The organism is Prevotella sp. AM42-24, from assembly GCF_003461825.1.
GTDB classification, from domain to species: domain Bacteria; phylum Bacteroidota; class Bacteroidia; order Bacteroidales; family Bacteroidaceae; genus Prevotella; species Prevotella hominis.
The window spans coordinates 1-57671 of the sequence record NZ_QTXV01000018.1; the positions used below are offsets into that span (position 1 = coordinate 1).

A 57671-nucleotide genomic window follows, 5' to 3' on the forward strand; every position below is an offset into this window, starting at 1 on the left:
GAAGTGGCTGACAGCCGCTGCCTGAGCAAGGAGGAAATGGAAAAATATGAAGAGAGCCAGCGTCAGGTTGATAATTACAACCTGGGGATGTATAGTGCCTGGCTGGAAGGAAATGAGAAGGGGATTAAGCAAGGAATAGAGCAAGGTGAACTTGCTAAAAGTCTTGATGTCGCAAAGAATCTCCTTGCATTAGGTATGCCAGTAAGTCAAATCATGCAAGTTACAGGTTTGAGTAAAGAGCAAATAAGCAGTTTGCAGGCCAAGAAATAATATAAATTCGGATTTAGAATCCTCAAGAAATAAAACGGAGAAAAGTTTTATAAAGTATCTTATAATCAAGGCTTTTGCTCTTTATTGGGCTTTGGAGTGTTTCTGAAAAAAAAGTCACAATACCCGGCAGATGGTGCTGAGTATTGTGACTTTACTTTCTTGTTATACAAATCTTTTCTATTCGATACTTTCTTCTATTGACTTCAATACGTAGTCGAGAATCTCATCGGTGTGGCAGAGGGAGATGAAGTTGCCCTCAAACTGGGATGGACTCACGTAGATGCCTCGGTCCAGCATGTTGCGGAAATAACGTGCGAAACGTTCCTGATCACTCTTCTTGGTATCTTGGAAATTGCGGACAGGCTGGTCGTTGAAGAACATCGTGAACATCGTGCCCACGTGGTTCACCTGGATGCCCTTGCCTTCTACTATCTTCTCAAGATGGGAGAGGAAACGATTGCTGCGTTCTTCTAAGAGTTCATAAACGCCCGGTTCGCCCAACTGCTTCAAAGTTTCATAATCGGCTGCCATCGCCACAGGATTTCCACTCAAAGTACCTGCCTGATAAACTGGACCCTCTGGGGCTAATACGCTCATGATATCCGCTCTACCTCCGAAGGCTGCGGCAGGGATTCCTGTCGGGTGGTTACGTGGAGATGAGAGGTGGATAGCTGATGACTGTGCCAGTTGGCAAGAATCTTAAGTCCCTTGCTTCGTGCATATTTCAATGCGGCAAACTGGTCTTTGGGTGAAAAGGAAAAATGCTCTTCACTGTGGTCAATATTCTCCATCCAATAGCTTTCTGTCACATGATCATCTTTGCCTAAAAGTAATCCGCAACTTTCTATTGGGGCATCCTTCTTCGCCTGCTCTAAAATAACTTTGATTACGTCGTCGATAATTTTCATAAGCAATAGCGAGTCTTTATCTATTTACACTTTACACTAATATATGATTAGTGCTTTTTTAAGTCACAGGCAGCCTGCTCGTAGTCAATGAGGTGGTCGATGGTAGGATGATCACCACAAATTTCACAAGAAGCACGTTTCTTCACATTGATGGTACGGAAGTTCATCGTCTTGGCATCGAATGTGAGCAGTCTGTCTGTCAGGAGATCGCCTACGCCCAGGAAATATTTCAATGCTTCTGCAGCCTGAATGGTTCCTAACATACCGGCAATGGCTCCTAAAACTCCTGCCTGACTACAGGTCGGAACGACACCTGCTGGAGGTGGCTCCTTGAAGAAACAGCGATAACATGCTGTTCCTGGCAGATGTGTAAAGGTCTGACCCTGGAAGCGGAGAATACCGCCATGAGAAAAGGCTTTGCCTAATCGAACACAGGCATCATTGATGAGGAATTTTGCTGGGAAATTGTCAGTTCCATCAATGATGAAATCCCAAGGCTGGATGATTTCCTCTGCATTGTGGGAATCAAGGAAATCATGATAGGTAGTTACCTCTACGTCTGGATTGATGGCAATCATCTTCTCCTTGGCACTTTCCACCTTAGGTCTTCCCAAATCTTTGGTCTGATGAATGACCTGTCGTTGCAGGTTGCTCAGATCAACAACGTCTGCATCTACGATACCGATATGTCCCACTCCGGCTGCTGCCAGATAAAGAGATACTGGTGAGCCTAAACCTCCTGCACCGATAATTAGGACTTTGGCATTGAGGAGCTTTTCCTGTCCTTCAAGGCCTACATCCTGAAGCAGGATATGTCGGCTATATCTCTCAATTTGTTCTTCACTTAATTCTATCATCTTACACTGTTTTTCTTTTACGGATGAATACTATCACTTATTAAATACGTTAACGATACAGAATACGTACATTAACGACAACGTAATCTAATATATTAAACTATTTAATAAGCATTTTATTGTACAGAATTTCAGTCTTGCTTCTTAAAAAATGCTACTTTTAATAGTTTTTTCTCTTTAAGAATTTTTTTCTTGCTATTTTGCATACAGTTGATTCCTGCTTGACGACAGAGATTCTATTGAATTTAGCAAGTGCCTCCTCCCATGAAATATAGGAAATCTACACGGTCACCTTCTTTTAGTTGTATTTTCTCGTAGTCTTCTCTTTCTACGAAATCTTCGTTTACCTGAATGGTTACCATTTCTGGCTGGAACACTTTATTGATTTTTATCAGTTCTGCCAATGTGAGAGGAAGTGTTACTTCCTGCTTTTCGTCGTTTACAATAATCTGTGCCATAATCTTATTTTTTATTTGTTATTTTCTGGGTGCAAAGGTACTGCGATTTTGCGACCTATACCATACCACCCCGGGGGTATTTTGGGTCACATTATGATAGTATGGTATATACCACAAATGGGGTAGAAGGATACTATATAAGTATAAATAAGACTACAAAGCTGCAGATATGCGCTTAAAGTAAACCAAAAATAGGTATAAGTAATAGTTAAAAAAAAAGTGGTACACCCTCTTTGGGATGTACCACTTTATATAGATATTTACTGAAAATCAGATTAGATCTGCTCGCTCCAGTCCTCCTGGCTCTTACGAACGTAAGTCTGGTAACGGAGCTTAGCCATCTTCTCTGCCTGAGAGAAGAGCTCATCAGCCTCCTTAGGGAATGCCTTCTGTACAGAGAGGTAACGAACCTCACCGAGCAAGAAGTCGCGGAAGTTCTCCCAGTTTGGAGCCTTAGAGTCGAGTGTGAATGGGTTCTTACCCTCATCAGCCAACAGTGGGTTGTAACGCCACAAGTGCCAGTAACCGCACTCAACGGCCAACTCTTCCTCGTGCTGTGAACGACCCATACCGCCCTTACGCTTCAAACCGTGGTTGATACATGGTGCGTAAGCGATGATGAGTGATGGACCTGGATAAGCCTCAGCCTCGCGGATAGCCTTCAATGTCTGAGCATTGTCAGCACCCATAGCTACCTGAGCTACATAGATGTAACCGTATGTAGTCTGCATCAAACCGAGATCCTTCTTACGGATACGCTTACCCTGAGCAGCGAACTGTGCGATAGCACCAAGAGGTGTTGACTTAGAAGACTGACCACCAGTGTTAGAGTAAACCTCAGTATCGAGTACCAGGATGTTAACATCCTCACCAGAAGCCAATACGTGGTCGAGACCACCGTAACCGATATCATAAGAAGCACCATCACCACCGATGATCCACTGTGAACGCTTAACGAGGTAGTGATCCAAAGTCTTGAGCTCCTTGCAGATAGGGCAACCCTTCTCAGCGCAGGCAGCGATGAGAGGCTTCAACTCTGCAGCAGCCTCCTTAGAACCCTCAGAATCGTTCATGTTAGCCATCCACTTGTCAGCAGCAGCTACGAACTCAGCAGAAACCTTCTCGCTAGCCTTAGCCTCCTCGAGCAAGTGAGCGATGCGCTCCTTCATCTTCTTGTTACCCATTACCATACCGAGACCGAACTCGCAGAAGTCCTCGAACAATGAGTTGTCGAATGCAGGACCCTGACCCTTAGCGTTCTTTGTATATGGAGTAGATGGGATAGAAGCTGAGTAGATAGAAGAACAACCAGTAGCGTTAGCAATCATCTGACGATCACCGAAGAGCTGAGAAATCAACTTAACGTATGGAGTCTCACCACAACCAGAGCAAGCACCAGAGAACTCGAACAATGGCTGAGCGAACTGAGAGTTCTTAGGGCTCTGCTTGATATCTACGAGATCCTGCTTAGAAGCAACGTTGTGTACGAGGTACTCCCAGTTAGCTGCTTCCTTGACCATATCCTCTGCATCAACGTTGAATGGAACCATTGTCAACGCCTTCTCACCCTTCTTACCTGGGCAGACGTCAGCACAGTTACCACAACCCAGACAGTCGAGTACTGAAGTCTCGATGCGGAAGTGCATGCCAGCCAAAGCCTTAGGTGCCTTAACATCCTGAGTCTCGAGACCCTCGATGCCTGCGAGCTCCTCATCGGTCAATACGAATGGACGGATAGCTGCGTGAGGACAAACGAATGAACACTTGTTACACTGGATACAGTTCTCAACGTTCCATACTGGTACGAATGCCTCAACACCACGCTTCTCGAATGCTGCAGTACCGTTCTGCCATGTACCGTCAACTGTGTTGTGCTTAACAAAGTCAGAAACCTTCAAGAGGTCACCTGCCTGACCGTTGATAGGACGAACGAGCTCCTTAACGAATGCTGGAGCGTTATCCTCCTTAGCCTCATCGTCTGCGAGGTTAGCCCAAGCTGGATCTACTGTCAACTGCTTGTACTCACCACCGCGGTCAACAGCGCTGAAGTTCTTGTCAACAACGTCCTGACCCTTCTTAGAGTAAGACTTAACGATGAATGCCTTCATCTGCTCTACAGCGAGATCCAAAGGAATAACCTTTGTGATACGGAAGAATGCAGACTGGAGGATGGTGTTGGTACGGTTGCCGAGACCAATCTCCTGAGCAATCTTAGTTGCGTTGATATAGTAAACAGTGATGTTGTTCTGAGCGAAGTAACGCTTTACCTTGTTAGGGATGAAGTTAACCAACTCCTCACCATCGAAGATAGTGTTCAACAGGAAGAAACCGTTCTTACGCAAACCACGTGTTACATCGTACATATGGAGGTAAGCCTGTACGTGGCAAGCTACGAAGTTAGGAGTATTTACCTGGTATGCACTGTGGATAGGGCTGTCGCCGAAACGCAAGTGAGAGCAGGTGAAACCACCAGACTTCTTAGAGTCGTAAGAGAAGTATGCCTGGCAATACTTGTTAGTATTGTTACCGATGATCTGAACTGAGTTCTTGTTAGCACCAACAGTACCATCAGCACCCAAACCGTAGAACTTAGCCTCGAACAAGTCGTCGCCACCCATTGGGATTTCCTCCTCTTCTGGGAGAGAAGTGAATGTAACGTCATCAACGATACCTACAGTGAAGTGGTTCTTTGGCTGTGGCAACTCGAGGTTCTTGAATACAGCAACGATCTTAGCTGGAGTTGTATCAGAAGAACCGAGACCGTAGCGACCGCCAACGATCAATGGCTTGCGCTCGTCATCGTAGAGAGCTGACTTCACGTCGAGGTACAATGGCTCACCCTCTGCACCTGGCTCCTTAGTACGGTCGAGAACAGCGATACGCTTAACAGTAGCTGGGATAGTCTTCTTCAAGAAGTCAACAGAGAATGGACGGAAGAGGTGAACTGCAACCATACCAACCTTCTTGCCCTGCTTGTTCAAGTAGTCGATAGCCTCACGAGCTGGCTCTGTAGCAGAACCCATCAGGATGATGATGTTCTCAGCATCCTCAGCACCATAGTAGTTGAAGAGGTGGTACTCACGACCAGTGATCTTAGTCATCTCCTGGCAGTACTTCTCTACTACCTCAGGAATTGCATCGTAGTAAGGGTTGCAAGCCTCACGGTGTGTGAAGAATGTTTCTGGGTTCTCAGCGGTACCGCGAGTAACAGGACGCTCAGGAGTCAAAGCACGGTTACGGAAGTCCTCGATGAACTCTTCCTTAACCAATGGACGGATGTCTTCCATATCCATCTCCTCGATCTTGTGGTACTCATGAGAAGTACGGAAACCATCGAAGAAGTTAATGAAAGGAACCTTTGTCTCCAATGTAGCCAAGTGAGGAACTGCAGAGAGGTCCATCACCTCCTGAACAGAACCAGAGCAGAACATAGCGAAGCCTGTCTGACGGCAAGCCATTACGTCCTGGTGGTCACCGAAGATACAAAGTGAGTGAGAAGCCAATGTACGAGCTGATACGTTGAACACGCAAGGGAGCAACTCACCAGCAATCTTGTACATGTTAGGAATCATCAACAACAAACCCTGAGAAGCAGTGTAAGTTGAAGTCAAGGCACCAGCCTGGAGAGAACCGTGAACTGCACCAGCAGCACCAGCCTCAGACTCCATTTCCTGGATAGAAACTCGCTGACCGAAAAGGTTCTTACGACCTTTGGCAGCCCATTCATCTACATGCTCCGCCATTGGTGATGATGGAGTAATAGGGTAGATTGCAGCAACCTCTGTAAACATATAGCTTACATGAGCGGCAGCTGTGTTACCATCACAAGTGATAAATTTTTTCTCTTTAGCCATTTTACTTTTAGATAAAATATTAAAAATGTTTTGTATTTAATTCGTTTTTTATCGAATGACTTTTGCAAGCCAACCGATGCGTTTTATAGTCTTTGTTGTATTTACCTTAGTACAGGAATCCCAATAACCACAGTGGAATCTTATTGTCCTTACCAACTTCCGTATTATAGCGGGCATAGATGGTGTCTGGATTAAATCTCACTTTGTTGGTGGCATGAGCATCACAGATACGGAACTTGGTCGTTCCATCTACCATATAGAAATGGTCTTTTCCGCCTTGGTGTACTTTGTGATCTTTCCACAAGGAATTGACGAAGAATGTCTCCATGATTTCCTGCTCGTCTATTTGCAGCGGGAAGATGGCATACATCAGGTTGGTATTGTGAAGCATGACCTTGGATGGTTTCTTTGGGAAGAATTGACCATCAGGATAAATCATGTTGATGAGTCTTGCATCTGCCAGATACTTGATATAGTTCATCACCGTAGCTCGACTTGTCTCAATGCTTTCTGCCAGTTGACTGACGTTTGGAGCTTTTGCACCTTCTACTGCCAGTTGATAGAACAATCTTTTGATTTTGTTTAGATATTTAAGTTCTATTTGTTTGATGAGCAATATGTCAACCTCCGTCATCATATTCATAGTCTTGAGCAAGTTCTCCGTGAAGTTGCGTTGCTCCAAGAAGAATGGATAGAATCCATGATGCAAGTAGTCCTTGAAATATTTCATCGGACTAACTTTCGGTAAGATTTGTTTTACTATGTGCTCGTGATTACGTAATATTTCATCAAGAGAAAATGCAGGAAAGTTATTGCCTGTCTGCAGATTGAGAAACTCTCTGAATGAGAAACCTCTGAGATTGTAGCTTTTAACAATTCCGTTGAGCTCAGGATTCTCCTCCTTGAGTCGCATCACGCTTGAACCGGTAAATATGATTCTCAGCTCTGGATACAAGTCGTAGCATTTTCTCAACTCCTTGCTCCAGTTGGGCTGTTTAAATACCTGGTCAATAAGTAAAGTTCTTCCACCTTGGCGAACAAAGTCTCCAGCAAAATCAGCTATACCTCTTCCCTGGAAATAGAAGTTGTTCATATTCACAAAGAGACACTTGCGGTCAGTCGCTCCAAAATGTTCTTTTGCATATTGAAGGAGAAATGTTGTCTTACCAACGCCTCTTGTGCCCTTGATACCTATCATGCGGTCATTCCAGTCAATCTCGTCCATGAGAGATCGACGTACTGGCGCATTGATATGCTCTACCAGGTATGTATGTGTTCTGAAGAATGCTTCTTCCATGCGATTCTATTTGTTCGTTTTGTTTTATGATGCAAAGGTAATCAATATTTTCTAATTTGCAAACTCAAGATAGCAAAAACTAACTTTTTTTTCATTATTTAGCACTATTCTAAGTTAAAAACCCATTTTTGGGGCTTTTTTTTCTCAATTTAGAGTGCTTTTTATTAACTTTGCAGTATGAAACTACATATATTTAATCCAGAACATGATTTGGCGCTTGCTGTCAATCAACCGAATTATACGGCTCCTCATGCTGGGAGACAACTTCGTAATGATTTAGCTTTCATTCCTGCTCTTTGGGCGGATGAAGGAGATTTCGTTATGGTGGATTCCATTGATGATGCTTATGATAAGGTAAGGCATCTTGGCTATATATATAATAAGGTGGAATTTATCACGCCAAGACAGTTGGAAGGTGTCTTCAGGGATACGATGGAGATAGATAGTATTCATCCTTGGGGATGGGATAAGGCTATCGTTTCTCAATTGAGACATTTGGGGTGCCCGGATATCATGTTGCCTACTTCTGAAAATCTGGATAAAATCAGATGCGTAAGTAGTAGAGAATGGGCTGCTCGTCATCTCCAGGATCATGTGGATTTTGTTGCTGATGTGACAAAACTGAAAGATGTGGTTTCAAGTAAAGGACAAGCAATTATTAAATCTCCTTGGAGTTCCAGTGGACGTGGTCTCAGATATGTGAACAGTTCTTTCTCTGGTGTAGCACAAAATTCCGGTATTACCAGACTCGACAATCTGGATGATATGGAGAAATGGGCTGCTAACGTGATTCGCCATCAAGGGGGTGTTACTGTGGAGCCTTATTATAATAAGGTGAAAGATTTTGGTATGGAATTTGAAATGGTTGATGGCGTGGTGAAATACTGTGGATTATCTCTGTTTCAGACCATCAAGGGGGCTTATGCGGGTAATATCCTTGCTTCAGAAGAAGAGAAAGAGGAAATTCTTGCTTCTTATGTTTCCTTAGATGAATTGGCTCAAATACGTCAGCATATCATAGAAACCCTTCAACCGGTTCTGAAATCTATCTATAGCGGACCTTTTGGTGTGGATATGATGATTTATGCGGATGATGAACGAAGATTGCAGATTAATCCTTGTGTGGAATTGAATCTTCGTCGTACGATGGGACATGTTGCTTTGTCATTAGGAGTGTCCGAAAAAACGGCCGGACATATTATGCACGTTGGTTTTGATGGTAACAAACATCGCTTGCGAGTTTTACCTGGATTGCCTTCTGAATCAGCTCCTTATCATTAAAAGTACTATTATTTATATACAAACAACTTAAGACATGAAAACAAAATTAATCTATCTGCTGATAGCTTCAGCTTTGGTAGGTGGTAGTTCGACAGTTTTTGCTCAAAAGGCTCAATCGGCTTCCCCTTATGTTTCTCAGGTCTGGAATCCAGACTTAGGTAATGGCATGTATAAAAATCCTGTCATCAATGCGGATTATTCTGATCCGGATGTGGTTTGCGTTGGTGATGATTATTATATGACAGCCAGCAGTTTCAACTGTATCCCAGGCTTACCAATCTTGCATAGTAAAGACTTGGTGAATTGGGAAATCATCGGTCATGCTGTTACGAAACTTCAACCAGAGAGTGAGTTTGATCAGCCTTCTCATGGTAACGGGGTATGGGCTCCATGTATCAGTTATCATAATGGTGAGTTCTATATTTATTGGGGCGATCCTGACTATGGCGTGTTTATGGTCAAGACGAAGAATCCTGCCGGAAAATGGGACGATCCTGTATGCGTGATTCCTGGTAAGGGAATGATTGATACGTCTCCTCTTTGGGACGAAGATGGTAGAGTTTATCTCGTTAATGGTTGGGCTAATTCCCGCAATCGTTTTGCCTCTGTTATTACTGTTAGAGAATTGAATGCTGATGGTACCAAGGCTATCAGTGATCCTGTCATCGTTTTTGATGGAAATGGAACGGAGAACCGTACTTGCGAGGGACCTAAATTCTATAAGAGAAACGGCTGGTATTGGGTTATGTTCCCTGCTGGTGGCGTACCTACAGGTTTCCAGGTGGCTATGCGCTCTAAATCACCTTTCGGTCCTTATGAATCTAAGAAGGTTCTGGCACAGGGAAAGAGTCAGATTAACGGCCCTCATCAGGGTGCATGGATTCATACCAAATATGGAGAGGATTGGTTTATTCATTTCCAGGATAAGGAAGCTTATGGACGTGTCGTCCATCTCCAACCTGTTACCTGGAAGGATAATTGGCCAGTGATTGGCAAGGTTCCGGCAAAAGGTTATTGTGGTGAACCTTATGAGACTTATAAGATGCCTAAAGCAAGTACTCATGTGAATGTGAATCCTGTTGAGAGTGATGAGTTTAATACTCCAAAACTTGGTTTGCAATGGCAGTGGCACGCTAATTACCAACAGCAGTTTGGTATGCCTACTACCTGGGGAGTGTATCGTATTTATACCCATAAGAGTGATGAAACCATTTGGCATACTCCCAACCTCTTGCTCCAAAAAACTCCTGCTGATAATTTTACGGCCACTGCAAAATTACAACTGACAGCTAAAGATCAGAATCAGATGGGTGGTATCATCATGATGGGATTGGACTATTCTGCTTTGGTTGTAAAAAGAGTAGGGGATGAATTCCAGTTGCAGCAGATTACCTGTCATAAGGCGGACAAGAAGGGAACTGAAGATGTGAAGGTGCTTGCCACTTTTGCACCGACTTCCGCTGATAAAATTGATTATCAGCCTGCCTTGCATCATTCTTCTTATCTCCGAATGGTTGTTAAGCAAGGAAAGGTTAATTTCTACTTTAGCAAAGACGGAAAGTCCTTTAAGAAGGTAGGTGAAGAATTTACAATGCGTGAAGGTAAATGGATTGGAGCTAAAGTCGGAATGGTTGCTCAAGAACCGGCTGGTAAGACCAATCGTGGTTGGATAGATGTAGATTGGTTTAGAATTACCAAATAATCTACTTATAACTGCAGAGCATTTTGAAATCTATATAAGAATATAGAATCTTTAGAAAAAGATAAAGGATGAGTGACTTCACAGTTACTCATCCTTTTTTTGATTTCGCTAAATCAATTTTAGTTCTTATAAGTATGTACTTATTTAATTTATAAAAAATTTATCTACTTTTTTACTAACCCCTGATTATACTTCTTTGAGTAGGTCATCGAGGAAGGTATCTAAGTCATGATCTAAATCTTCCATCAGATCACCACCCACAATAATTGTATCATCATCTGCCAGATAGAGTTCTCCAAGATGCTCTTTGTCATCATCTTCGAGGACAAAACTGTATGGCTTGAGAATTCCCAAGTTATCAACGATAGCTGTGTTCTTTCTCAAGATGTTTCTCAAACACTTGGCAACTTCCTCATAGAAATTTTCGTCTTTGTTGTCTATCCATTGTTCAACAACGCAGCGAGTAATCTCCTGTTCGTCGTCATTGAATGCCAACAATTCTCCACTATCCTGAGAACATCTTACATGAATATCTGTAAGAACAGAAGTTTCATTGAGTTCTTGAGGTGGAAACTTTTGAGCTATCTTCTTGATGAATCGCTCAACTTGCTGAAGTGTTTGTTCTGTTAATTCCATGTCGTTTCTGTTAGCGTTATTGCCTGGCATGATATTGATGTTTGTACTTTTATGTACTTATAAAAAGAGAGGGGTCGCTCGATGATGTGATGAAACTCTGAACTTTCACAAGTTTGAGAGCTCTCCGTCTTTGTAATCCACTGGCTTTACAGCTTAGTCGCAAATGCGATTTATATGGCCCGCCATCAACAAGAGAAGTCTTCTCGGTTTCACGATTTAATATGAAGAGTAACCCGATCGAACCGATACGACCCCAAATATTTTTATTCATTTGTCATGTCTTACATTTGCAAAGGTAATGCTTTCTTATGAAATAACCAAATATTTTCTCATTTTTTTATTTGCATTCTTCAATTTCTTTCCAGATGCTTTCAAATGTTCTTCTTAATTCTTCTTTGTTTTCTATAATACCCCTCAGTTCCTTTAATGCTTTTTCATTGGGTGAGTTGGGTATCCAGAGTTTGATATACCCATTGTTGGAGTATTTTTCTTCCATGTGCTGAGAGAATCTGAGCCATTGTTCTTCTTTATCTTTCTCTGCGTAATTTTCTCTTCCATATTGAATAGCTCGCAGGAAAATTTCATGAGCTTCGATATCTCTGTCAGCCTCTGCTACGATTTTCCCATAAATACTTCGGGGTTGTCTGCTGGAAGATGCTCGATGATCTTCTACAGCTTCTTTCATGATTTTGATTTGCTCTGGCTTGAACCAACGCTTCAATCTTTGATCACTCTGGAGTATCTTACCACTTGTTATATGGTGTATGGCTCTTGGTCCTTCCATTCCTAAATCATGATATGCTGCTATCACATATACCATGTTTATGTCTGCACCTGTCACTTCTGCCAACTTGATGGAGTTTTTGATCACTCTATTCACGTGGCGTAAGCCATGACTCGTTCCGAAAGCATTGTAACGTGGAAGAATCTGTAGCTCGATGAATTCCATTATTTCAAGATTTACCTGTTGTTTCATAAGCTTTGTTATATAAATATTACAGAAAGTATGGCTGCAACTGATAGAATGCCAAAAACTAAAATGTTACGGGCTGTCAAGCCGAGTACCTGATTTAATTTTGCTCCCTTGTTGATTCTTTTCATCTCTTGATAGGATTGCCGGTGTAATATGATATATATAAGGTATATAGCATACGTCGGAATTAACTTGTCGGTTTGATATAAATCGAAGAATACGAGGATGATCATGATACCTGCAGCGATGTATCCTATTGATTCGTATAGCCTTCTTGTCTTGCTTTCTCCCAAACGTACTGCAAGGGTTATCTTGCCGTTGCTCCTGTCATTGTCAATATCTCTGTAATTGTTGACTATCAATAGTGCGTCTATTGCTAAGCCGCAGGCTATGGATGATGCGATCACTTCACCTGTTGGAATTTGTTGGTGGAGAGGCATGCAGACGTAGTACGTACAGCATACAGGAATGATACCGAAAAACAGAAGTACTAAAATATCACCCAATCCGTGGTAGCTGAATAATGTTGTGTAGAGAAAACAAAATACGACACATGCTATTCCCACCATCACCATTTCCAGTCCTCCGTATAATATAAGCGGTATTCCTGTCATACATCCCAAAAGGGTTGTAATGAGGATTCCCCACACCATAGCGTCGGATGTTATCCATCCTTCCGAACATGCTCTTTTAGGACCTAATCTCGTCTCGTCATCATTACCTTTTTTAAAATCAAAATAGTCGTTGACAAGGTTTGAATCAATCTGCATAATCCATGCAAATAGCAAACATAAGATTGCAGGAATCCAATTGAATTGTTCGCTTGTATTTCGCCAGGCGAATGCAGTTCCTATCATGACAGGAACTGCAGCCGCTGAAAGCGTCTTGGGGCGTGTTGCTAAAAGCCACGCTTTTACAGAATTCGTTTTTACCATTTTATTAGTTAAAGAAATTCCAACTTACTCCAAATCTGAATACCCTTCCATTGATAGGGTAGTGAGGTGTCAAGAAATAATTTCTGTCTCCCTGTCCGGCATTGATGTGACTCATCATGACAAAGAAACGGGTATGCTTGATGAATGCATTGGCATAGACATTGACTATCGGATAATTGCCTACCTTTACGTTCTTGTCACCATTTCCCTGGACAACATATTGTCCCATATATGGAGAATAGTCGGGTGCTGTGTAGCTCGTGAAATATCGGGCATCTGCACCTAAGTCTATATGCAAAACTTTTGCGATAGAGAATTTGATATATAAATTGGTGTAGATATCCAAATCTGGTACCGGTACAACTTCTTCCTTGCTTGAATGCTGGTATGTGACTACATTTTCCCAATTCAGTATGCCCAACTTAAAGTCCTGTTTTAATTGTGCAGTAAGCAAATTGATAGGACTTGAACTCTGCATAGGCGTTACTGTAACGCCAGTTCTCAAACCTTCATCGGTAATGGTGTAACTCTGACTCAAATATGTATAATTCTTGATTTCGTCAACGGCAACACGTAACGAAGTGCGAGTCTTGTTGAATCTTAATGTTCCCATGATGCGGGTATGAATGATCTTGTCGAGATCGTTTTCCCACCAGAGGTGTCGAGAATGATACTTTCTATAGTAAAAAGATGGATTCTCGCGATGGAAGAAAGCATCTCCAATAATCGAAAGTGTATCTCCAAGGAAAGGGATATTTACATCCAGATTTCCATCTACTGCCAAAGTACCCGCATCTTCGCCTGCGATACCGATTTCCGCAATGGCATTATAATGTAATAGCTTTCCTTGTTTTTTACTGAGTTGACCACCAACACTGAAGGTGTGCTCATTATATTTCTCTATACCGCCATCCATTGTAGGCAAGTCGAAGTGGCGCATGTCGTAACTTGCAAAAGCTTTGATACCTGCTTTGGCCCATTTGCTGAAGCCCTCTAAAGTAGCTAATGCAAAGGTATTCTTCATTTCCCAATGGCGGGTCTTGTCGTATATAGAGTCTCCTGTCAACTTACCCACGTTGTAGTATTCGTTTAAGTAAAAGTTCGCAGGGGTCTGATAAGCAGTGTATATACGCTTGTAATTGTCAAACTTGAGCGTATGGATAAAACTTGTGACTGGTACGTACTCAGTTTTATAGAACAATGAGTCTTCCTTGGCCTTCTTTTGGATGGCCAATAAGCTATCAGCTGCAGCTTTACCGTTGACTGCTATTCTGGTTGTATCTGTTTTCAAAGTGCCAGTATTAGCTTCCACTGCAGGTTCGTTGCCTGCAATTTTAGCACCTTCTGGTCTTCCGGTATATTTAGTTTGTTGTGCTTTATCAAATTCCTTTTCGTCAAATTTCTTTCCGGCTTCTTTCGCCTTTTTTCTTGCCTCTTCTTTTGCGTCGCTTTCTGCATTATCTTTTGCAGATTCCATAGCGAATTTTTTAGCCTTGATTTCCTCTTCTGTCATTTTTACTTTGCGTTTGAAACCTAAGCTATAGCGATGAGATAAGAAGATATGCTGATTATCGTTTCTGTTCCAGTTCTTCTCTAAAACCGTTGGAATTTCGTTTTCAGAAAATGTTTCTTCGAAAATTTCCGGGTGCTTGATATAGTCATCGTCTGTAATACCTCCATTCTCTGTCACCTTCTGGTGGAGGGTACTGAGAAGCAAATGTGCCTGATATTGGTCACCAATGTAGGAAGCCCACATGGTATATTTGAAGTGACTGGTACTTTGTGCGTTATAGTAACCACGTCCGTATTTGTAGTCGAATTTGAATCCTGCTCCCAATCGCTTATTGGCATTGATTGCAAAGATGGCATGGAAATCGTCCTCACCATTGGTGCGATTACCACATGAGTTGAGTGTGATGTTGGTGATTGGTGAGTATGTGTTGGTGAAATGAAAATCGCTGACAGGCGTATTGAAATATGAATAAGGTTCTGTGAAAAGGAACTGTCCCTGAGTGTTTCTGCGATCAATAAAAATACGTCCTATTCTCGGAGAACCCATGTTTCCTAAGGTGTTGTATTCTCCGCGAAGTCCTTCTGTGAAAGTGGTATTCATATACATATGCTGAAGTGTATCTACTACAGCGTCTTGCTGGTCGCCGAATCTTTCATCTACCGTCCAAACTTTAATTCCTTTTGGAATTTCCTGGTTGGAGCCGAGTGAATCTGTACTTATTCTTCTTTCGGAAGCTGGGCGGAAATCTCCATCTTCGTTGATTGAGTTAAAATCAGTTTGTGCTGCAACTGAGGTAGTTGCAGCACAAAATATCATTGTAGTGAATATTTTATTCATTATGTAGGTATTCATTTACTACTTTCTTATTCCTAATATATGGTTTTCTCCTGATTCTTGAACAGAAAAACCTAATATCATTTCTTAAAACCTTATGTTATTTCTTAAATAGTCTGAGACAGACTTCAATAATTTTAAGAACAACTCCTACAATCAGTACAATGGTACTTGCAGTTTGATATTCTGTTTGAGTCCAAAGAATGAGTCCGATGACAGCCAAAAGCATGAATGCAATGTTGAGCTTGTTTCGAACTTTCAGCATCTTATCTCTTCCATCATAGTCTATGAGGCGTCGCTGACGATGTTGGGGTCTGACGGCATAAGATGTCTTTGTTTCGTTATTCTCGTTGGATTCAGTATTTACTGTATCCTGTATCTTGTTATCTTCTTGCATTTTGAAAGAATTGTTTTAAACAACTTGAAAGTTAATTTTTAACTAATGCTTTTATGTCGCTGAATATCTGATCCTTACGGTCAATAGTTCTCTTGCGGAATTTGCCAAAGATGCGTGCTAAGCCATTCTTTTTCTTATTGAGTGCATAGCGATCAGAAATTACTTTTTCTGCTGGCTCCTTAAAACCAGTAGAGCGTCCTTCTTCATAATTATAGATGATTTTAGACAATCTAACGGTCAAAGAGTTATCTGCAATTTGTGCAACCAACTGATATCTGAATTCAGTTCGGTCGAGGGAAAGGAATGACTGACTGAAAACAAGCCATTCATCCATGGTATTTGCTATGATGTTCTCTTTTGGATTGACAAGTGCAACTCTGCTTGCTATATTATTCTTGTCTTGTGTCAAATTGCTGAAGTAATTGTACACAAGATCATAAATCTGTTTTGCAGATTTCCCGTTAGCATCTGTTTGCATGGTAAATTCGATTTTACCATTTTCATCAGTTGGTATTGCACCCTCCAAATACTTTGGGTCGTCTTTCAGTGTAACACCATTTTTAGTAACCGTTTTCTTGGCAACTTCGGTTTGCTTTTCTACTTTAGGGACAATCCAACCTTGTTTTGTCTCTGCAGGTGTGGTGTTGCTTTCGGCATTCTTTTGCTGATTTTTGACTACGATTGTTTTACCATTAATTGTAGTAGATGCTGGCTCATTTGCAATGGATGGTTCCAGTTCTTTATCTGTACCTTTCGCTTTTTCAGCGGCAGCCTTTGCTTCTTCAACTGCTTTCTTGGCTTCTTCCAATTGTTTTTGAGCTTGTTCCAACTTTTGTTCTGGTGTCAAAACAGTCTGTGCTGACATCATCAAAGGGAGAAACATGAATATGGTGAGAAATACTTTCTTCATGATTATTTTGCTTTTAGAATCTTTTTCCGCTCAATTAATGGCGAAAACAGAATGGTTATAAATGATATGTGCGGAAGATGAGGGATTCAAACCCCCGATACCCCGTAAGGGGTATACCGGATTTCGAGTCCAGCGCATTCGGTCACTCTGCCAATCTTCCATTCTCTGGTAATTTAGCATGATATATATTCATACTAACCTTAAAACATTGCAAAGATAGTGTTTTTTGATGTTATAGCAAAATTTATGACGTATTTTTTAACAATATTAACCTCAGTTTCTTTGTTGTTCATTCAATGGACAAGTTCAATTGGTGTTTTGGATCATATGGTAAAAGATGAAGGGGTGGTATTTTTCGGAGATACTGTTGTTATTTGACTTGTTTACTGTTGCTATTTGACTTGTTTCCTGATGCTAAGTGACTTGTTTCCTGGTGCTAAGTGACTTGTTTCCTGGTGCTAAGTGACTTGTTTCCTGGTGCTAAAAGACTTGTTTCCTGATGCTAAGTGACTTGTTTACAGGTGCTAACTGACTTGTTTACTGGTTCTATCTGACTTATTTCTTTTTGCTGTTTCCCTTTATTACTTGAATTTGTAATCTATGATTCTGATCTGTAAACATAAAAATCCCCCTCCTGGAAAGCATTTGATTGTCTTTCCGGGAGGGGAATTATTATATTCGGTAGAATAAATCAATTATTTGATCATATCAACGCTGCGCTTCAAGAATGCTTCGAGACCTGCGCCCTTTAGCATACCGTTTTGCAGCAAAGCAAGGTCAATCAGTTGGTGAACGATATTGTTGTCCTTGGCGTAATTGCCTATGATTTCATCGCGCTTACCTTTTTCATCGCTGATAGTCTTTTCGGTTTGATGAACATCATCCTTTTCCTGCTGGGTAATCTCCTCTGGCTTCTTCTTGGTCTGTTCCTGATGAAGAACTGCCAATCGAGCCTCCTGACCCTTGATCTCTGCCAAAATAGGCTTGAGTGCTTCTGCAGTATTGCTTTCATAATCTGCCAAAACATTCTTTATCAGAGTATGGTCTGAGTTCAAGATGATGGTGTAGCTGTCAGGCATCTGACCATAGAAGTTCATACCTTGCTGGAACTGACTCATGGTCTTCATTCTTCGCATCCACTCGTTTTGTGTGATGACTACCGGTTTGCTGTTCTCACCCAAAGCTTGCACTTCAACGGTGAATTCCGTTTTTTCTATCTTAGGAAGTTGTGAACGGAATACTTGTGTCAGATTGTCGGTCTGCTCATGATTGAGGTCTGTCTTTTTGGCATCTTCTTTCACGATAAGGCGCTCAATTGTATCAGAATCAACGCGAACAAAACGAGATTTCTCAAACTTTTGTTCAAGCATGTTCACCATTGGAGTATCCAGCTGACCATTCATCAAGAGCACAGAATATCCCTTGTCCTTTGCAGCCTCGATATATGAGTACTGCTCCTCTTTGTTGTTGGCATAGAGATAAATCAGGTTGCCTTCCTTGTCAGTCTGATTGTCCTTGATAACGGTCTTATATTCGTCAAATGTAAAGTACTTGCCATCTACGTCCTTAAACAAGGCGAAGTCTTTAGCTCTATCATAGAAATCTTCCTTAGACAACATACCATAGTTGATGAATATCTTGAGGTCATCCCATTTCTCTTCGTATTCCTTGCGGTTTTCCTTGAATATAGAATTCAGACGATCTGCTACTTTCTTTGTAATGTAGGTAGAAATCTTCTTGACGTTGCTGTCGCTCTGTAAGTAACTGCGGCTTACGTTCAATGGAATATCCGGTGAATCGATGACACCATGAAGCAAGGTAAGGAACTCTGGTACGATACCATCGACTTGGTCTGTCACAAATACCTGGTTGCAATACAACTGTATCTTATTGCGTTGCATGTCGATACTGTTCTTGATACGTGGGAAGTAGAGAATACCAGTCAGGTTGAATGGGAAATCTACATTCAGGTGAATCCAGAACAGAGGCTCGTCAGACATAGGGTAGAGGGTACGATAGAAATTCTTGTAGTCCTCGTCTTTCAATGTACTTGGAGTCTTAGTCCATAAAGGTTCTACATTATTAATAATGTTATCTTCCTCTGTTTCGACATTTTTCCCATCCTTCCATTCAGTTTTCTTTCCGAATGCCACAGGTACGGCCATGAACTTGCAGTACTTGTTCAGCAATTCCTGAATTTTGTTTTTCTGAAGGAATTCCTTGCAGTCATCTGCTATGTGGAGGATAATATCCGTACCTCTCTCGCTCTTTTCTGCATCTTCAATTTCGAATGCAGGAGAACCATCGCAGCTCCATTTTACGGCTTTAGAGCCTTCTTTGTAGCTCTTGGTAATGATTTCCACCTTGTTGGAAACCATGAAAGAAGAATAGAAACCGAGTCCGAAGTGACCAATGATAGCATTGGCATTCTCCTTATATTTATCAAGGAAATCAGTAACACCTGAAAAAGCTATTTGATTGATGTATTTATCTATTTCCTCTTCAGTCATTCCGATACCATGATCGCTGAAGGTCAATGTACCGGCATTCTCGTCAAGAGAAACTCTTACTGTAGTGTCTCCAATTTCTCCCTTGAAATCACCTTGAGCAGCAAGTGTTTTCAACTTTTGTGTGGCATCTACTGCATTTGACACCATCTCACGGAGAAAGATGTCATGGTCTGAATAAAGAAACTTCTTGATGACAGGAAAAATATTTTCTGTCGTTACTCCAATATTACCTTTTTGTGCCATAATTATATGTTTTAATTTTAAATTTACTATTCTTATCTTATGTTTTTGTGTTTGCCACTTACAAAAGGCGTGCCAAAGAGTGATTAAATGTTTCTTAATGTATCTGAAATGTTTCATTTATGACTTTTTGGCTCAAATTATTTCTTATAAAATTTGGTTGCTTTGTTTTTTTTATTACCTTTGCAATCAATTTAATGATAAACTTTTGAAACAACACAATCATGATGCAACAATTTCAATCTAAATCCGATTTGATCGCTGACTATTATTCTCAGCACTACGAAGAAGTGAAAGCTTTCGTTTCTTCCCGATTACAATATGCAGATGATTCTGAAGATGTCGTTCAGAATATCTTTCTGCGCCTCTTGCAAATGGACAAAATGATATCTTCTGTCACTTTGCCTTGTTTGGTATATACGGTTGCCAGAAATTTGATTTGTGATTATTGGCGCCATCGTCAATGTGTATATGATTATGAACATTTTTTCGTGAACTCTCATGCTTCTCGAATTTGCACTAATATGGGTGAATCAATCTATTCGGTCCAGCAAATTAACGAATTCCTTGAACGTGGGATTGCTCGCCTGAGTGAAAATCAACGTAAGATTTACAGAATGAATGTATGCGATGGAATGCAGATTAGTGAGATAGCAATCAAGTTGGATGTTAAATATAAGAATGTAGAAAATCGTCTTTGTGCTGCTCGTAAAGAGGTTAGGAAATATATGAAGTGTATGTTGGCTTAATTGGTGATTTAAATGAAAGATGTTGTATTCATATAAAAATAGGAGAAATTATCATCTTATAAGTGATAATTTCTCCTATCTTTTTGTAGCTGTTGCCACAAAAGCATTGAGACAACGTAAATTTCTTTGTTTAGCTAATCATAAGTTAGTTATACCAAATTTCTCCGCCCATTACGTTTTGGGTCATTAACACAGTTTCTTGAATAGGTGATGCGATTTCTACATACTCACCATAGATCTTAGCATTTTCTGTTTTCATTTTCTTTAGGTTTGTGATTTAATAAATGTTTATCTTTGTACTTATATTTTGTCTTAAGAAAACAAACATGTTGTCTTTAAGACATTGCAAAGTTAATCATTATTTTTCAGATTATCAAGTATTTACCGCATTTTTTTTACGTTTTTAACAGTATTATTTTTCTTTTGGCATATTTATGCGTCTTTTTTCTATTTTTGCTGAATTTAGTATATTTTATGATTCTGGATAAAAGAAAAGTAGGTGCGTCATAAGCCGCATCATGTAAACTAAAAAAGTCCCACAGACTTTAAATATTTACATAGATTTTTATGGCGGAAAGCCCAAATCTGTGTATATCTGGAATCTGTGGGACTATGTGCTATTAGGCTATCAGCCCGTACTAATCTTGCCTGTTACTTAACTTTTATCCTTTGCGTGGTGCATTGTGGAGTATTTCCAGAAGATGATCCCATACCATCTGCACAGTTGGGATATAGAGTGCTTCCTGTGGAGTGTGTACTTCTCGGAGAGTAGGACCAAAGCTAACCATGTCCAAATCAGGATATTTTTCTGAGAAGAGGCCGCATTCCAGACCTGCATGAATACCCTTGACTAATGGTTTCTTTCCGAAAAGTTTTTCGTAACTCTTGACGGTGATTTCCGTTAGTTTGCTATCTGTACGCATTTTCCATGCTGGATATTTGTCGCCTACAGTAATTTTAGCTCCAGCCAGCTGGAAGGCAGCTTTCACAGTATTGGTCATGTTTTCAAGATTGCTCATCACATTACTGCGTTGTGAAGCTACGATGTCAATAGAGCTGTCTGTAGTTATCACACTGGCTACATTGCTGGAAGTTTCTACCATCCATGCAATAGCTTCATCCTGGCAGGTTGTCAGCGGACCGTTATCTACTGCTTGTAAAGCCATGATGAACTTTTCTGCTGTTGCTTTTTCGATGACAGGAGATGATTCTGCAGATTCCATATTGAAGACCATATCCTTTTCTGTAACATGGAATTCTTCTTCAGCTTCTGAGGCAAAGATGTTCCAGTCTATACGAACCTGTTCTTTTACCTCATTCTTGATAGCTAATACTACCTGACCATCACGAGGGATGGCATTGTGCATCTTACCACTATTGAAGTTGACTAATCTGATGTCGCCGTTAAACTTTTCCATCTCCAAATACAGGAAGCGGGCGAGAAGTTTGATGGCATTGGCGCGCTTCTTGTTGATGTCATCACCAGAGTGACCGCCATTTAAGCCTTTCAGATTCAATTTGATGAAGAAGTAACCAGCAGGAGCTTGTTCGCGTTCAAATTCAAACGTAGCGTGAATGGTTTGTCCACCAGCGCAGGAAACGAAAATCTGTCCTTCATCCTCAGAATCCAGGTTGATGAGCATTTTGCCAGTCATAAAACCTGCCTCCATGCCATGAGCACCTGTTAAGCCAGTTTCTTCATCGCGTGTAAAGACACATTCAATAGGACCGTGTTCGATCTCATTGCTGTCAAGGATAGCCAGTTCAATCGCGCATCCAATTCCGTCGTCAGCACCCAGAGTAGTTCCCTTAGCTCTTAACCATTCGCCATCTATATAAGTCTGGATAGCATCCTTGGTAAAGTCGATATCTACATCTACCAACTTGTCGCAAACCATATCCATGTGACTCTGGAGTATGATGGTTTCTCTGTCTTCGTATCCAGGTGTAGCAGGCTTTCTGATGATCACATTGCCCGTTTTGTCAACGTTGGTTTCAAGATTTCTGCTTTCGCCAAAATCTTTGAGGAACTCAATCATCTTTTCCTCGTGCTTAGAAGGACGAGGTATTTGATTGATTTTTGCGAATTGCTCGAAAACGCATGATGGTTTTAACTCATTTTTTTCCATATCAATATGTTTTTATATTATTGTTGTACTATTAATAACTTACTTTTTTTAGAAAAGAATGTTATTTTATTTATAATTACTTACTATTTCTGGCTTTTTATTTGGGATATTCCCCAAAAAATATTACCTTTGCAACCAAATGTGCTAATTAAAGCACTGCAAAATTAATAAAAATGGTAAAGATATTCCTATTTAGTGTGTTAATAATTGCTATTTGTATAGCATTGTTATCAGTTAAGTTGATTTTTAGGAAGAACGGAAAGTTCTCTTCCCAGCATGTGCATGATAATCCAGGCTTGCGCAAGCAGGGCATTCATTGTGTCATGGATCAGGACAGAGAGGCTCGTCAGGCAGGAAAAGCATATTAAGTAATAATAAAATTATAGAAGAAATGAAAAAGAACATTTTGGGGTCAGTGGCATTTGCTGCTATGGTCGCTTTGTCACTAACATCTTGCAACAAGTCACAGCCACAGGTTGAAGCTAAATCTGAAAGTAAGGCTCCGGCTGAGTTAAAGATTGCTTATGTTGAGGTGGATTCTATCATGACTCAATATAAATTCGCAAAGGAGTATGCTGCAATTCTTGAAAAGAAGGGTCAGAACATTCAGGCTACTCTTGCACAGAAGCAGCAGAACTTGCAGGCTGCCGCTGCTAATTTCCAGCAGCAGATTCAGCAGAATGCTTTAAGTCGTGAGGCTGCTGAGCAAAGACAGGCTGCTATACAGAAGCAGAATAATGATTTGCAGGGATTGCAGCAGCGTTTGAGCAACGAGTTTGCTTCAGAACAGGAGAAGTACAATAAGGCTCTTCATGATAGCATCGCTAATTATCTGGCAAGATATAATAAGGATAAGAAATATAGCATCATCTTCTCTAAGAGTGGCGACAACTTGCTGTACGCAGACAAGGCTTATGATATTACCAATGAAGTAATCTCTGGTCTTAACAAGGCTTACAAGAGCACACTCCCTGCTGCAAAGAAGTAATATTATTATGTTAAGAGACGAGCGGTATCAATTTGTGTTGGATTACTTTCGGCAATCCATGCCACATGTAACCACGGAGTTGCAGTTTGGTAGTGCATTTCAGCTTTTGGTGGCAACCTTGCTTTCGGCTCAATGTACAGACAAGCGTATCAATATGGTTACACCTGCTCTTTTTGCCCATTATCCTGATGCAAACAGAATGGCTCAGGCTGAGGAGGATGATATCTACGATCTGATTAAATCTGTCAGTTATCCTAATGCCAAGGCTAAGCATTTGGTGGAAATGTCGCGTAAACTGGTATGTGATTTTAATGGAGAGGTTCCTTCCGAAATGGCTCAGTTGGTTACACTTCCTGGCGTAGGGCGAAAGACTGCAAATGTGATACGGGCAGTTTGGTTTGGTAAGGCTACGATGGCTGTTGATACACACGTTTATCGCGTAAGTCACCGTTTGGGCTTAGTTCCTAAAACCGCTGATACTCCTCGTAAAGTAGAAGATTACCTGATGAAGCATATTCCAAAGGAAGATATTCCTAATGCTCATCACTGGTTACTCCTGCATGGTAGGTATGTTTGTAAAAGTGCTAACCCAGATTGTGGTAAGTGTCAGTTTACAGATATCTGTCCTAAATTGCTGAAAAACAGTAAATTATAAATATGGATACAAAAAATCCCAAACAGTTGGTTGATATTCAATCTCTGTTTGGGATTTTTTGATGTTTTTATCTTTTTATATTAATTCCAGAATCTTATCGATAATCTTATCTATTGTAGTAGAATCAGTAGCTTGATCTATTTTCTGATTTATCTTTTCCTCGATTTTCTTGCTCACCTTGTCTGCAGCCTTATCCATAGCTTGATTGGCTCTGTCTTCCAACTTCTTCTGGATATTTCCGCCCAAATCTCTTTCATCAGTTGTGCTTTCGCCCAATTTTTTTTCATCAGTAGTGTTTTCACTTGAATCGTACTCGTCAGAACTGGTATTTTCTGGGTTGTTTCCTTCCAATGCTTTTACCATGTCGTCAGAATTCATAGTAATGACTTTTCCGAAAATTCCATAACTTACTGTATGTTCTTTGTCTTGAATAGTCACAGTACCTTTCGAGAAAATCAGATAGTTATGATATTCGAAGAGATTGTCAAGTGCCGAGTCAATAAAATTACCTGCAAGCATTCTCGCCATCATTCCAAAACCTTGTGAGAAGATATCATTGCCATTAGATGTTGTTGCTTTTTCCACGGCTTTACTTACTTCTGTGCGAATGGCATTTTCATGTGATTCTTTATTCGGATTTGTCAGAGCCATGATAATGAGGAGAAGCAAGACAAGTCCACCGAAAATTTTAAGCAAATAATGATTTTGTGGTTTCTTTTCCTCTTTATAGGGAGCCGAAGGGGGTGTTGGCGGAATTGCAGTTTCTTGTTGCATGCCTGTGGAAGAAGCATTCCTATATTCATTTGTCTTTTCATTCAAAATGTAACGGAGTTCAGAAATAGTCCAGGCTGGTTGCCAGTCTTTCATACCTTCTTTCCATACTAAGGTTTCTGATGAAATACCCATTTCTGCAAGTTGGGCTATCGTATATGGTCCTTCTTGCTGATTATTTAATATAACGAAGAATTTCATTTGCTTATGATATTATATATAATGTATGGTCTTCTTTTATTCATGTGTAGCTTTCCACCAGCCAGTTTTCTCTTTACCTCTGATGGCAACAGGATGCTGGCTTGGGTCAGAAATTGAAAGACCGCAATAATTCTTGATCTTAATTGTTACTTCTGGATACTGTCTTAAAGCTGTATATGCGCAATCAGTATGTGCTGCAGCTTTGACTGTTTTCTTCAGTTGGTTGCTGAATTGTTCTTTCAGATAACCATTTGGTCTCAAACTGTCAACATATACAGCCATGTCATAGGTCAGATGTGGCAAGAAACCATCGAGTGGCTGGATGGAGTCGAGAGGAATCGTGGTATCTAATGTATATTTTTGATTGATTTCTTTCATTACATTTGCCAGCTCATCTAATTGTCTGCAATCGATGGCAGCCATATTGCAATATGGAAAATTGCTATTCTTGTAGAAGTTTACGATGCCATTTACAAGACTGCTATAGTTTGGTGTCGTTCCATTAAGATAGCTCCACATTGAGCGGTAAGGAATTCCTTTTGCCATGATTTCACTACTGGTAGCGACGAGATAGTTGGTAACATCTTTCAACTCGTAGGCGGTTTCTATATTGCTCATGTAGCAGACGTCGAAGAGGATGTATTGCATCTTCAATCCGCTCTCTCTGATGCCTTCGGCAAGGGTGCTGATATCCATGGCGTTTTCTGCCAGGCTCACACTGCCGAAGAAGCGGGTGAGGGGGGCGTTGGGATCAGGACCAAACTGAATGCCGCTGAAAGAGGAGATACCGGTAGCAGAATAGCCGGTAGCTGAATTGTCGGCTGCGGAATAGCCGCTCAAGGCGCTATCGCTTGGTCGTGTTACGCTTGGACGTGCATAGTAAGGGTATTTGTTCCAGTCGCTGGCATAAGTCCATCCACAACCATGTGCTCCCACGATGAGGGCATAGTTCAGTGCACTGGCTTGCGTTTTCACCTCGTTCAGAATATCTGCGATGCCCTCGGCTGAGGCATACGAAGCACCCTCGTATTCCTTCAGGGGAACACGGTCCACGCTTTTGGTAGTAGCATTATATTGCAAGTCATAGAGCGTGCTGTGGTTATATTTATCGCTTAGGAACACCAGAACGCGGGAATTGTTGAGTCCCTTTCTGTCGATGATGCCATCGCAGATGCTGTCGATGTTGTTCTGCAAATAGCCCAATAATTCCGTGCTGCTTTTGCCTCCCGTCCATGGATAGAACGCCAGGATAGTCTGCTTGTTGACGCTATCCGTATCAAAAGCCTCTTCGCTGCAACCCGTAAAAGTCATCGCGAGCGAAATCATGCATATAAATAAGGTGAAAAGCTTCTTGATCATGTTTATATCTAAAAAGGTTAAATGTTTAGTGCTTAGCGTATGACACACTAAACACTAAACATTATTTATAATTATTTTCCGTAATTATGTCTCTAATTATATCTATAATTATTTCTAACTATGTCTATAATTACTTCTAATTATGTTTCTAATTACTTCTTCTTGAGCTCCTCGATGGTTGCCTTGAGGGCAGCAATCTTCTCTACTGAGTCGCTCTCCTTCTTGCGCTCCAGAGCTACAACCTTCTCTGGAGCGTGAGCCACGAAGTTCTCATTGCTGAGTTTCTTGCGTACACCCATCAGGAAGCCTTCTAAGTGCTTGAGCTGAGCTTCTGCCTTCTCAATCTCGGCAGCTACGTCGATAAGGTCGCCCAAAGGAACGGCAAACTCGTCAGTACCTACCATGAAGCTGGATGCATCAGCGCTCTTTTCTGCAATGACCTCAATCTTGTCGAGGTTAGCCATCTTGAGAGTTACCTCATTGAAAGCTTCGAAATCGTTCTTGCCAACTACCTGGAGAGACAACTGCTCCTTCTGTGCAATGTTCTTCTGGTTGCGGACAGTACGAACACCGGCGATAATCTGCTTCACTGCGTCGATGTCTGCTGTCAACTTCTGCTCCTCGGCTGTAGGTGCAGGCATCTCCAGCTTCTCGCGCATGATGCTCTCGCCATCCTTGCGGTCGTAGATGTGCTGCCACAACTCCTCGGTGATGAATGGCATGAATGGATGCAACATCTTCAGGAGGGCATCGAAGAAACGGAGGGTAGCGTCGTAGCTCTTCTGGTCGATTGGCTGACCATAAGCTGGCTTTACCATCTCCAGGTACCAAGATGAGAACTCATCCCAGAACAACTTATATACAGTCATCAGAGCCTCAGAGATACGATATTCCTTAAACTGCTTCTGCATCTCTTCGTTTACCTCCTTGAGTTTAGCGTCAAACCACTTCACTGCGATTTCTGCGCTCTTAGGCTGCTCGATGTCGGCTGTTTCCCAACCCTTAACAAGACGGAAAGCATTCCAAATCTTATTGTTGAAGTTACGTCCCTGCTCGCAGAGGCTCTCGTCGAAGAGGATATCGTTGCCCGCTGGAGCGCTGAGCATCATGCCCATACGAACACCATCGGCACCAAACTTGTCAATCAGATCGAGTGGGTCAGGTGAGTTACCGAGACTCTTACTCATCTTACGGCCGAGCTTATCGCGAACGATACCTGTGAAATATACGTGCTTGAATGGCATCTTGCCACGATACTCGTAGCCTGCCATAATCATACGTGCTACCCAGAAGAAAATGATATCCGGACCTGTTACGAGGTCGGAAGTAGGGTAGTAGTAGTTGATCTCCTCGTTGTCAGGATTTTCAATACCATCGAACAATGAGATAGGCCACAACCATGAAGAGAACCAAGTATCGAGGCAGTCGCTTTCCTGCTCAAGATCCTCAGCCTTGATGTTGGCGTTCTTTTCCTGAGCGAGCTTCAATGCTTCCTCTGCAGTTTCTGCTACTACGAAATCCTTTTTGCCGGCATTGTCGAAGTAGTAAGCTGGGATGCGGTGACCCCACCAGAGCTGACGGCTGATACACCAGTCCTTGATGTTCTCCAACCAGTGGCGATAGGTGTTCTTATACTTCTTAGGATAGAACTCGATGTCATCGTCCATTACTGGAGGGAGGGCGATGTCGGCAAAGTGCTGCATCTTGAGGAACCATTGTGTAGAGAGCTTTGGCTCAATAGGCACATTGGTACGCTCAGAGAAACCCACCTTATTATTATAGTCCTCAATCTTCTCCATCAAACCAGCATTCTGAAGATCGATAGAAATCTGCTTGCGCACGTCCATGCGGTCCATACCTACATAGAGACCAGCAGCTTCGCTGATGGTACCGTTGTCGTTGAAGATGTCGATGGTTTCCAAACCATGCTTCAAACCGAGAGCGTGGTCGTTGATATCGTGAGCTGGAGTTACCTTCAAGCAACCTGTACCGAACTCGATATCTACGTATGTATCTTCGATGACTGGAATCTCACGGTTGACGAGAGGTACGATGACGTGCTTACCCTTCAACCATGTATTCTTCTTGTCCTCTGGGTTGATACACATGGCTGAGTCGCCCATGATAGTCTCAGGACGTGTAGTAGCTACTACAGCATAGTAACCCTTCTCATCCTTGTGAATGACGTTCTCTTCATCTACCTGCTGGCAGTCTTTCTCTACTACGTAGTACTTCAAGTGATAGAGCTTAGAGTGCTCGTCCTTATAGATTACCTCCTCGTCAGAGAGTGCAGTCTGAGCCTTAGGATCCCAGTTGACCATGCGCACACCACGATAGATGAGACCTTTCTTGTAAAGATCGCAGAATACGTGGATGACGGCGCGAGAACGGGTCTCGTCCATAGTGAATGCTGTGCGATCCCAATCGCAGCTGGCACCGAGTTTGCGGAGCTGTTTCAGGATAATGCCACCATGCTCGTGAGTCCAGTCCCAAGCGTGCTTGAGGAACTCCTCGCGAGTAAGGTCAGTCTTCTTGATGCCCTGCTGAGCGAGGCGGTTGACTACCTTAGCCTCGGTAGCGATACTGGCATGGTCTGTACCTGGTACCCAACAAGCGTTCTTACCTTCCATGCGTGCACGGCGAACGAGAATATCCTGGATAGTATTGTTGAGCATGTGTCCCATGTGAAGCACACCAGTAACGTTTGGTGGAGGGATAACCACTGTATAAGGTTCACGACCATCTGGCTTAGAGCTGAAAAGCTTGTTGTCGAGCCAGTACTGATACCATTTACTTTCCACTGCTTGTGGATCGTATTTACTTGCTAATTCCATTGCTTATATCTAATTTTTATTCTTTTTCTTTCTTTTTCCTTAAAAAACGGTGCAAAGATACTACTTTTTGGGCGAAAAACACTATCTTTGCATCAAAATTATTAATTTTTGCACAAAACGATGGTTAGTAATGCAGTAAAAGAAGTTTCAGAGCAAGATAGAAGAAAACAGTTAGCCGGTTTTCTCTATGATATGGCGAAGCTGATGTTCAGTGGCGTCGCTGTTGGTGGTTTGTCGCCCCTGTTCACAGGTAAGGACTTGGGTGACATCAATATTGCGTGTGTAATAGTTGGCTTTATTTGTGGGTGTACGCTTGCTTATATTGCCAATGAATTGTTAAAAATTAAAGAGTAAGAATATGAATTGGGATATTATGGGAGCTTGGTTTCTCTTCAATGTAATGATGTGTGTGGCTGCTGTTTCTTTCGCCATTTTCCTTAATACGAAAGCGGGAAAGAAGTGGAAGAAGAATCTTTAAGAAATGGAAGCATATTTGTTTTTTAATGTAATGATGTTTGTGTTTGCATTGTCTTTTGCCATTTTCCTCAACACGAAGGCAGGCAAGAAATGGAAAGATAATCTTTAATGAGAGGTTACAATCATGCATACGAAAGAAGAAAAGTTAGCGGCGTTCAGTCGCTTGTTGGATGTGCAGGACCGTCTGCGTCTGCAATGTCCTTGGGATAGAAAACAGACATTCGAGAGTCTTCGTCCAAATACGGTTGAGGAGACTTTCGAACTCTGTGATGCACTGATGAAACGCGATTATAAAGATATCAAGAAAGAGTTGGGTGATGTTTTGGAGCATGTGATGTTCTACAGTATCATCGGACGAGAAGATGGTGAGTTTGATATCTGCGATGTTTGCAATCAGGAAGCTGATAAACTGATGTTCCGACATCCATTTATCAATTGGAACGAGGAAGGAGAATGGAGCGTATCCAATCCTGATATGTATATCAACGAAAATGGACAGGTGGTTTATAAAGAAGAAAAATGTGAGTCTGAGGATTCAGCTTCTGATGATGACCAGAACTCTTTGGTAAAGGCGGGTTCAGTCAAACCTAAAACATCAACTGCTGTTGAGAAAACCTGGGAACAGATTAAGCAGCAGGAGAAGGATGGAAATGAAAGAGTGCTTAGCGGTGTTCCTAATGCCTTGCCTTCTCTTATTAAAGCTTATCGCATACAGGACAAGGCAAGAAATGTAGGTTTTGATTGGAAAAACAAAGAGGATGTTTGGGATAAGGTTCAGGAGGAACTTGATGAATTGAAAATAGAATTGGCAAAGGAAGATAAGGAAAATTCTACAAAGGAATTAGGTGATTTCCTTTTTTCTGTTATCAATGCAGCCCGTCTCTATAAACTGAATCCCGATAATGCACTTGAACATACCAATCAGAAATTCATTCGTCGCTTTAATTATGTGGAAGATCATACCTTAAAGAAAGGAAAAAATCTGAAGGATATTTCATTGGAAGAAATGGATCAACTTTGGAATGAAGCTAAATCTTTAGAGAAAAATGAAGCCCAATCTAAAGAGGAGAATAAAGACTGATCTTTTCTATTAAGATAAGAGTGATATGAATCTATAGATAGATATAAATAAGAGTAATGGTAAATCTATAGAAACGAATGGTTTTGATTTTTGATAACATTCGGAATATAGATAATCCTGCGATTATTGGTTATTCTGCGATTATAGACAATATCGCGAATATTGATAAAAATAAATAATAAGGAGATTTAAATATGAAGAAATTATTTTTTATGACAATAGCTGTGGTAAGCCTGTTTATTGTTAACAGTTGTAAGGAACGTAAAACGTCCAATGTCATTTCTGTTGTTGATTCAGCAGATGTTGATGTTCCGGACTCGACAATATATGGTATTTGCGGTGATGGCACCACAATGCATAATCTTCAATTGATAACAGATGCTGGAGATACCATGAACGTCTTTATCGATGATGAAGAACCTAACATCGTGAAAGGTGGCTTGTTGGCAGGTGACAGAATCGCTTTGATATTGAATGGTCAAAAAAATGAAGAACTGGGCGATGTGGATGCTCAGCAGGTGATTAATCTGACTTCACTTCTCGGAAAGTGGACGAGTCTGGATAAGAATTTTGAGATTATTGAAGGCGGTGAGGTCAAGAATCATGTGAAGGCAGAACAGAATCCTTGGACATCCTGGAAGATTCTCAATGGTAAGTTGTTGCTCAACAAGGATACTTTCATGATTGATGAATTAGGCCCTGACAGTATGTATTTGGAAAATAATGCTGGAATCTTTACTTTCAAGCGTCAAGTATAATATATTTCCATGCGTTGGATATAAGTTTCTTGCAAGAGGAAAATAATTAACGTTATAGATAACTTTTAATGGAACCTTTTAGAATTCATATATTAGGGTGTGGCAGTGCATTGCCCACCCTTAAACATTATCCTACTTCGCAAATTATTGAATTGCGAGGAAAGGCTTTTATGATAGATTGTGGTGAGGGCGCACAGATACAATTCAGGCGCTCCCGCATTCATTTTGGGAAGATTAATGCCATCTTCATTTCTCATCTCCATGGTGACCATTGCTTTGGCTTGCTCGGATTACTTTCTACCTTTGGAATGTTAGGTCGAACCTCTTCTTTAAAAGTCTATGCGCCAAAAGAATATGAGAGTTTGTTTAAACAACAGTTAGATTTCTTTATGACGGGTATGGAATATAAAATCGAGTTTGTTCCCGTTGATACCAAGGTGTCTGAAATTATCTATGAAGACAAGTCTCTTACGGTAGAAACAATTCCACTTCAGCATCGCGTTCCTTGCTGTGGATTTCTGTTCCGCGAGAAGGCTACATTGCCCCATATCCGACGTGACATGATTGACTATTATGAGATACCGGTTAGTCAGATTAATAATATCAAGTTAGGAAAAGATTGGATTACATCGGATGGAAAGGTTATTGACAATAGCCAATTGGTTACTCCAGCAGAAACGCCAAGAAGTTATGCCTATTGTAGCGATACAAAGTATATGCCTGAGCTTTATAAAAAAATACAGGATGTAACGGTACTTTATCATGAGAGTACTTATGCTTCGGAGAATGAGGATAGAGCCAAACTTTATTATCATTCCACAGCGAAGCAGGCTGCTCTTGTAGCTAAAGCAGCCAATGTTGGTAAACTTCTTTTAGGCCATTATAGTGCAAGATATAATTGTGAAGCCGTTTTGCTCAATGAGGCAAAAGCCGTTTTCCCTCATAGTTTTTTAACTCAGGAGGGGGATGTTGTAGAAATTTAAATGGCCTACAAAAAAGAAATTTGCAAAAAAAATATAAATCTGATGCAAGATTTTCATATTTTTCAGTTTTTAGATAAAAGGCTATGAGTTTAAGACCACCCGGTTGTGGTAACTTGTTGTTAAAGAATGAAATCAGAAAAGGAATTATTGGATGACATCAAAAAAGGCGACAGGAGTGCGTTGCATCAACTGTATAGCCGATATGTGGGATATGCCATGGCTGTAGGGCTGAGGTATGTCCCTGATCGTGATGATCTCAATGATGTCATTCAGGATAGTTTCGTGAAGATTCTTTCTTCTGTCAACAGGTTTGAATACAGGGGTGAGGGATCGTTGAAGGGATGGATTCTTAGGATTGTTTCTAACGAGGCAATCAATTTCATCAAACAGAAAACGAAATTTTCTTTTGTTGATGAGTTCCCAGATGAGATAGAAGAACAAGATCCAGACGTCGATAAAGTGCCACCGCAAGTTCTGAATCAGATGATCAGTGAGTTGCCTGATGGTTATAGAATGGTTTTGAATCTCTATGTCTTTGAACAAAAGAGTCACAAGGAGATTGCAGAGATGCTTGATATCAAGGAATCTACTTCAGCTTCTCAGTATTTGAGAGCCAAGAAACTTTTAGCGAGCAAAATTAATAATTATCTAAAGAATAAGGAATATGAATAACGATTGGACAGATAGACTACGCGACCGGATGGCAGACTATGAAATGCCAGTCGGAGATGAGTTGTGGGCTAACATAGAACAATCGTTAGCTCAAGATGAGGTATTTGCGAATAAAAACGACCATAGCAATCATGGTGTCGCTCGCTCTGTTGTGATGCGTCGTTTCTCTATAGCCGCATCAATAGCTGCCCTTCTTGCTGGTGGTGCCTATGTGTATTTCCATCCGTGGAATGAAGTTGCAGAAAATGAAGTTGCAGCTATATTTGACAAAGGTCCCAAAACTTTCATTGATAAAAGGAAGACAGCAGTCTCTAAAGATAGTCAGGCAGCAATCTCTGATAATAGTCAGAAATCAATCTCTGATAATGGTCAAAATGCAATTTATGATGATGGTCAGACTGCTGTATCTGCTAATGCTCAAAATGCGATGTCTAAAGATGGACTGCAAACTTTGTCTGGAGGCGGACAGACAAGGAACAACATTCTTGCTCAATCTAATTCTGTAGAATTAGTAAGTTCTGAATCTGCTTTGTCTTTAGATTTAGATACTCAGAGTTCTGCCCGTTCTGTAAATGAGAAATCAGAAACGGTTCCTTCATCCCGTTCTTCTCGGAAAGTAAACTCTCTAATAACTTCAGAAGGAGATGTAATGTCTTCTGCTCAGAACGGAAGAAGGACTGTTTGGGCACAAAGCAGCATGGATGAAGAACTGGGACGTAAAGATAAACATCATCGTGGTGGCTTGAAACTCCAGTTGTACGGCGAAAATGGATTTATAGGAAAGACATCGGGAGGCAATAGTCCTGTATTGATGAGCTCTATGCCTTCTTCTGATCCTGTTTATTATGATAAAAATATCAAGATTGCCAGTTTCTTTGATGAAAGATATATGGCTATGATTCCAACTTCGGATCTCTACGAAGAGACCAAGCATCATCAACCGATATCTGTAGGTATGCAGGTGGGCTTTCATCTTCTTCCCAAGTTGAAACTCTCTACGGGTCTGGTTTATACCAAAGTCAGTTCGGATTTCATCAGTGGAGTTTCTGATACCCGTACAGTATCTACCCAAGATCTTCATTATATTGGAATACCGCTCAATTTGAGTTATTCTGTATGGGAATATAAAGGCTTGCATACTTACGTGACAGCAGGTGGCGAAGGAGCTGTAAATATTAAGAATCATACCGAAACGGATGGAGAAGTAAAAGAAAGCAAACGTGATAAGATGCAATGGTCAACAAATGCATCTGTTGGTATCCAGTATGATTTTATTCCTCAATTGGGAGTTTATGTGGAGCCTGGAATGAAATATTACTTTGATAATGGAAGTCAGATTGAAAATATCTTCAAAGATAAAAAGTTGAATTTCAATATCCAGTTCGGTCTCCGATTCAATGTTGGAAAATAATAAAGTTAATTATAAAAAAAAGGAGGGTGTGTCATAAGTCTGTGACGCACCCTTTTTCTATCTGTATTTTCCTACAATAAATGTTAAAACATGCCCTTCTCGATGACACTCCCGTTTTCTACAAATACTCTTATAATTTCCCTTCTCTGCCTGGGTATATTTTTCTCCCTGCCCACGCAAGAATTTTTCCGTGGGCAGGGAAAAATAAAAGTGGGTACAGGGACGGAAATTATGAAACCTGAATCCTCGAAAATTATAGACGGATGAAGAAGCGCTTTTTTAGTCACTTAACGAAGCGCTTTATTAGCACTTAACGATGCGCTTCATTAGACCTTAACAAAGCGCTTCGTTAGAGGTTATAAATGCGTTTCTTTTGAGGAAATGCTTTATAAAAAAGGGTGCGTCACAGACTTATGACACACCCTCTCTTTTTTATATGATTTTTCTGATTTAGTTCTTGAAACTGTGGATAGGAGCAGGGATGCGTCCTACACGGTTGACAAATGCTTCACAACTGAAAGAGTTGACAGGCATGATAGGTGCATGACCCAGCAAACCGCCAAAGTCAACATTGTCGCCAACCTTCATTCCTACAACAGGAATAACGCGGACTGCAGTTGTCTTCTGATTGATCATACCGATAGCTGCCTCGTCAGCAATCACACCAGAAATGGTTGTTGCAGGAGTATCGCCAGGAATTGCAATCATATCAAGACCTACAGAGCAAACACAGGTCATAGCTTCCAATTTCTCGATAGTCAGAGCACCTGCCTCTACAGCATCAATCATACCCTGGTCTTCACTTACAGGAATGAAAGCACCACTCAGACCACCTACGTATGATGAAGCCATGATGCCACCCTTCTTTACCTGGTCATTCAACAAAGCCAAAGCTGCAGTTGTACCAGGAGCTCCAGGATGCTCCAAACCGATTTCCTTGAGAATATCAGCCACACTGTCGCCGATAGCAGGAGTAGGAGCCAGAGACAAGTCGATGATGCCGAATGGGATATTCAGACGAGCAGAAGCCTCTTTAGCCACCAACTGACCCACACGTGTAATCTTGAAAGCTGTACGTTTGATGGTCTCGCACAAAACCTCGAAACTCTCACCTCGAACACTTTCCAGTGCATATTTTACAACACCAGGACCGCTGACACCCACGCTGATGACAGCATCAGCTTCGCTAACACCATGGAAAGCACCAGCCATAAACGGATTATCGTCAGGTGCATTGCATAAAACAACCAATTTAGCACAACCTAATGAACCCTTGTCCTTGGTTGCTTCAGCAGTATCCTTGATGATTTGTCCCATCAGGCGGACAGCATCCATGTTGATACCTGTTTTTGTAGAACCTACATTGATAGAACTGCAGATAAAATCAGTCTGCGCCAGAGCCTGTGGAATAGAACGAATCAGAAGTTCATCGCTCTTGCTCATACCCTTGCTTACGATGGCAGAGTAACCACCCAGGAAGTTTACACCGAGTTCCTTGGCACATTTGTCAAGCGTCTTGGCTATCTTCACATAGTCGTCTGTAGTCTTGCATGCAGAACCGCCTACGAGTGAAATAGGAGTAATGGAGATTCTCTTGTTGACGATAGGAATACCAAATTCCTTAGAGATATCTTCGCCTGTTTTTACCAGATTTTTGGCCAGGCGAGTTATTTTATTGTATATGTTCTGACAGAGCACATCTACATCTGTTGCAGCACAATCCAACAGGTTGATACCCATTGTGATAGTACGAACGTCGAGATTTTCCTGCTCAATCATCTTGTTGGTTTCGATAACCTCAGATATGTTGATCATAATTGTATTTTTATCTATATATATAATTAATGTGTCAAACTGATACCCTGAATGAATATCAGGATTGATTAGATACGGTGCATCATATCAAAAATTTCCTCACGCTGGGTTTTGATCTGTACACCCATGCCTTTACCAATCTCAGCAAGTTCATCAGCCACATTCTCAAAAGACTTCTTCATCTTACCCATGTCAACAATCATCATCATGTTGAAATACTCCTGAACGATGGTCTGTGAGATATCAAGAATGTTGATGTCATTCTCTGCCAAATAGGTACAAACCTTTGCAATGATACCCACAGTATCTTTGCCCACTACTGTAATAATTGTTCTGTTCATGATCAAATCTATTTGTTTTTGGTAATTATTTTGTCTGCAAAATTAACACTTTATTATCGAACTGCCAAATAAATATTCAAAAAGTTATTGTTTTTAATGGAAAGAATATTCTTTTTGCAGTAATTTCCCTGTTTCTTATTTAGTTCCGAAATAAAGGAAGAGCATACCTAAGAGCACCAGAAGCAGGTCGACAAACTTTGCTTTGAGGTTCTTTTCGTGGAAAATGGCGGCTCCAAAGAGGAAGCTGACGATGACACTTCCGCGTCTCACCATACTCACGATACTGATCATGGCTCCTGGCAAACTCAATGCATAGAAATAGACGAAGTCTGCTGCGCTCAAGAAGATACTGATGAATACGATAGACCAGTGCCAGTGGAATGGGGTGGTACTGTTTTTCTTAGGCCACCAGATCATGAGCATCATCGCTCCCATGAGGAAGAATTGATAGATATTGTACCAGCTCTGTACAATCATTCTGTCCAGTCCTACGCCACCATTCTCTGGAGGAGCCATGAGATATTTGTCATAAAGACCGCTGATAGCTCCCAATATGGCAGCCAAGACGATGAAGTAGATCCACTTGTCATGCTTGAAGTCGATTCCTTCTTTCTTTCCGCTTTTGCTGAGCATGGCGAAAGAGACGATGGCCAAGATCACACCGATCCACTGATATAGGTTCAATACCTCCCCATATACAATCAGTGCACCTACAAGTGTCATCACCGGTCTTGTAGCGTTGATAGGTCCTACAATGGTAAGAGGCAGATGCTTCATACCGAAATAGCCGAATGTCCAACTGCTCAGTACAATCATACTCTTCAGTACGATATATTTATGAACCTCCCATCCACCTTCGGCTACATGAAAAATCGTTCCGTCCAGCTGAGTTCCTGTATAGCTCATTATGATGAACGGAATGAAAATGAGCGATGAAAATAGGGTGTTCAGAAAGAGCACCGGAATCACCGCGTTACCAGAAAGAGCCTTTTTCTTGAAGGCATCATAGAATCCCAGCAGTGTGGCTGAGAGAAATGCTAATACTAACCACATAAATTTTAATCTTATTACCTTTTATTTACCTATTGTTTTTTCTAATATTTTAATTTACTTTTTCTGAAGTCCAGAATTTCTATAGTCCTGGATTTCTGAAGTACTTGGTTTCCCTGTTCCAGATTCCTCCACTTCTTGATTTCTCCAGTCCTTGAATCCTCCAGTCCTTTGATCTCTCCAGTCCTTGAATCCTCCAGTTCTGATATTCTCCAAGTGTTTATTTCTCCTCCAGTTCCTTCTGAAGTCTCAGTATCTCATCTCTGTATTGTGCAGCTTGCAAGAAGTCGAGTTCCTTGGCAGCCTGTTTCATCAGGGCAGTCGTGTTTTCAATACTCTTGACGAGTTCCTCCTTACTCATACTGCGTACGATAGGATCGGCAGCAAAAGCGCCTCCTTCCGGTTCGACATATACCCGTCTGTTTTCCTTCTTGCCGTCACCGATGCGATAGTTAGCTTCCTTGTCGGCAGATGTTGGGAGTGCAGAGGTAATTGCCTTCTCTATCTGTTTAGGTGTGATACCATGATCGGCATTGTACTGCAACTGGATACTTCTTCTGCGGGCTGTTTCATCGATGGTACGCTGCATGCTCTCTGTGATGTTGTCTGCATACATGATTACCTTTCCATTGACGTTTCTTGCCGCTCTACCGGCAGTCTGTGTGAGTGAACGGTGACTTCTCAGGAAACCTTCCTTGTCGGCATCGAGAATAGCTACCAATGAAACCTCAGGCAGGTCAAGTCCCTCACGTAAGAGATTGACGCCCACCAGTACGTCGTAAACACCAGCTCGCAGGTCGTTCATGATTTTCACACGGTCAAGCGTAGCCACATCACTGTGGATATAGGCAGCTTTCACATTATGATTCAGCAAGAACTCAGTCAATTCCTCAGCCATTCTCTTGGTCAGGGTCGTGATCAGTACTCGCTCGTTTCTTTGTGTCCTGGTCAATATCTCATCCAGCAGGTCGTCTATCTGATTTTCACTTGGTCTTACTTCTATTTCAGGATCCAACAGTCCCGTCGGTCTAATCAACTGTTCTACCACAATACCCTCAGCCTCTCTGAGTTCATAGTCGGCAGGTGTGGCACTTACGTAGATAGCCTGATGGATCATACTGTGGAATTCTTCAAAGGTCAGCGGTCTGTTGTCAAAAGCAGCAGGAAGTCTGAAACCGTATTCCACGAGATTCTTCTTTCTGGCTCTATCACCTCCGTACATCGCACCTATCTGTGGGATGCTGACATGACTCTCATCTACCACTAACAGGAAATCTTTCGGGAAGAAGTCCAGCAGACAGTATGGTCGTTCTCCAGCCTGTCGTCCGTCGAAATATCTGGAGTAGTTTTCGATACCCGAACAGTGGCCTAATTCCTTGATCATTTCCATATCGTATTCCACTCTTTCCTTGATTCGCTGTGCCTTGATTCCATCGCCGATACTCTTGAAGAACTCTTCCTGCTTCACCAGGTCGTCCTGTATCATGCGGATAGCCTGTTCTGTCTGTTCCTTGGTAGTCACAAACAGATTGGCAGGATAAATCTCATATAGGTCGAATGATTCTATGCGATGATAGGTGAGAGAATCGACTTCCTCGATACTGTCGATTTCGTCATCCCACCAGGTAACTCTCAGCACATGGTCACTATAGGCCATGAAGATATCCACCGTTTCACCCTTCACCCTGAAGTTGCCTCGCTGCAGTTCAATGTCGTTTCTTACATACAGCGCATCAACCAGTTGGCGCAGGAATACATTGCGGTCCAGTATCTGTCCTTTCTTTATCTTGATGATATTTTCCTGCATGGCAGTAGGTCCACCCATACCATAGATACAGGAAACAGAGGAAACCACGATGACATCCTTTCTACCTGATAATAGAGCAGAAACGGCTCCGAGTCGCAACTTGTCTATTTCTTCGTTGATGGCAAGGTCCTTCTCTATGTAGGTGTCCGTAGTAGGAAGATAAGCTTCTGGCTGATAATAGTCGTAGTAGGAGACATAGTATTCCACTGCGTTTTCAGGGAAGAAGCCCTTCATTTCCTGATACAACTGTGCAGCCAGAGTCTTGTTGTGACTCAGGATGAGGGTCGGCTTTCCCACGTTGGCAATGACATTGGCCACGGTGAAGGTTTTTCCCGAACCGGTGACGCCTAAGAGAACCTGTGCAGGATCTCCTTGCTCCACACCCTGAGTGAGTTGCCTGATCGCCTGTGGCTGATCGCCGGTAGGCTGGTATTTGGAAGTTATCTTGAATTCCATATCTGTTGATTTCAAAAATCAGTTTGTTGACAAGTATTGAGACACGAAGTCTTAATAAAATTAAATTATCGGTTGCAAAATTACAAAAAAAATCGCATAATTAGTTATAAAGAATGATAAAATGCGAAAAAGTGTATTTTTTTCTTTGTAGATAGCTATTTTATAGTTAACTTTGCATCACAAAACGTGATTATAATGAAAAAAACAATTCTTATATCAGCTTGTTTTGCGCTTCTGATGTCAAGTTGTGCAAATCAGTTTAACCAGGTTTATAAGTCTCAGGATTATAACTTGAAATATGAGTATGCCAAGCAGTATTTTGCTTCTGGCAAGTATTCTCGTGCAGCTACTCTTCTGAATGACTTGATTACTATCAAGAAGGGATCTACAGAGGCAGAGGAGAGTCTGTATATGCTCGCCATGTGTGAGTTTGAGATGAAAGACTATGAGACAGCAGCAGAGTATTTCCGCAAATATGTTTCCAGTTATCCTAAGGGTATCTATGCAGAGCAAGCTAAGTTCTTTGTAGGCGAAAGTCTGTATATGAATGCTCCAGAACCACGTCTTGACCAGAGTACTACGATTACAGCAATCAGTGCATTTCAGGAGTATCTTGACGTATATCCTGATGCCCGTCTGAAGAATTTGGCTACCAGTCGTCTTTTCGCTTTGCAGGATCTTCTGGTGGAGAAGGAATATAAGAATGCGAAACTTTATTATGATTTGGGCAGCTATTTTGGCAACTGTCTGGGCGAGGGTAACAACTATCAGGCATGTATCGTAACAGCTCAGAATGCGTTGAAGGATTATCCTTATAGCAATAAGCGTGAAGCATTTGCCACACTGATTATGAAAGGCAAGTATGAACTGGCCAAGATGAGTGTGGAGGAGAAGCAGCTGGAGCGTTATCAGGATGCTGAGGATGAGTGCTACGGCTTCATCAATGAGTATCCAGATTCAAAGGAACGTGCCAATGCTGAAAAGATGATTGCGAAATGCAAGGAATTCGAAAAAGAACATCCAGAGGATGCACTGGAAAAATTGAGTTCCGGTAATTCTAATCAGTAAAGTTTCTTTTGGGATTTAGCTGTTGCAAGAATCTATCTGAAGAGAATTGAATATTCTTTCTGAAGGGATTTGAATAATCTTTCTGAATGGATTTAGAGAACATTATAAAAATAGTTTGAAGAATCTGCAGATTTATAGAATCTTCCAGAATAAGAATAATTTATAGAATTTCTCAAAAATAAGAATAATAAGAATCAATCAAAATAGATATTAAATAAAGGTATTATTATGGATTACAAAAAAACAAAAGCTCCAACAAACACCGTGACTCGTAATATCATGGATCTCTGTGATGACACAAACAATATCTACGAGAGTGTAGCAATCATCGCTAAGCGTGCGAATCAGATTTCTCTTGATATTAAGCAGGAATTGAACAAGAAGCTCCAGGAGTTTGCTTCTTATAACGACTCTTTGGAAGAGGTATTCGAGAACCGTGAGCAGATTGAAATCTCTCGCTATTATGAGAAGCTCCCTAAGCCATCTCTCTTGGCAACTCAGGAGTTTGTAGATAAGAATATCTACTGGCGTGACCCAACAAGAGAGCACGCTCCTGTTGACAGATATTAATCTGATTACTGACTCTATATCATATATAATGCAGACCCTGCAAATATATAATTCAATGTTATATTGTAAGGTATTCTGCTTCTTTATGTGGTGTTTCTCCTTTTAATGAGGCGCTTCCCTTTTTATTGAGGAGTTCTGCCTTTTAATGTGGAGTTCCGTCTCTATTATGTAATTTTAGGAAAATAATTATAATTTAGGGATCTCAATTATATAGAAATGTAGGGTAGTGATTATATAATCATGTAGGAATATAACAAGATTATGATACAGCGTAAACAAACATTGTTTCTTCTGGTCGCAGTCATTGCCTGTGTGATCTGCCTGTTTGTACCTGTGGCTTCAGTGATGCCACAAGGTATGGGCAATCCAATGTCAGTACACTGTCTGGGCATTAGCGGCGAAGAGGGAATCCGTTTTGATGCAAGCTGTTTGCCACTGTTTCTTCTTTGCTCCGTTTCAGCATTGATGTCTCTGGCAACAGTATTCCTGTTCAAGAACCGTAAGTTGCAGATCAATCTCTGTTCTATCAATCTGCTTTTCAATGTACTCTGGTACGTAGATTATGCAGTGATCTTCTTCGGACTTGTAGGATTAGAAAAAGTATCCGGCAATTTGACATTCCATTGGGGTGCAGTAATGCCTCTTATATCACTTGTCTTTGTGCTTTTAGCACGCAAGGGAGTCAGTGATGATGAGAAATTGGTGCGTGCAGCCGATAGAATTCGTTAATGCAACCCGTAGAATACGTTAAAAATAATTATAAAATCAACTTTAAATTTGTGAGAATCAAATAAAAGTTGTAATTTTGCACCCGCTGTCACGAGATGGCAGCATAAAATTCAAACCTCAAATTAAAAAATTAGATTAAAAAATGGCAACAAAAATCAGATTGCAGCGCGGCGGTCGTAAGAGCTATGCTTTCTACAGCATCGTAATCGCTGACGTTAGAGCACCACGTGATGGTAAATTTACTGAGAAGATTGGTACTTACAACCCTAACACCAATCCTGCTACTGTAGATTTGAATTTCGATCGTGCCCTCTACTGGGTAGAGACAGGTGCACAGCCAACAGACACAGTACGTAACATCCTCAAGGGCGAGGGCGTTTACTTGATGAAGCACCTCCGTGGTGGCGTTAAGAAGGGCGCATTCGACGAGGCTGAGGCTCAGAAGCGTTTCGACGCTTGGAAGAACGGCGCAGACCAGAAGGTTTCTGCAGTTCGTGACGCTGAGGCAAAGGCTAAGAAGGAAGCTGCTGCTAAGGAGCTCGAGGCTGAGAAGAAGATGAATGAAGCAATCGCAAAGAAGGTAGCTGACAAGAAGGCTGCTCAGGCTGCTGCTCAGGCAGAGGCTGAGGCTGCTGCAACTGCTGAGGAAACTCCAGCAGAGGACGCTCCTGCAGAGGCTTAATCTTCTTGAAGATTTAAAGTATAAAGGTCGGTTTCTCTTTTTGAGGTCCGACCTTTTTTATTAAACTTACCCCATTGGGGATTTTTTGGAAATAATAGATTCTTGATGATAGATTCTCAAAAAGAATAATAAATTCTTCATAATAAGGATATTTATATTCTCATAATAAGGATATTTACATTTTTAAAAGAATGAATTCTTTAAAAGTAGATTCTGTAATCAAGATTCTGTAATATATAGATTCTGTAATGATATCGGTTGAAAATCTTAAAGTTGAATTTGGCGTTAAACCTCTTTTTCATGATGTCAGTTTTGTCATCAATGATAGAGATCGCATAGCGCTTGTCGGCAAAAACGGTGCTGGAAAATCTACCATGCTTAAAATCCTGTGTGGTTTGCAGAAACCTACTGACGGTGTTGTGGCGATTCCAAACGATACCACTATCGGATATCTGCCTCAGGTCATGAAACTTCAGGACGATACGACGGTCAAGGAAGAAACCCGCAAGGCCTTTGCTCATAATACGGAGATGAAGGCGCGTCTTGATAAGATGCAGCAGGAAATGGCTGACCGTACCGACTACGAGAGTGATGAATATGCGCAACTCGTGGAGAAGTTCTCTCAGGAACATGAACGCTACATGATGATGGGAGGTGAAAACTATGAGGCTGAAATCGAGCGTACCTTGACAGGTCTCGGATTTGTGCGAGAGGATTTTGAACGTCCTACCAGAGAGTTTTCCGGTGGATGGCGTATGCGTATTGAATTGGCGAAAATCCTGTTGCAGAAACCTGATGTCCTCTTGCTCGATGAGCCTACCAACCATCTTGATATCGAAAGTATCCAGTGGCTGGAACAGTTTCTTGCTCAAAGTGCCAAGGCGGTAGTACTCGTGAGCCACGACCGTGCGTTTATCAATAATGTTACCAATCGTACGTTGGAGATTACCTGCGGAAGGGTAGAGGACTACAAAGTAAAATACGATGAGTATATCGTACTTCGCCAGGAACGTCGTGAACAGCAGTTGAGGGCTTACGAGAACCAACAGAAGGAAATCGCTGATATTAAGGACTTTATAGAGCGATTCCGATATAAACCTACCAAGGCTGTACAGGTGCAGAGTCGGATCAAGCAGTTGGAGAAAATTGTGCCGATCGAGGTGGATGAGGTGGATAACAAACAGATGCATCTCAAGTTCCCTCCTTGTCTGCGAAGCGGTGATTATCCGGTTATCTGCGATGAGGTACGCAAGGATTATGGAGAGCATACGGTTTTTGATCACGTCACCCTTACTATTAAAAGAGGTGAGAAGGTTGCGTTCGTAGGAAAGAACGGTGAAGGTAAATCAACGCTTGTCAAATGTATCATGGGCGAGATTCCTTTTACGGGCAACCTCAAGATTGGACACAATGTACAGATAGGATATTTCGCACAGAACCAGGCGCAGCTCCTTGATGAGAACCTCACGATATTCGATACCATCGATCGTGTTGCTACGGGTGAGATGCGATTGAAAATCAACGATCTCCTTGGTTCATTCATGTTCGGTGGTGAGACTTCTGAAAAGTATGTGAAGGTACTCAGTGGAGGTGAAAGAAGTAGATTGGCCATGATCAAACTGCTGCTTGAACCAGTCAACCTGCTGATACTCGATGAGCCTACCAACCATCTTGATATGCAGTCAAAGGATGTGCTCAAGGAAGCTATCAAGGCTTTTGATGGTACAGCTATCATCGTGAGCCACGACCGTGAATTCCTTGATGGACTGGTAGATAAAGTCTATGAGTTCGGTGGCGGTAAGGTACGTGAGCATTTAGGTGGTATCTATGACTATCTCCGGGCGCACAATGCAGATTCCATCAATGCCGCATTGACAAGTGCTCAGTCTGCTCCTGTAGCAGCAACAGTAGAGTCAACTCCTTCTGCCGGTAAACAGAATTATGCAGAGCATAAGGAACAGCAGAAGAAAATCCGCAAGGCAGAGAAGGCTGTCAAGGAGTGTGAAGATCGCATTGCCAGACTGGAAAAGCGCAAGAAGGAAATCGATGACCTCCTGATGAAGCCGGAGAATGCGACCAACATGGAGCTTGTCACAGAATATACTTCGCTGATGCAGAAACTTGATGAGGAAAATGATAACTGGCTGCTTCTTTCTGAAAAGCTCGAAGAAGTCAGCAATTCATAAACCTTCTGCATGAGATTTCTTCCAGCAGATGCTTATCTTTCTGAGATTTAATAATAAAAAATATAACTAACATGAACATTAAAATGATTCTTCCGATGATGATGCTGGCAGCTATGCCTCTCGGCGCAGATGCACAGAACAAGTCGGGTCTTGTCATGGAAAACATTGATAAGACAGTCAGTCCTGCTAATGATTTCTACAAGTTTGCTACAGGTGGATGGCAGAAGAACCACCCACTCCCAGCAGCTTACAGCTGCTACGGCAGCTTCAATCTGTTGGCAGATGACAACAACAAGCGTATCAATACCATTCTTTCTGAACTTCAGAAGAAGACTTATAAGAAGGGTACTATCGAGCAGAAATTGTCTGACTTCTATAAGTTGGCTCTTAATGTAGATGCACGCAACAAGGCTGGTATCTCACCAGTTAAGCCACTTCTCGATGAGATGGAAGCAGCCAAGACAAAGGCTGACTTGCAGAAGATCCAGTTGAAGTATGCAGCACAAGGTTATGGTGTGAGCTTCGGTGGCGGCTTCGGTGCTGACGAGAAGAATGTCAAGATGAATATCTTCAATCTCGGTCAGGGCGGTCTTACCCTCGGTCAGAAAGACTATTATGTAAATAATGACACAGCTACAGTAGCTATCCGTGAGGCATTCAAGAAGTATGTTCAGAAGATGTTCCAGCTCTACGGTTTCTCAGCAGAGGAAGCAGCTCAGAAGGAGCAGGCTATCTTCCAGCACGAAACCATGTTGGCGCTCATCTCAAAGAGCATGACAGAACTTCGCGATCCTCAGGCTAACTATAATAAGATGACTCTCAAGGAGTTCCAGGAGAAATATCCTAACCTCAACTTCGAGGCTATGTGTAATGCAGAGGGTATCAAGAGCGAGTACATTCAGGAGATGATCGTAGGTCAGCCTGACTTTCTCGCTGGTCTCGACAAGATTACTGCAGCCGAGAATGACAATACGCTCAGAGCCTTGATGGAGTGGGACGTTATCCAGAGTTCATCTTCTTATCTTACAGATGAGATCCGTGAGGCTAACTTTGATTTCTTTGGTAAGACAATGAGTGGCCGTAAGGAGGATTATCCTCTCTGGAAACGTGCTACCAATCAGGTAGAAGCTCAGTTGGGCGAACCTCTCGGTCGTATGTACTGCAAGCGCTACTTCCCAGAGTCTTCCAAGAAGATCATGTTGGAATTGGTAAAAAATCTTCAGGTAAGTCTCGGTCAGCGTATCGATGCACAGACCTGGATGAGCGATACTACCAAGGCAGCAGCTCACGAAAAGCTCAACAAGTTCTATGTGAAGATCGGTTACCCTAACAAGTGGACAGACTATAGCAGTCTTCAAATCGATCCATCTAAGAGTTTCTATGAGAACGTGATGGCATGCCGCAAGTTTGCTCACGACAAGCATATCAATGACAAGGCAGGAAAGCCAGTGGATCGTGACGAGTGGTACATGACTCCACAGACAGTCAATGCTTATTATAACCCAACAACCAATGAGATTACCTTCCCAGCTGGTATCCTCCAGTATCCATTCTTCGATCCGAAGGCTGATGCTGCATTCAACTATGGTGCTATCGGTGTAGTGATCGGACATGAGATGACTCACGGATTTGACGACCAGGGAAGACAGTATGATTCAGATGGTAATATGCATGACTGGTGGACAGCTAATGATGCAGAGGGCTTCAACAAGCGTGCTGATCAGTATGCTGCATTCTTCAGCAATATCAAGGTATTGCCTGATTTGAATGCCAATGGTCGATTCACTTTGGGTGAGAACTTGGCAGACCACGGAGGTCTGATGGTTTCTTTCAATGCATTTAAGAATGCAACTGCAAAGAAAAAGCTCAAGGAGAAGGATGGTTTCACACCAGAACAGCGTTTCTTCCTTGCTTATGCTGGCGTATGGGGTCAGAACATCACAGAACTGGAAATCCGTAACCGCGTAAAGAGCGACCCACATTCATTGGGTGAATGGCGAGTAAATGGCGCTCTTCCTCACATCAATGCCTGGTATGAGGCATTTGGTGTCAAGAAGGGAGACAAAATGTATATCCCAGAGTCTGAGAGATTGGATCTTTGGTAAAAGAAATGCTGACGTCAAAGCATCTACTTCTGGATCAAGTCTTTTTAGGGTTTTGGCATAATCTTATTTAGATACTGTTCCAGGGGGGGGGAAGGTGTTGAACTTCGGTTCAACACCTTTTTTGCGTTTTATATAAAAAAATCCTCTTTTTTTTCGCTAAGTCAGATTTTTACAGTAACTTTGCAGAAAAATACAAAGAAAGGATAAAAAATGCCATTAAGATTACCAGATAAATTGCCAGCCATCGAGTTGCTGAAGCATGAGAATATCTTTGTGATGGACGAGAGCCGGGCTCATAGCCAGGAAATCCGTCCACTTAAAATCGTGGTTCTCAACCTGATGCCGCTGAAGATAACTACAGAGACCGACCTCGTGCGCCTGTTGTCCAATACGCCTTTGCAGCTTGAGGTCTATTTCATGAAACTCAAGAGTCATACCCCTAAGAATACTCCTATCGAGCACATGATGATGTTCTATAAGGATTTTTCCGAACTCTCCAAGCAGAAGTTTGATGGTATGATTGTTACGGGTGCTCCGATCGAGACGATGGCATACGAGGATGTTGAGTATTGGCCGGAAATCATGCAGATTTTCGATTGGGCACGTACTCATGTCACTTCTACGCTCTATATCTGCTGGGGCGCACAGGCAGGACTTTATCATTTCTATGGCGTGCCGAAATATCCGTTGGAGAAGAAGATGTTCGGTATCTTCCAGCAGAAACCGCTGGATATGTCACAGCCTATCTTCAGAGGCTTTGATGATGTCTTTGCCATGCCTCACAGCCGTCATACAGAAGTGAGACGAGAGGATATTGAGAAGGTACCAGGACTTGACATTATTGCAGAATCTCCTGAAAGCGGTGTGAGCATCGTGATGGCAAGAGGGGGCCGTGAGTTCTTTGTAACCGGTCATCTTGAATATGCGCCAAATACACTCGATAAAGAGTATAAGCGCGATATGGGCAAGCGCGATGATGTGGAATTGCCGAAGAATTATTATTATCACGACGATCCTAACGAGGCACCATTGGTTACATGGCGTGCACATGCCAATCTCTTCTATAGCAACTGGATCAACTATTATGTTTACCAGGAGACTCCTTATAATATTGACGATATTCAGTAAGATATGAGAACATTGGAATTATTGGCTCCTGCCAAAAATTTAGAATGCGGTATAGCTGCCATCGATCATGGAGCAGACGCCGTCTATATCGGTGCTCCACGCTTCGGTGCACGAGCTGCTGCCGGCAACTCTATCGAGGATATCAAGCAACTCTGTGATTACGCCCATCAGTTTGGTGCCAAGGTTCACGTTACCGTCAATACCATCATCTATGATTCAGAATTGGAAGATACGCTTAAGATGATTTCCCAGTTGGATGAGATTGGTGTTGATGCACTCTTGCTGCAGGATATGGGACTCCTCTGGGAGGTAAGAGCTAAAGGTTTGTGGAAGAGGGAGTTACATAGCAGTACCCAATGCGATACTCGAACTCCTGAGAAAGCTTTGTGGTTGACTCAGATCGGTTTCAAGCGAGTGGTTCTTGCACGTGAACTGTCACTGGATGAAATCAAAGCCATCCACAATGCTATTCCAGACAGAGAGATTGAAGTCTTCGTGCATGGTGCTCTCTGCGTCAGTTATTCCGGAGTCTGCTATGCATCCGAAAAATGCTTCTCCCGTTCTGCCAACCGTGGTGAATGTGCCCAGTTCTGCCGTATGAAGTTTGACCTGGTTGATGCCGACTATCAGATGATAGAGCACCAGCGCTATCTCCTGTCGCTCAAGGATCTCTGCCAGTTAGATTATCTGAAGGACCTGGCTGATGCCGGAGCTTCTTCTTTCAAGATAGAGGGCAGACTCAAGGATATCACTTATGTGAAAAACGTGGTGGCTGCTTATAACAAGAAATTGGATGAAATCGTAGCCCAATATCCACGCGAATACCGACGTGCTTCGCGAGGACATGTGGAATATAATTTCGTTCCGAATCTGATGAAAACCTTCAACCGCGGTTTTACCAACTATTTCCTGCATGGCAGACAACCCGATATTTCCTCCTTCGACACACCGAAGGCTATCGGTGAATACGTAGGTAAGGTGAAGGAAATACGTGGGAATGTATCATTCAATGTGGCTACTGTTGCAAGTTTTGCCAATGGCGACGGACTCTGTTTCATCAATGATGAGCGAGAGTTGGAGGGCTTCCGTGTCAACAAGGTAGAGGGCAACCGCCTTTTCCCTTTCCGCATGCCGGAAAACCTTAGACCGGGTATGGCTTTGTATCGCAACAACGACCAGGCTTTCGAACAGATTCTTGCTCGCAAGACAGCCGAACGCCGTATTCCGCTCTTTATCGAACTCCAGCCTGTGTTGGAAAAGGACGAGGATAATGATGAAGTAGTAGATGGATTCCTTGCCACTGCCAATATCTTCAAGAGTGTAGAACAGGGCTTGTACTACAAGGCTGCAGAGGTCTTCACACCTATGCAACTGCAGTGCGCCAAACGCTCTCAGCATGATAATATGATTGCGCAGATGAGCAAGTTCGGTGAATCTAAATATGAATGTAAGCATGTGGTACTCAAGAATGATATTGATGCTGCGTTCATCCCTAACAGTGTGCTTTCAAATGTCCGTAGGGAATTGATTCAAAAACTTGATCAGAGAATAACAGATGAACTCAACCGTTCGCTGATTTCTGGTATGGACAGAAATTTCTTTGCCAGTCCTTACAGATTGGATCAGCCGGGAGAACGTGTAGCTAAGAGTCAGAAGGAATTAACCTGGCAATCGGAATATGGAAAATGGAGATATACCTATAATATAGCCAATGATGCTGCGGTTGATTTCTACAAGATGCATGGACTTGAGAATATCCAGCCTGCATTCGAACTGGGTGCTAACAAACGCAAGGATGAATCGCTCATCATGCAGTGCCGCCATTGCATCCGCTATTCCTTAGGATATTGCGTGAAGCGTGGGGGAAAGAAACCAACATGGAAAGAACCGCTTTCGCTGGTATTAGGCGATGGCAGAAGATTCCGGCTGGAGTTTGTCTGCAAGGAATGTCAGATGAATGTCTATGCTGAGTCAAACTGATTATCGTGAGCAGGTTCTATTCAGAAGAATCATATAATAAAATACAGATGAAGTTAAAGTTATCCGATATGAGAAAAGGCTGTCAGTATGTCCTTACGGGCATGCTGATGGTCTTTGTGCTTTTCTTTGTAACCAGTTGTTATCACCGTCACATTACGAAGGGACAGCATGCAGCACTGGTGGAATACAGTGATCGCCAGCGCGATTCGATTTCTTTTTCTTCTACGCATCATTATACCTATCGCTACAATTTCGTGGTGGCAGCAGATTCTCTGATGCTTATCAAGCAGCAGCCGGAGGAATACGTCAACCATCTTTCCATCGATTCTTTCGCAGTCATGAAGCACTGTCTTCTGGTTGTTTCTGATATCAGGATAATTCCGCAGGATCGTGTGGATTCAGTTTGGATCCAGTTGGCAACAGAGGATAATGTATTCGGTTGGATACATGAGTCTAATATGCTTTCTAAGGTAGTGCCTGATGATCCTATCTCTCAGTTTATCATGGTGTTCAGCAATACCCACCTGCTCATCTTCCTGATAGTCTTTGTGCTGATAGGAGTGAGTTATCTGGTGAAGAAGATCTTTACGCGAAATGCGCCTATCGTGCATTTCAATGATATCGACTCACCTTATCCAACAGCCCTTGTGCTGATGGTATCGCTGTCTGCAGCTTTCTATGCCACGATTCAGACCTACATGCCTGAGGTATGGCGTCATTTCTATTTCCACCCTACGCTCAATCCTTTTGCAGTGCCTAAGGTGTTGGGTTTCTTCTTAGCATCCGTATGGGCGATTCTCATACTTGCCATTGCCTGTGTGGATGAAGTAAAAAACCGTCTTACTTTGGGTGAAGGAATACTTTATTTGGGTGGTCTGATGGGTATGTGCGCCTTAGATTATATCATATTCAGTATCAGTACGTTATACACTGTCGGTTACATTATTTTAGTAGCGTATATCTGGTATGCCATCCGGGCTTATCTCAAGCGAAATTCCTGATATGTTCTCGTTTCCTGATTTTTCAGGTTCAGTCTGATTTCCTAATTTATAAGGATAATCCTTTCGGGATAATCTTTGTACCTTTGCAGCCGAAAAAAAATCAGTTGAATTATGTATTTTAAAATTTTGGTAGCCGCATCTTTAGCTGCAAATTTTCTGCCAGTAAATGCAGAAGATGAATATCTGGCTAAAGCGGAAAGTATGCATCCAACCAGTGCCGTTAATGGTAATTCGGTCAGTAGAGAGAGCGTTTTTGCTGATAGCAGCAAGGTATTTGATATTGATGAGATTGTAGTTGTTTCCCAACCCAAGGAAACCCGTCGCCTCCGTCAGCAGGCTTTGAGCAGCAGTTCTCTCGGCAGTTTTCAGATTCATAAACTCGGTGTTCATGATTTGCGTGAACTCTCTCAGTATATCCCTAATTTTGTGATGCCTAATTACGGCAGCCGCTTGTCGTCTTCCGTCTATGTGCGTGGCATCGGCAGTCGTGTCAACAGTCCTTCTGTGGGCATCTATATGGATGATATCCCGGTGATGAGCAAGTCTGCCTTCAATCTCCACAATTACCAACTGAGTCGTGTGGATGTGCTCCGTGGACCGCAGGGCACTCTTTATGGACAGAATACAGAGGGCGGACTCGTCAGAATGTATTCTCGCAATCCTTTTAACTATCAGGGTACGGATGTGAAATTGGGCTATGGCAGTCGCAGCTATCGCAATTTTGAGGTAGCGCATTATAATAAGGTGAATGAGAAGACAGCCTTCTCTTTGGCTGGTTTTTATGATGGACAGAACGGTTTCTTCCGCAATTCCTTTACTGGGGAAAGGGCTGACAAGATGAATGAGGCGGGCGGAAAACTGCTTGTAAAAACTCGTCTGAATGCCGGTTGGGATGTTGATGTTCTCGCCAATTATCAGTATGTAGATCAGAATGGATTTCCTTATGGTCGTCTGGATCTTGCAACAGGCAATACCGACCGTCCAGCCTCCACCTTTGCAGGCATCTATCGCCGCAACAATCTGATTTCCGGTTTGCGACTCACCCGTCAGGGAAATCTTTTCGATTTCACTTCCGTTTCGAGTTATCAGTATGTGAAAGACCATATGTTGATGGATCAGGATTATCTTCCGGCTGACTATATGCGCATCCTTCAGCAGCAGTTGCAGAATTCCTTTACCCAGGAGTTTACCTTCAAGGGCAAGCAGGCTGTGGGCGGATTCTGGCATTGGACATTAGGTGCTTTCTTCTCCCAACAGTGGTTGAAGACCAACGGACCAGTATTCTTTGATGAAGCGATGACGGCGCCTATCGGCAATGCCATCCAGCGCCAGATGTATGATGCGATGGTGAAGGCGATGGCAGACAGGATGATAGCACAGGGAATGCCTGCAGCTGCAGCCCAGGCTGCCGCTCAGCGAGCTATAGAACAAGCTGGTGGAGTAGGTATGGAGGTTTCCATGGGTGCGCCAGGATTGTATCATACGCCTCAGTCCAATCTCGGTTTCTATCACGAGAGCCTTTTCGATTTATCTTCTTCGCTTTCCCTTACCTTGGGTTTGCGATATGATTATATGCTTACCTCCATTCATTACGAGAGTTCTGCCTATATGGCTATGAAGGCGAATGTGATGGGCAGGGAGGCAACTTATACTTTGCGCAGTATGCTCGATGGTCGCACGCACGATCATTTCGAAGAGCTGTTGCCTAAGTTGGGACTCACTTGGCGATTGGATTCCCATGGCAGTAATGTGTATGCTGTAGTCAGCAAGGGTTATCGTGCCGGTGGTTATAACATCCAGATGTTCAGCGATATTCTTCAGACAGAATTGAATGCCAACCGTCAGGCTGCGATGCGTGGTGATTATGATGTTCCTCATTCAGCTGAGGATTATGAGAAGGTGAATAAGACGATCTCTTATGAACCGGAAGTGAGCTGGAACTACGAGTTGGGAACCCATCTCAATCTCTTTGAGAATGCGCTTCATCTGGATCTCAGTGCTTTCTATATGCAGGTAAAGAACCAACAGTTGTCTGTGATGGCAGGTAATTACGGTTTTGGCCGAATGATGGTCAATGCAGGCAAGAGTCACAGTTGCGGTATTGAGGCTGCGCTCAGAGGTCAGCTCTTCAATGGTCATTTCGACTGGATGGTGAACTATGGTTATACCCGTGCCGTATTTGATGAGTACCGGAGTGGGGAAGGAGCCGAGGCAGAGGATTTCAAGGACAAGTTTGTACCTTATGTTCCGCAGCATACGCTTTCTGCTACAGCAGATTATCGCATTGATACAGATTGCCGTTTCCTCCGTTCGCTTACTTTAGGAGCCAATGTCAATGCACAGGGCAAGACCTATTGGGATCAGGCCAACAGTTACAGTCAGAATTTGTATGCAGTCTTAGGCGCTCATCTGGATGCCGATTTAGGCAAGGTCCTTATCAGTTTCTGGGCTCGTAATCTGACGAATACCCATTACAATACCTTCGCGGTAGATAATGCCGCCACAGGCAACAAGGAATACTTCGCCCAGCGTGGCAATCCTTTCCAGTGTGGCGTTGATCTCCGCTTCCACTTCTAATATTCCGTAAAAGGCGGGATTAAATAAAAACCACCACATGCCAATAAATAAGCATGTGGTGGTTTTTATTTTGTTTATGTATGATTTTGGAAATACTTACTCCTTTGCGATTTTCCAGTCGAGCAAGCCCTTTCCTTCATCGTCCAGTTCTATTCCCAAACCAATCACCTCTCGTGAATCAGCCTTGAAAGGCTCCAAGTATTGACGTTCGATGATCTGTCGGACTGCAGCTTCCTTTCCGCCATTGTTTCTTAATTTCAATTCTATCACATATTTCACTCTCTTCCCTCATGGTCAAAGCAGGTAGTACCGTCTCGTATAGTGCCTGTCTCACTTCCTTGTTAGGGAATCCCAAAATATATCCGAATTCGTCGCTGTCCTTGATTGTGAGATACCCCGACTGATAGAGGAATAAGGAAACTCCACCCCCTGTAACATCAGATGTCTCCAAAACATTGCGGAGAATGCGGCAATTTTCAAAATCACCCAAGTGTAATTCTGCGTTGGTAATAAACTTTGGTAATCTGGAAGTGGCACCTGAAGCAGCCCAGAAATTAGCTAACTCTTGAGTATTCAATGCATTGACAAGACTGAAAGGATTATAGATATCTATCATGTTTTTCCGGCTGAAGTGATAACCATCATAATATTCCTTCAGTTTGTCGTGAGTTTGCTGCAAAGTCCAATTGTTCATTTCTGCCATTTTCTCCAACTCTGGCTGGAAATTCTCGCTGATTTCTTCTTCTGTAATACCGCAGAGTGGTGCATATTGTGGAAGGAAACTGATATTGGTCAGATTGTTGAGCGCAGAGAAGAGTGAAATCTGCGTAAACTTGGTGATTCCTGTAATGAATACGAATCGTTCGAACTCATCATCAGCTTTCAGTATGGCAAACACATTGCGATATATATCTGTGCATGCTTCGTGCTCAGGAGTTTTCCAGGAGTGCTGGAGTGGGGAGTCATACTCATCTATGAGGACTACCACCTTCATGCCTGTCTGCTGATAGGCAGTGGTGATAATGGCATTAAAACGGTCTGCAAGTTGGGCTGTAGGATCCGGAGTGATATTGTATTTCTGCTCATACGATTTAAAGCAGATATTGAGATACGAATGGATTCCTTGGGCACTGGCACCGCCACGGCTCATGTCAAGTCTGATAACAGGATACTGATTCCATTCCTCTTCCATCTCCATGATTTTGAGACCTTCGAAGAGATCCTTTCGGCCTAAGAAATAGGATTCAAGGGTATCAACGAGCACAGACTTGCCGAATCGACGAGGACGACTGAGATAATTATACTGATCGCCGTTGTTCGCCAATTCCCAAACAATATCCGTCTTGTCAACATAGAGGTATCCTTCTTCTCTGATCTTTCTGAAAGACTGAACGCCTACCGGCAGTTTCCTACGTTTGATTTTTGCCATATTCTTATCCTCCAACTTATTTTACTGCAAATATACGAAATGTTTCACTTATACGTGATAAAACCAGCCTTTTTTTTGATTTTTATAACTTATAAATGAAAAAATCAGTGCTACTACTAAGAGTAACACTGATTTTCTATTTTGATTATTGAACGGCAACTTTCTTGATGCAGCCATCGCTATATACCACGATATTCACGCCCTTGGTAGGAGAGGTTACTCGCTGTCCATTGAGAGAATAGCGGGAGATTTCCTTCACATTGCTGCGATTTGTCACCTTGTCAATACCTGTCGCGTCATACTCAATGATGTTTCCAAAGTCTTTCCAGACGTCAGCATTTATCAAATATTTTTAAAGAGGGAGAACTTGATGAAAAAGTGGTTGTTCGGAAATTCCGACAGACCACTCAGCATGGTGCTATGGCAGGAAAAGCCCAAAGCAAAGAAGTGAAGTTCTATAACCTTGATGTTATCATATCTGTGGGCTATCGTGTAAAATCTATTCAAGGCACTCTTTTCCGTCAATGGGCTACAGAGCGACTGAATGAGTCCATCGTAAAAGGGTTTACGATGGACGATGAACGACTCAAAAATCTTGGTGGTGGCAACTATTGGAAAGAGTTGCTCGACCGTATTCGTGCTTGTCATGAAAAGATTAACAAGAAAAAAGAAAATCTTTCAAGAGAAATAGGCACGCATATAGAAAAGAATGCGTGCCTATTTTCGTAAACCAATCCATTTTATATTCCAAATCTCGAAGTATCCACTTCATCATGCTGTTTAGCCTTGTATCCTCCGAAACGATAAGTGAAGGATACTTCAGGGCACCTGATGTTGAGATATCGATGACTCCTTGTATTGCTCGGGTACGAGTGCGGTGTTGATTGAACATCGTACACTACCTAATTTATTGTGTAATAATTAGTTAAGTGCTGCTTAGTGAGGTGTGCGGTAAAATCCAAACTATGTTTCTACAACCTTGTAGTCGGAGAATCTTAATTCCAATTATTGTTTACTGGAAGCTGCTTTCCATTCATCATAGATATGGCTAAAGATAGCAACGCCATCATTCAGTTGCTTCCTAGCTAAAGACTTATCTTTGTTCCACCATTCAAGAATGTAATTCTTCAGTCCCTCATATTCCTTTTGATCCTTGAATTGTCGATCCAGGCTTCCCATTTTGCCAAGCGTTGCATTGTAAAGAATAAATGCCCTTTTCTGTCCATTAGGCTTCAGTGCATACCAAGTAGCCCAAGAGTTTCCTGTGTTTATGCCATTGCCAGGCAGAAATACGTGAACTTGATAGACAGATGCATTCTTGCCGCGGTAAAGGAGTTCCATAAGGCGATCCTCTTTTACAGCCCTAATCGAATTACGTGCTATCGTTTGGCAATGTTCCCACACTTCGCCTTCAGGGTGTTCCTCTGTGAGTGCAAGCCATTCCATCTTGGTTACTTTCTCAGCATCGTACTTCTTGGCTTTTTTGCCATCTGGATTCTCGGCAAGTCTTACTTGATATTCTAACGCCCACCCCATGTACTTCTTAGGAATGTAGCCCTCTATCTGTTTGCCATCCATCATAGTGAGGCGAACATGACGCATTTCTGGGTCGTCATTCTTGCGAGCGTGTGCAGCTATCGCTACCACCATTACTGCCATGAGCAGCCAAAACTTCATTGCTTTCATAATGATTCCTTTTAGTTGTTATTTATTGTTTGTCATCTAATACTTCTATCACTCGTTGTATCATAGAACTTCGGTTGTGTTCACCTAGTCCAATGAGTTTCTTTTCCCATTCCTGCGAAAGTCCTACACAGTGGCAAAGTTCTCGGATAAAGGATTTGTCGCATTTCTTATAGGTATCTCCCAGACATATAAGCTTGCCATCAGTCTGTCTGACATAGAAGTCGCAAGCCGTCTTGCTTGGGATGAAAAACATTGCTGCTGCTGTGTTACATTGCCTAGCTTTCATTCCTCCCATGTCCGTCACGGAATAACCTTGGGAGGCATAAATATAGACTTGCAATCGTGGGTGGTTGATATATAGCCAGCTCCATCCCACATTTTCCAAAGGAACAAGTGTGCGTACGTTTTGCTTGGAGGT

47 protein-coding genes, 1 tRNA gene and 3 pseudogenes (1 of these 51 running past the window's edge) are annotated in these 57671 nt (G+C 42.1%); 24 read left to right on the forward strand and 27 right to left on the reverse strand.

Going from position 1 to position 57671, the window contains the following annotated elements:
* Nucleotides 1-270, forward strand: a 270-nt coding sequence (locus DW917_RS07440; protein WP_118117403.1) for a transposase, incomplete at its 5' end; no start/stop codon positions are given.
* Nucleotides 271-447: 177 nt separating this feature from the next.
* Here the strand turns inward: DW917_RS07440 and DW917_RS07445 are convergent.
* The 6 genes from DW917_RS07445 to DW917_RS07470 all read right to left on the reverse strand — a co-directional run bounded on the left by DW917_RS07445 (nucleotide 448) and on the right by DW917_RS07470 (nucleotide 7644).
* On the reverse strand, nucleotides 448-867 hold the full coding sequence (locus DW917_RS07445) for an aminotransferase class III-fold pyridoxal phosphate-dependent enzyme (RefSeq protein WP_118117405.1): 420 nt from the start codon (nucleotides 865-867) through the stop codon (nucleotides 448-450).
* Nucleotides 864-1178, reverse strand: coding sequence for a M67 family metallopeptidase (locus DW917_RS07450; RefSeq protein WP_118117407.1), 315 nt, complete (start codon nucleotides 1176-1178; stop codon nucleotides 864-866). Before DW917_RS07450 ends, DW917_RS07445 begins: the two co-directional genes overlap by 4 nt.
* A gap of 47 nt (nucleotides 1179-1225) precedes the next feature.
* A complete protein-coding gene (locus DW917_RS07455; protein ID WP_022110248.1) occupies nucleotides 1226-2035 on the reverse strand; it encodes a molybdopterin-synthase adenylyltransferase MoeB in 810 nt (269 codons plus the stop codon).
* Nucleotides 2036-2280: 245 nt separating this feature from the next.
* On the reverse strand, nucleotides 2281-2493 hold the full coding sequence (thiS, locus tag DW917_RS07460) for a sulfur carrier protein ThiS (RefSeq protein WP_118117409.1): 213 nt from the start codon (nucleotides 2491-2493) through the stop codon (nucleotides 2281-2283).
* A gap of 275 nt (nucleotides 2494-2768) precedes the next feature.
* Nucleotides 2769-6347, reverse strand: coding sequence for a pyruvate:ferredoxin (flavodoxin) oxidoreductase (gene nifJ / locus DW917_RS07465; protein WP_118117411.1), 3579 nt, complete (start codon nucleotides 6345-6347; stop codon nucleotides 2769-2771).
* A gap of 106 nt (nucleotides 6348-6453) precedes the next feature.
* Nucleotides 6454-7644: an ATP-binding protein gene (locus DW917_RS07470; protein WP_118117413.1), complete on the reverse strand. Its 1191-nt coding sequence runs from the start codon at nucleotides 7642-7644 to the stop codon at nucleotides 6454-6456.
* A gap of 177 nt (nucleotides 7645-7821) precedes the next feature.
* Between DW917_RS07470 and DW917_RS07475 the strand changes: the two genes are divergently transcribed.
* Complete coding sequence (locus DW917_RS07475) at nucleotides 7822-8925, forward strand: hypothetical protein (protein WP_118117415.1); 1104 nt, start codon at nucleotides 7822-7824, stop codon at nucleotides 8923-8925.
* A 34-nt stretch (nucleotides 8926-8959) separates the two neighbouring features.
* Nucleotides 8960-10627: a glycoside hydrolase 43 family protein gene (locus DW917_RS07480; RefSeq protein WP_118117417.1), complete on the forward strand. Its 1668-nt coding sequence runs from the start codon at nucleotides 8960-8962 to the stop codon at nucleotides 10625-10627.
* Between the two features lie 186 nt (nucleotides 10628-10813).
* On the opposite strand, the gene DW917_RS07485 is transcribed toward DW917_RS07480, so the two are convergent.
* The 8 genes from DW917_RS07485 to htpG all read right to left on the reverse strand — a co-directional run bounded on the left by DW917_RS07485 (nucleotide 10814) and on the right by htpG (nucleotide 19578).
* Nucleotides 10814-11263 (reverse strand): hypothetical protein, encoded by a 450-nt coding sequence (locus tag DW917_RS07485; protein ID WP_118117476.1) that lies wholly within the window; start codon nucleotides 11261-11263, stop codon nucleotides 10814-10816.
* Between the two features lie 337 nt (nucleotides 11264-11600).
* Entirely contained in the window at nucleotides 11601-12239 is a 639-nt protein-coding gene (locus DW917_RS07490) for an HD domain-containing protein (protein WP_118117419.1), read from the reverse strand.
* An 8-nt stretch (nucleotides 12240-12247) separates the two neighbouring features.
* Nucleotides 12248-13171, reverse strand: a complete 924-nt coding sequence (menA, locus tag DW917_RS07495; protein WP_118117421.1) for a 1,4-dihydroxy-2-naphthoate octaprenyltransferase — start codon at nucleotides 13169-13171, stop codon at nucleotides 12248-12250.
* Between the two features lie 4 nt (nucleotides 13172-13175).
* Nucleotides 13176-15521: a putative porin gene (locus DW917_RS07500; RefSeq protein ID WP_118117423.1), complete on the reverse strand. Its 2346-nt coding sequence runs from the start codon at nucleotides 15519-15521 to the stop codon at nucleotides 13176-13178.
* 97 nt (nucleotides 15522-15618) lie between these two features.
* Entirely contained in the window at nucleotides 15619-15915 is a 297-nt protein-coding gene (locus DW917_RS07505; protein WP_233524666.1) for a mechanosensitive ion channel protein MscS, read from the reverse strand.
* A 31-nt stretch (nucleotides 15916-15946) separates the two neighbouring features.
* Nucleotides 15947-16825 (reverse strand): DUF4468 domain-containing protein, encoded by an 879-nt coding sequence (locus tag DW917_RS07510; protein WP_118117425.1) that lies wholly within the window; start codon nucleotides 16823-16825, stop codon nucleotides 15947-15949.
* Between the two features lie 71 nt (nucleotides 16826-16896).
* Nucleotides 16897-16985, reverse strand: a tRNA-Ser gene (locus DW917_RS07515).
* A 535-nt stretch (nucleotides 16986-17520) separates the two neighbouring features.
* A complete protein-coding gene (gene htpG / locus DW917_RS07520) occupies nucleotides 17521-19578 on the reverse strand; it encodes a molecular chaperone HtpG (protein WP_118117427.1) in 2058 nt (685 codons plus the stop codon).
* Between the two features lie 221 nt (nucleotides 19579-19799).
* Between htpG and DW917_RS07525 the strand changes: the two genes are divergently transcribed.
* Nucleotides 19800-20324, forward strand: a complete 525-nt coding sequence (locus DW917_RS07525; protein WP_233524667.1) for an RNA polymerase sigma factor — start codon at nucleotides 19800-19802, stop codon at nucleotides 20322-20324.
* Nucleotides 20325-20986: 662 nt separating this feature from the next.
* On the opposite strand, the gene DW917_RS07530 is transcribed toward DW917_RS07525, so the two are convergent.
* Complete coding sequence (locus DW917_RS07530; RefSeq protein WP_118117429.1) at nucleotides 20987-22453, reverse strand: aminoacyl-histidine dipeptidase; 1467 nt, start codon at nucleotides 22451-22453, stop codon at nucleotides 20987-20989.
* A 173-nt stretch (nucleotides 22454-22626) separates the two neighbouring features.
* Between DW917_RS07530 and DW917_RS07535 the strand changes: the two genes are divergently transcribed.
* From DW917_RS07535 to nth, 3 genes are read left to right on the forward strand one after another with little or no spacing between them, the layout of a single operon-like run.
* Nucleotides 22627-22821, forward strand: a complete 195-nt coding sequence (locus tag DW917_RS07535; protein ID WP_118117431.1) for a hypothetical protein — start codon at nucleotides 22627-22629, stop codon at nucleotides 22819-22821.
* A gap of 23 nt (nucleotides 22822-22844) precedes the next feature.
* Nucleotides 22845-23441, forward strand: coding sequence for an OmpH family outer membrane protein (locus DW917_RS07540; protein WP_118117432.1), 597 nt, complete (start codon nucleotides 22845-22847; stop codon nucleotides 23439-23441).
* A gap of 7 nt (nucleotides 23442-23448) precedes the next feature.
* Nucleotides 23449-24096: an endonuclease III gene (gene nth, locus DW917_RS07545; RefSeq protein WP_118117434.1), complete on the forward strand. Its 648-nt coding sequence runs from the start codon at nucleotides 23449-23451 to the stop codon at nucleotides 24094-24096.
* Between the two features lie 75 nt (nucleotides 24097-24171).
* Here the strand turns inward: nth and DW917_RS07550 are convergent, their stop codons facing one another.
* The 3 genes from DW917_RS07550 to DW917_RS07560 all read right to left on the reverse strand — a co-directional run bounded on the left by DW917_RS07550 (nucleotide 24172) and on the right by DW917_RS07560 (nucleotide 29261).
* A complete protein-coding gene (locus tag DW917_RS07550; protein WP_118117436.1) occupies nucleotides 24172-25068 on the reverse strand; it encodes a GYF domain-containing protein in 897 nt (298 codons plus the stop codon).
* Between the two features lie 36 nt (nucleotides 25069-25104).
* Entirely contained in the window at nucleotides 25105-26427 is a 1323-nt protein-coding gene (locus DW917_RS07555) for a clostripain-related cysteine peptidase (protein WP_118117438.1), read from the reverse strand.
* Between the two features lie 152 nt (nucleotides 26428-26579).
* On the reverse strand, nucleotides 26580-29261 hold the full coding sequence (locus tag DW917_RS07560; RefSeq protein ID WP_118117440.1) for a valine--tRNA ligase: 2682 nt from the start codon (nucleotides 29259-29261) through the stop codon (nucleotides 26580-26582).
* A gap of 120 nt (nucleotides 29262-29381) precedes the next feature.
* Here DW917_RS07560 and DW917_RS07565 point away from each other — a divergent pair, with 120 nt between their 5' ends.
* From DW917_RS07565 to DW917_RS07590, 6 genes are all read left to right on the forward strand, one after another.
* Complete coding sequence (locus DW917_RS07565) at nucleotides 29382-29615, forward strand: hypothetical protein (protein ID WP_118117442.1); 234 nt, start codon at nucleotides 29382-29384, stop codon at nucleotides 29613-29615.
* A 247-nt stretch (nucleotides 29616-29862) separates the two neighbouring features.
* Nucleotides 29863-30819 carry a YabN family protein gene (locus tag DW917_RS07570; protein WP_118117444.1) on the forward strand — a complete coding sequence of 319 codons (957 nt, stop codon included), beginning with the start codon at nucleotides 29863-29865 and terminating at the stop codon, nucleotides 30817-30819.
* A 194-nt stretch (nucleotides 30820-31013) separates the two neighbouring features.
* The gene (locus DW917_RS07575; RefSeq protein ID WP_118117446.1) at nucleotides 31014-31577 is read left to right on the forward strand and encodes a hypothetical protein; all 564 of its coding nucleotides are present in this window, start codon (nucleotides 31014-31016) and stop codon (nucleotides 31575-31577) included.
* Nucleotides 31578-31645: 68 nt separating this feature from the next.
* Nucleotides 31646-32560 (forward strand): ribonuclease Z, encoded by a 915-nt coding sequence (locus DW917_RS07580; RefSeq protein WP_118117449.1) that lies wholly within the window; start codon nucleotides 31646-31648, stop codon nucleotides 32558-32560.
* 126 nt (nucleotides 32561-32686) lie between these two features.
* The gene (locus tag DW917_RS07585; protein WP_118117451.1) at nucleotides 32687-33232 is read left to right on the forward strand and encodes an RNA polymerase sigma factor; all 546 of its coding nucleotides are present in this window, start codon (nucleotides 32687-32689) and stop codon (nucleotides 33230-33232) included.
* Entirely contained in the window at nucleotides 33225-34643 is a 1419-nt protein-coding gene (locus DW917_RS07590; protein ID WP_147344136.1) for a hypothetical protein, read from the forward strand. The genes DW917_RS07585 and DW917_RS07590 overlap by 8 nt, the downstream gene beginning before the upstream one ends.
* A gap of 450 nt (nucleotides 34644-35093) precedes the next feature.
* Here the strand turns inward: DW917_RS07590 and DW917_RS07595 are convergent, their stop codons facing one another.
* From DW917_RS07595 to uvrB, 4 genes are all read right to left on the reverse strand, one after another.
* Nucleotides 35094-36458, reverse strand: coding sequence for a PFL family protein (locus DW917_RS07595; protein WP_118117456.1), 1365 nt, complete (start codon nucleotides 36456-36458; stop codon nucleotides 35094-35096).
* 68 nt (nucleotides 36459-36526) lie between these two features.
* On the reverse strand, nucleotides 36527-36799 hold the full coding sequence (locus DW917_RS07600) for an ACT domain-containing protein (RefSeq protein ID WP_022109789.1): 273 nt from the start codon (nucleotides 36797-36799) through the stop codon (nucleotides 36527-36529).
* A gap of 135 nt (nucleotides 36800-36934) precedes the next feature.
* Nucleotides 36935-37852: a DMT family transporter gene (locus DW917_RS07605; protein ID WP_022109790.1), complete on the reverse strand. Its 918-nt coding sequence runs from the start codon at nucleotides 37850-37852 to the stop codon at nucleotides 36935-36937.
* 217 nt (nucleotides 37853-38069) lie between these two features.
* Complete coding sequence (gene uvrB, locus DW917_RS07610; protein WP_118117458.1) at nucleotides 38070-40112, reverse strand: excinuclease ABC subunit UvrB; 2043 nt, start codon at nucleotides 40110-40112, stop codon at nucleotides 38070-38072.
* A gap of 195 nt (nucleotides 40113-40307) precedes the next feature.
* Between uvrB and DW917_RS07615 the strand changes: the two genes are divergently transcribed.
* From DW917_RS07615 to DW917_RS07660, 10 genes are all read left to right on the forward strand, one after another.
* Nucleotides 40308-41180 (forward strand): outer membrane protein assembly factor BamD, encoded by an 873-nt coding sequence (locus DW917_RS07615; protein WP_022109792.1) that lies wholly within the window; start codon nucleotides 40308-40310, stop codon nucleotides 41178-41180.
* Nucleotides 41181-41408: 228 nt separating this feature from the next.
* Nucleotides 41409-41750, forward strand: a complete 342-nt coding sequence (locus DW917_RS07620) for a DNA-directed RNA polymerase subunit omega (protein ID WP_022109793.1) — start codon at nucleotides 41409-41411, stop codon at nucleotides 41748-41750.
* A 261-nt stretch (nucleotides 41751-42011) separates the two neighbouring features.
* On the forward strand, nucleotides 42012-42479 hold the full coding sequence (locus DW917_RS07625; RefSeq protein WP_118117460.1) for a DUF4293 domain-containing protein: 468 nt from the start codon (nucleotides 42012-42014) through the stop codon (nucleotides 42477-42479).
* Between the two features lie 142 nt (nucleotides 42480-42621).
* Nucleotides 42622-43161 (forward strand): 30S ribosomal protein S16, encoded by a 540-nt coding sequence (locus DW917_RS07630; protein ID WP_022109795.1) that lies wholly within the window; start codon nucleotides 42622-42624, stop codon nucleotides 43159-43161.
* Nucleotides 43162-43409: 248 nt separating this feature from the next.
* Nucleotides 43410-45347: a ribosomal protection-like ABC-F family protein gene (gene abc-f / locus DW917_RS07635; protein ID WP_118117462.1), complete on the forward strand. Its 1938-nt coding sequence runs from the start codon at nucleotides 43410-43412 to the stop codon at nucleotides 45345-45347.
* 71 nt (nucleotides 45348-45418) lie between these two features.
* A complete protein-coding gene (locus DW917_RS07640) occupies nucleotides 45419-47452 on the forward strand; it encodes a M13 family metallopeptidase (protein WP_118117464.1) in 2034 nt (677 codons plus the stop codon).
* 210 nt (nucleotides 47453-47662) lie between these two features.
* Nucleotides 47663-48580, forward strand: a complete 918-nt coding sequence (gene metA, locus DW917_RS07645; RefSeq protein WP_022109798.1) for a homoserine O-succinyltransferase — start codon at nucleotides 47663-47665, stop codon at nucleotides 48578-48580.
* Between the two features lie 3 nt (nucleotides 48581-48583).
* Nucleotides 48584-50560 (forward strand): U32 family peptidase, encoded by a 1977-nt coding sequence (locus DW917_RS07650; protein WP_118117466.1) that lies wholly within the window; start codon nucleotides 48584-48586, stop codon nucleotides 50558-50560.
* Nucleotides 50561-50628: 68 nt separating this feature from the next.
* Complete coding sequence (locus DW917_RS07655; RefSeq protein WP_118117482.1) at nucleotides 50629-51561, forward strand: zinc ribbon domain-containing protein; 933 nt, start codon at nucleotides 50629-50631, stop codon at nucleotides 51559-51561.
* Nucleotides 51562-51672: 111 nt separating this feature from the next.
* The gene (locus tag DW917_RS07660; RefSeq protein WP_233524668.1) at nucleotides 51673-54138 is read left to right on the forward strand and encodes a TonB-dependent receptor; all 2466 of its coding nucleotides are present in this window, start codon (nucleotides 51673-51675) and stop codon (nucleotides 54136-54138) included.
* A gap of 96 nt (nucleotides 54139-54234) precedes the next feature.
* On the opposite strand, the gene DW917_RS18145 is transcribed toward DW917_RS07660, so the two are convergent.
* From DW917_RS18145 to DW917_RS07670, 3 genes and pseudogenes are all read right to left on the reverse strand, one after another.
* Nucleotides 54235-54417 (reverse strand): PD-(D/E)XK nuclease domain-containing protein, encoded by a 183-nt coding sequence (locus DW917_RS18145; RefSeq protein ID WP_370453524.1) that lies wholly within the window; start codon nucleotides 54415-54417, stop codon nucleotides 54235-54237.
* A 352-nt stretch (nucleotides 54418-54769) separates the two neighbouring features.
* Nucleotides 54770-55567, reverse strand: a pseudogene (locus DW917_RS18150) (AAA family ATPase); the annotation flags it as partial.
* A 145-nt stretch (nucleotides 55568-55712) separates the two neighbouring features.
* Nucleotides 55713-55913, reverse strand: coding sequence for a hypothetical protein (locus DW917_RS07670; protein WP_118117468.1), 201 nt, complete (start codon nucleotides 55911-55913; stop codon nucleotides 55713-55715).
* Between DW917_RS07670 and rhuM the strand changes: the two are divergent.
* Nucleotides 55901-56206 (forward strand): annotated as a pseudogene (gene rhuM / locus DW917_RS07675) (RhuM family protein); the annotation flags it as partial. The gene DW917_RS07670 and the pseudogene rhuM overlap by 13 nt on opposite strands.
* Before the next feature lie 366 nt (nucleotides 56207-56572).
* Here the strand turns inward: rhuM and DW917_RS07680 are convergent.
* Complete coding sequence (locus tag DW917_RS07680) at nucleotides 56573-57253, reverse strand: hypothetical protein (protein ID WP_147344137.1); 681 nt, start codon at nucleotides 57251-57253, stop codon at nucleotides 56573-56575.
* A gap of 22 nt (nucleotides 57254-57275) precedes the next feature.
* A pseudogene (locus DW917_RS07685) lies at nucleotides 57276-57671 on the reverse strand (hypothetical protein) (its annotated part continues 235 nt past the right edge of the window); the annotation flags it as partial.

Coding starts and splice junctions, on each gene's coding strand:
- DW917_RS07445 (WP_118117405.1), bottom strand. CDS start 867: ATGAGCGTATTAGCCCCAGAGGGTCCAGTTTATCAGGCAGGTACTTTG.
- DW917_RS07450 (WP_118117407.1), bottom strand. CDS start 1,178: ATGAAAATTATCGACGACGTAATCAAAGTTATTTTAGAGCAGGCGAAG.
- DW917_RS07455 (WP_022110248.1), bottom strand. CDS start 2,035: ATGATAGAATTAAGTGAAGAACAAATTGAGAGATATAGCCGACATATC.
- thiS (WP_118117409.1), bottom strand. CDS start 2,493: ATGGCACAGATTATTGTAAACGACGAAAAGCAGGAAGTAACACTTCCT.
- nifJ (WP_118117411.1), bottom strand. CDS start 6,347: ATGGCTAAAGAGAAAAAATTTATCACTTGTGATGGTAACACAGCTGCC.
- DW917_RS07470 (WP_118117413.1), bottom strand. CDS start 7,644: ATGGAAGAAGCATTCTTCAGAACACATACATACCTGGTAGAGCATATC.
- DW917_RS07475 (WP_118117415.1), top strand. CDS start 7,822: ATGAAACTACATATATTTAATCCAGAACATGATTTGGCGCTTGCTGTC.
- DW917_RS07480 (WP_118117417.1), top strand. CDS start 8,960: ATGAAAACAAAATTAATCTATCTGCTGATAGCTTCAGCTTTGGTAGGT.
- DW917_RS07485 (WP_118117476.1), bottom strand. CDS start 11,263: ATGGAATTAACAGAACAAACACTTCAGCAAGTTGAGCGATTCATCAAG.
- DW917_RS07490 (WP_118117419.1), bottom strand. CDS start 12,239: ATGAAACAACAGGTAAATCTTGAAATAATGGAATTCATCGAGCTACAG.
- menA (WP_118117421.1), bottom strand. CDS start 13,171: ATGGTAAAAACGAATTCTGTAAAAGCGTGGCTTTTAGCAACACGCCCC.
- DW917_RS07500 (WP_118117423.1), bottom strand. CDS start 15,521: ATGAATAAAATATTCACTACAATGATATTTTGTGCTGCAACTACCTCA.
- DW917_RS07505 (WP_233524666.1), bottom strand. CDS start 15,915: ATGCAAGAAGATAACAAGATACAGGATACAGTAAATACTGAATCCAAC.
- DW917_RS07510 (WP_118117425.1), bottom strand. CDS start 16,825: ATGAAGAAAGTATTTCTCACCATATTCATGTTTCTCCCTTTGATGATG.
- htpG (WP_118117427.1), bottom strand. CDS start 19,578: ATGGCACAAAAAGGTAATATTGGAGTAACGACAGAAAATATTTTTCCT.
- DW917_RS07525 (WP_233524667.1), top strand. CDS start 19,800: ATGATGCAACAATTTCAATCTAAATCCGATTTGATCGCTGACTATTAT.
- DW917_RS07530 (WP_118117429.1), bottom strand. CDS start 22,453: ATGGAAAAAAATGAGTTAAAACCATCATGCGTTTTCGAGCAATTCGCA.
- DW917_RS07535 (WP_118117431.1), top strand. CDS start 22,627: ATGGTAAAGATATTCCTATTTAGTGTGTTAATAATTGCTATTTGTATA.
- DW917_RS07540 (WP_118117432.1), top strand. CDS start 22,845: ATGAAAAAGAACATTTTGGGGTCAGTGGCATTTGCTGCTATGGTCGCT.
- nth (WP_118117434.1), top strand. CDS start 23,449: ATGTTAAGAGACGAGCGGTATCAATTTGTGTTGGATTACTTTCGGCAA.
- DW917_RS07550 (WP_118117436.1), bottom strand. CDS start 25,068: ATGAAATTCTTCGTTATATTAAATAATCAGCAAGAAGGACCATATACG.
- DW917_RS07555 (WP_118117438.1), bottom strand. CDS start 26,427: ATGATCAAGAAGCTTTTCACCTTATTTATATGCATGATTTCGCTCGCG.
- DW917_RS07560 (WP_118117440.1), bottom strand. CDS start 29,261: ATGGAATTAGCAAGTAAATACGATCCACAAGCAGTGGAAAGTAAATGG.
- DW917_RS07565 (WP_118117442.1), top strand. CDS start 29,382: ATGGTTAGTAATGCAGTAAAAGAAGTTTCAGAGCAAGATAGAAGAAAA.
- DW917_RS07570 (WP_118117444.1), top strand. CDS start 29,863: ATGCATACGAAAGAAGAAAAGTTAGCGGCGTTCAGTCGCTTGTTGGAT.
- DW917_RS07575 (WP_118117446.1), top strand. CDS start 31,014: ATGAAGAAATTATTTTTTATGACAATAGCTGTGGTAAGCCTGTTTATT.
- DW917_RS07580 (WP_118117449.1), top strand. CDS start 31,646: ATGGAACCTTTTAGAATTCATATATTAGGGTGTGGCAGTGCATTGCCC.
- DW917_RS07585 (WP_118117451.1), top strand. CDS start 32,687: ATGAAATCAGAAAAGGAATTATTGGATGACATCAAAAAAGGCGACAGG.
- DW917_RS07590 (WP_147344136.1), top strand. CDS start 33,225: ATGAATAACGATTGGACAGATAGACTACGCGACCGGATGGCAGACTAT.
- DW917_RS07595 (WP_118117456.1), bottom strand. CDS start 36,458: ATGATCAACATATCTGAGGTTATCGAAACCAACAAGATGATTGAGCAG.
- DW917_RS07600 (WP_022109789.1), bottom strand. CDS start 36,799: ATGAACAGAACAATTATTACAGTAGTGGGCAAAGATACTGTGGGTATC.
- DW917_RS07605 (WP_022109790.1), bottom strand. CDS start 37,852: ATGTGGTTAGTATTAGCATTTCTCTCAGCCACACTGCTGGGATTCTAT.
- uvrB (WP_118117458.1), bottom strand. CDS start 40,112: ATGGAATTCAAGATAACTTCCAAATACCAGCCTACCGGCGATCAGCCA.
- DW917_RS07615 (WP_022109792.1), top strand. CDS start 40,308: ATGAAAAAAACAATTCTTATATCAGCTTGTTTTGCGCTTCTGATGTCA.
- DW917_RS07620 (WP_022109793.1), top strand. CDS start 41,409: ATGGATTACAAAAAAACAAAAGCTCCAACAAACACCGTGACTCGTAAT.
- DW917_RS07625 (WP_118117460.1), top strand. CDS start 42,012: ATGATACAGCGTAAACAAACATTGTTTCTTCTGGTCGCAGTCATTGCC.
- DW917_RS07630 (WP_022109795.1), top strand. CDS start 42,622: ATGGCAACAAAAATCAGATTGCAGCGCGGCGGTCGTAAGAGCTATGCT.
- abc-f (WP_118117462.1), top strand. CDS start 43,410: ATGATATCGGTTGAAAATCTTAAAGTTGAATTTGGCGTTAAACCTCTT.
- DW917_RS07640 (WP_118117464.1), top strand. CDS start 45,419: ATGAACATTAAAATGATTCTTCCGATGATGATGCTGGCAGCTATGCCT.
- metA (WP_022109798.1), top strand. CDS start 47,663: ATGCCATTAAGATTACCAGATAAATTGCCAGCCATCGAGTTGCTGAAG.
- DW917_RS07650 (WP_118117466.1), top strand. CDS start 48,584: ATGAGAACATTGGAATTATTGGCTCCTGCCAAAAATTTAGAATGCGGT.
- DW917_RS07655 (WP_118117482.1), top strand. CDS start 50,629: ATGAGAAAAGGCTGTCAGTATGTCCTTACGGGCATGCTGATGGTCTTT.
- DW917_RS07660 (WP_233524668.1), top strand. CDS start 51,673: ATGTATTTTAAAATTTTGGTAGCCGCATCTTTAGCTGCAAATTTTCTG.
- DW917_RS07680 (WP_147344137.1), bottom strand. CDS start 57,253: ATGAAAGCAATGAAGTTTTGGCTGCTCATGGCAGTAATGGTGGTAGCG.